Annotated in this window: 48 protein-coding genes and 1 pseudogene; 32 read left to right on the top strand and 17 right to left on the bottom strand. The window is 40.8% G+C overall.

The features are described 5' to 3' along the window. Positions 1-92: 92 nt before the first annotated feature. Positions 93-1268, bottom strand: coding sequence for a MalY/PatB family protein (locus ACFX4X_RS18570; protein ID WP_377385226.1), 1176 nt, complete (start codon positions 1266-1268; stop codon positions 93-95). 103 nt (positions 1269-1371) lie between these two features. On the opposite strand from ACFX4X_RS18570, the gene ACFX4X_RS18575 reads away from it, so the two are divergent. After that, positions 1372-1632, top strand: a complete 261-nt coding sequence (locus tag ACFX4X_RS18575; RefSeq protein WP_089361851.1) for a DUF1871 family protein — start codon at positions 1372-1374, stop codon at positions 1630-1632. Positions 1633-2111: 479 nt separating this feature from the next. On the opposite strand, the gene ACFX4X_RS18580 is transcribed toward ACFX4X_RS18575, so the two are convergent. Further along, complete coding sequence (locus tag ACFX4X_RS18580) at positions 2112-2954, bottom strand: alpha/beta fold hydrolase (protein ID WP_284469353.1); 843 nt, start codon at positions 2952-2954, stop codon at positions 2112-2114. Positions 2955-3263: 309 nt separating this feature from the next. Between ACFX4X_RS18580 and ACFX4X_RS18585 the strand changes: the two genes are divergently transcribed. After that, the gene (locus ACFX4X_RS18585; protein ID WP_061465425.1) at positions 3264-3764 is read left to right on the top strand and encodes an Lrp/AsnC family transcriptional regulator; all 501 of its coding nucleotides are present in this window, start codon (positions 3264-3266) and stop codon (positions 3762-3764) included. Further along, positions 3761-4930 carry an aminotransferase gene (locus ACFX4X_RS18590; protein ID WP_089361849.1) on the top strand — a complete coding sequence of 390 codons (1170 nt, stop codon included), beginning with the start codon at positions 3761-3763 and terminating at the stop codon, positions 4928-4930. Before ACFX4X_RS18585 ends, ACFX4X_RS18590 begins: the two co-directional genes overlap by 4 nt. Positions 4931-5086: 156 nt before the next feature. Here ACFX4X_RS18590 and ACFX4X_RS18595 read toward each other — a convergent pair whose 3' ends face one another. Further along, positions 5087-5443 (bottom strand): helix-turn-helix domain-containing protein, encoded by a 357-nt coding sequence (locus ACFX4X_RS18595; protein ID WP_061465423.1) that lies wholly within the window; start codon positions 5441-5443, stop codon positions 5087-5089. A gap of 140 nt (positions 5444-5583) precedes the next feature. Then, on the bottom strand, positions 5584-6927 hold the full coding sequence (locus ACFX4X_RS18600) for a sodium-dependent transporter (RefSeq protein ID WP_377385230.1): 1344 nt from the start codon (positions 6925-6927) through the stop codon (positions 5584-5586). 347 nt (positions 6928-7274) lie between these two features. Here ACFX4X_RS18600 and yugI point away from each other — a divergent pair, with 347 nt between their 5' ends. Then, positions 7275-7679 carry a S1 domain-containing post-transcriptional regulator GSP13 gene (yugI, locus tag ACFX4X_RS18605; protein ID WP_061465421.1) on the top strand — a complete coding sequence of 135 codons (405 nt, stop codon included), beginning with the start codon at positions 7275-7277 and terminating at the stop codon, positions 7677-7679. Positions 7680-7820: 141 nt separating this feature from the next. Here the strand turns inward: yugI and ACFX4X_RS18610 are convergent, their stop codons facing one another. Next, positions 7821-8054 (bottom strand): DUF378 domain-containing protein, encoded by a 234-nt coding sequence (locus ACFX4X_RS18610; RefSeq protein WP_061465420.1) that lies wholly within the window; start codon positions 8052-8054, stop codon positions 7821-7823. A 202-nt stretch (positions 8055-8256) separates the two neighbouring features. On the opposite strand from ACFX4X_RS18610, the gene ACFX4X_RS18615 reads away from it, so the two are divergent. The 3 genes from ACFX4X_RS18615 (at position 8257) to ACFX4X_RS18625 (ending at position 11762) form a co-directional block, all read left to right on the top strand. Then, positions 8257-9420 carry an iron-containing alcohol dehydrogenase gene (locus ACFX4X_RS18615; protein ID WP_377385233.1) on the top strand — a complete coding sequence of 388 codons (1164 nt, stop codon included), beginning with the start codon at positions 8257-8259 and terminating at the stop codon, positions 9418-9420. Positions 9421-9565: 145 nt separating this feature from the next. Next, complete coding sequence (locus tag ACFX4X_RS18620) at positions 9566-10912, top strand: glucose-6-phosphate isomerase (RefSeq protein WP_089361844.1); 1347 nt, start codon at positions 9566-9568, stop codon at positions 10910-10912. Positions 10913-11357: 445 nt separating this feature from the next. After that, positions 11358-11762, top strand: coding sequence for a YugN-like family protein (locus ACFX4X_RS18625; protein WP_125161597.1), 405 nt, complete (start codon positions 11358-11360; stop codon positions 11760-11762). Here ACFX4X_RS18625 and ACFX4X_RS18630 read toward each other — a convergent pair. Both ACFX4X_RS18630 and ACFX4X_RS18635 read right to left on the bottom strand, forming a co-directional pair. Further along, positions 11759-12751 carry a potassium channel family protein gene (locus tag ACFX4X_RS18630; protein ID WP_377385236.1) on the bottom strand — a complete coding sequence of 331 codons (993 nt, stop codon included), beginning with the start codon at positions 12749-12751 and terminating at the stop codon, positions 11759-11761. The two genes, ACFX4X_RS18625 and ACFX4X_RS18630, sit on opposite strands and share 4 nt — an antisense overlap. 273 nt (positions 12752-13024) lie before the next feature. Further along, positions 13025-14311 carry a glycosyl hydrolase family 18 protein gene (locus ACFX4X_RS18635; RefSeq protein WP_377385238.1) on the bottom strand — a complete coding sequence of 429 codons (1287 nt, stop codon included), beginning with the start codon at positions 14309-14311 and terminating at the stop codon, positions 13025-13027. 166 nt (positions 14312-14477) lie between these two features. On the opposite strand from ACFX4X_RS18635, the gene ACFX4X_RS18640 reads away from it, so the two are divergent. After that, on the top strand, positions 14478-14687 hold the full coding sequence (locus ACFX4X_RS18640; protein ID WP_061465414.1) for an alpha/beta-type small acid-soluble spore protein: 210 nt from the start codon (positions 14478-14480) through the stop codon (positions 14685-14687). 59 nt (positions 14688-14746) lie between these two features. On the opposite strand, the gene ACFX4X_RS18645 is transcribed toward ACFX4X_RS18640, so the two are convergent. Beyond that, complete coding sequence (locus ACFX4X_RS18645) at positions 14747-15496, bottom strand: glycerophosphodiester phosphodiesterase (RefSeq protein ID WP_377385240.1); 750 nt, start codon at positions 15494-15496, stop codon at positions 14747-14749. A gap of 146 nt (positions 15497-15642) precedes the next feature. Here ACFX4X_RS18645 and ACFX4X_RS18650 point away from each other — a divergent pair, with 146 nt between their 5' ends. The 4 genes from ACFX4X_RS18650 to ACFX4X_RS18665 all read left to right on the top strand — a co-directional run bounded on the left by ACFX4X_RS18650 (position 15643) and on the right by ACFX4X_RS18665 (position 19941). Further along, positions 15643-16470: an undecaprenyl-diphosphate phosphatase gene (locus tag ACFX4X_RS18650; protein ID WP_318685963.1), complete on the top strand. Its 828-nt coding sequence runs from the start codon at positions 15643-15645 to the stop codon at positions 16468-16470. Positions 16471-16846: 376 nt separating this feature from the next. Further along, on the top strand, positions 16847-18169 hold the full coding sequence (locus ACFX4X_RS18655) for an APC family permease (RefSeq protein ID WP_377385243.1): 1323 nt from the start codon (positions 16847-16849) through the stop codon (positions 18167-18169). A gap of 149 nt (positions 18170-18318) precedes the next feature. Further along, positions 18319-19512, top strand: a complete 1194-nt coding sequence (locus ACFX4X_RS18660) for an MFS transporter (protein WP_377385245.1) — start codon at positions 18319-18321, stop codon at positions 19510-19512. A gap of 99 nt (positions 19513-19611) precedes the next feature. After that, the gene (locus ACFX4X_RS18665; RefSeq protein WP_061465409.1) at positions 19612-19941 is read left to right on the top strand and encodes a hypothetical protein; all 330 of its coding nucleotides are present in this window, start codon (positions 19612-19614) and stop codon (positions 19939-19941) included. 91 nt (positions 19942-20032) lie between these two features. Here ACFX4X_RS18665 and ACFX4X_RS18670 read toward each other — a convergent pair whose 3' ends face one another. Further along, positions 20033-20176, bottom strand: coding sequence for a hypothetical protein (locus ACFX4X_RS18670; RefSeq protein ID WP_176431797.1), 144 nt, complete (start codon positions 20174-20176; stop codon positions 20033-20035). A gap of 145 nt (positions 20177-20321) precedes the next feature. Between ACFX4X_RS18670 and ACFX4X_RS18675 the strand changes: the two genes are divergently transcribed. From ACFX4X_RS18675 to ACFX4X_RS18685, 3 genes are all read left to right on the top strand, one after another. After that, positions 20322-21185, top strand: a complete 864-nt coding sequence (locus ACFX4X_RS18675; protein WP_377385247.1) for an STAS domain-containing protein — start codon at positions 20322-20324, stop codon at positions 21183-21185. A 263-nt stretch (positions 21186-21448) separates the two neighbouring features. Then, on the top strand, positions 21449-21886 hold the full coding sequence (locus tag ACFX4X_RS18680) for a hypothetical protein (RefSeq protein ID WP_377385249.1): 438 nt from the start codon (positions 21449-21451) through the stop codon (positions 21884-21886). Between the two features lie 328 nt (positions 21887-22214). Continuing rightward, on the top strand, positions 22215-24584 hold the full coding sequence (locus tag ACFX4X_RS18685; protein ID WP_377385251.1) for a penicillin acylase family protein: 2370 nt from the start codon (positions 22215-22217) through the stop codon (positions 24582-24584). Between the two features lie 52 nt (positions 24585-24636). Here the strand turns inward: ACFX4X_RS18685 and ACFX4X_RS18690 are convergent, their stop codons facing one another. Beyond that, entirely contained in the window at positions 24637-24855 is a 219-nt protein-coding gene (locus tag ACFX4X_RS18690; RefSeq protein ID WP_089361833.1) for a hypothetical protein, read from the bottom strand. Beyond that, positions 24848-25471, bottom strand: a complete 624-nt coding sequence (locus ACFX4X_RS18695; protein WP_061465403.1) for a sigma-70 family RNA polymerase sigma factor — start codon at positions 25469-25471, stop codon at positions 24848-24850. The genes ACFX4X_RS18690 and ACFX4X_RS18695 overlap by 8 nt, the downstream gene beginning before the upstream one ends. 156 nt (positions 25472-25627) lie before the next feature. On the opposite strand from ACFX4X_RS18695, the gene ACFX4X_RS18700 reads away from it, so the two are divergent. The 5 genes from ACFX4X_RS18700 to ACFX4X_RS18720 all read left to right on the top strand — a co-directional run bounded on the left by ACFX4X_RS18700 (position 25628) and on the right by ACFX4X_RS18720 (position 33354). Further along, positions 25628-25789, top strand: a complete 162-nt coding sequence (locus ACFX4X_RS18700) for a YvrJ family protein (RefSeq protein WP_081092540.1) — start codon at positions 25628-25630, stop codon at positions 25787-25789. 392 nt (positions 25790-26181) lie between these two features. Further along, entirely contained in the window at positions 26182-27018 is an 837-nt protein-coding gene (locus ACFX4X_RS18705; RefSeq protein WP_377385254.1) for a GNAT family N-acetyltransferase, read from the top strand. A 38-nt stretch (positions 27019-27056) separates the two neighbouring features. Further along, positions 27057-27515 carry a DinB family protein gene (locus ACFX4X_RS18710; RefSeq protein ID WP_377385256.1) on the top strand — a complete coding sequence of 153 codons (459 nt, stop codon included), beginning with the start codon at positions 27057-27059 and terminating at the stop codon, positions 27513-27515. Between the two features lie 357 nt (positions 27516-27872). After that, positions 27873-31691: a bifunctional 2',3'-cyclic-nucleotide 2'-phosphodiesterase/3'-nucleotidase gene (locus ACFX4X_RS18715; protein WP_377385258.1), complete on the top strand. Its 3819-nt coding sequence runs from the start codon at positions 27873-27875 to the stop codon at positions 31689-31691. 799 nt (positions 31692-32490) lie between these two features. Continuing rightward, positions 32491-33354, top strand: coding sequence for a DUF4349 domain-containing protein (locus ACFX4X_RS18720; RefSeq protein ID WP_377385260.1), 864 nt, complete (start codon positions 32491-32493; stop codon positions 33352-33354). Between the two features lie 51 nt (positions 33355-33405). Here the strand turns inward: ACFX4X_RS18720 and ACFX4X_RS18725 are convergent, their stop codons facing one another. From ACFX4X_RS18725 to ACFX4X_RS18750, 6 genes and pseudogenes are all read right to left on the bottom strand, one after another. Continuing rightward, positions 33406-34773, bottom strand: a complete 1368-nt coding sequence (locus tag ACFX4X_RS18725) for an amino acid permease (protein WP_284469371.1) — start codon at positions 34771-34773, stop codon at positions 33406-33408. 314 nt (positions 34774-35087) lie between these two features. Further along, a pseudogene (locus ACFX4X_RS18730) lies at positions 35088-35363 on the bottom strand (endonuclease); the annotation flags it as partial. Positions 35364-35376: 13 nt separating this feature from the next. Then, positions 35377-36552 (bottom strand): MFS transporter, encoded by a 1176-nt coding sequence (locus tag ACFX4X_RS18735; protein ID WP_377385262.1) that lies wholly within the window; start codon positions 36550-36552, stop codon positions 35377-35379. 128 nt (positions 36553-36680) lie between these two features. Further along, positions 36681-36992, bottom strand: a complete 312-nt coding sequence (locus ACFX4X_RS18740; protein ID WP_061466277.1) for an ArsR/SmtB family transcription factor — start codon at positions 36990-36992, stop codon at positions 36681-36683. A gap of 422 nt (positions 36993-37414) precedes the next feature. Next, a complete protein-coding gene (locus ACFX4X_RS18745) occupies positions 37415-37762 on the bottom strand; it encodes a phage holin family protein (protein WP_061465392.1) in 348 nt (115 codons plus the stop codon). Positions 37763-37917: 155 nt separating this feature from the next. Further along, complete coding sequence (locus tag ACFX4X_RS18750) at positions 37918-38808, bottom strand: TetR/AcrR family transcriptional regulator (RefSeq protein WP_061465391.1); 891 nt, start codon at positions 38806-38808, stop codon at positions 37918-37920. 645 nt (positions 38809-39453) lie between these two features. On the opposite strand from ACFX4X_RS18750, the gene katA reads away from it, so the two are divergent. The 12 genes from katA to ACFX4X_RS18810 all read left to right on the top strand — a co-directional run bounded on the left by katA (position 39454) and on the right by ACFX4X_RS18810 (position 51059). Then, complete coding sequence (gene katA, locus ACFX4X_RS18755) at positions 39454-40908, top strand: catalase KatA (protein WP_061465390.1); 1455 nt, start codon at positions 39454-39456, stop codon at positions 40906-40908. A 325-nt stretch (positions 40909-41233) separates the two neighbouring features. Then, on the top strand, positions 41234-42427 hold the full coding sequence (locus ACFX4X_RS18760) for a M14 family metallopeptidase (protein ID WP_377385266.1): 1194 nt from the start codon (positions 41234-41236) through the stop codon (positions 42425-42427). Positions 42428-43066: 639 nt separating this feature from the next. After that, positions 43067-44224 (top strand): phosphoribosylglycinamide formyltransferase 2, encoded by a 1158-nt coding sequence (gene purT / locus ACFX4X_RS18765; RefSeq protein WP_377385268.1) that lies wholly within the window; start codon positions 43067-43069, stop codon positions 44222-44224. A 502-nt stretch (positions 44225-44726) separates the two neighbouring features. Continuing rightward, positions 44727-46091, top strand: coding sequence for an alkaline phosphatase (locus ACFX4X_RS18770; RefSeq protein ID WP_377385276.1), 1365 nt, complete (start codon positions 44727-44729; stop codon positions 46089-46091). 22 nt (positions 46092-46113) lie between these two features. Continuing rightward, positions 46114-46761: a DUF4352 domain-containing protein gene (locus ACFX4X_RS18775; protein WP_284469374.1), complete on the top strand. Its 648-nt coding sequence runs from the start codon at positions 46114-46116 to the stop codon at positions 46759-46761. 103 nt (positions 46762-46864) lie between these two features. Further along, positions 46865-47017: a YpzG family protein gene (locus ACFX4X_RS18780; RefSeq protein WP_072272311.1), complete on the top strand. Its 153-nt coding sequence runs from the start codon at positions 46865-46867 to the stop codon at positions 47015-47017. A 215-nt stretch (positions 47018-47232) separates the two neighbouring features. Then, on the top strand, positions 47233-47613 hold the full coding sequence (locus tag ACFX4X_RS18785) for a nucleotide excision repair endonuclease (RefSeq protein WP_176431821.1): 381 nt from the start codon (positions 47233-47235) through the stop codon (positions 47611-47613). 164 nt (positions 47614-47777) lie between these two features. Further along, positions 47778-47948, top strand: coding sequence for a hypothetical protein (locus ACFX4X_RS18790; RefSeq protein WP_176431796.1), 171 nt, complete (start codon positions 47778-47780; stop codon positions 47946-47948). Between the two features lie 511 nt (positions 47949-48459). Then, complete coding sequence (locus ACFX4X_RS18795) at positions 48460-49653, top strand: GTP-binding protein (protein ID WP_377385270.1); 1194 nt, start codon at positions 48460-48462, stop codon at positions 49651-49653. Positions 49654-49673: 20 nt separating this feature from the next. Beyond that, positions 49674-49823 (top strand): 50S ribosomal protein L33, encoded by a 150-nt coding sequence (gene rpmG, locus ACFX4X_RS18800; RefSeq protein WP_061465383.1) that lies wholly within the window; start codon positions 49674-49676, stop codon positions 49821-49823. A gap of 66 nt (positions 49824-49889) precedes the next feature. Further along, complete coding sequence (locus ACFX4X_RS18805) at positions 49890-50633, top strand: FAD/NAD(P)-binding protein (RefSeq protein ID WP_377385272.1); 744 nt, start codon at positions 49890-49892, stop codon at positions 50631-50633. A gap of 99 nt (positions 50634-50732) precedes the next feature. Continuing rightward, positions 50733-51059 (top strand): hypothetical protein, encoded by a 327-nt coding sequence (locus tag ACFX4X_RS18810; RefSeq protein ID WP_377385274.1) that lies wholly within the window; start codon positions 50733-50735, stop codon positions 51057-51059. The last annotated feature ends 82 nt before the right edge of the window (positions 51060-51141 follow it).

The raw sequence follows: 51141 nt of genomic DNA on the forward strand, positions 1-51141 counted from the left end.
TCCCCGATTGAATACCGAGAAAAGGCCGCAGCTTAAAATACTCTTTTTTTATTGTCTACTTGACAGGGTTATGTGCAACCTGGTTCTTTTTTTTATGAAAAAGCCAATTTTAAACGGTTTAGACCTTCCATCATCATGCTGCGTGAACAACCTAGATTCATTCGGACGAAACCTTCTCCGCCAGGTCCATATTTTGAACCAGGCTCCAATGCGAGCTTCCCTTGATGGATCAGCCGTTCCTTAATTTCCTTGTCATTCAATCCAAGATTACGGCAGTCAATCCATAAAAGGTAAGAAGCATCCGGATGCATGACATGCAAAGAAGGGATTTCAGCAGCGATGAATTCCTCAGCCACTTTTATATTCTCCTCAATGTAGCCAATCATGTCTTCCAGCCAGTTTAAGCCCTCTCGATACGCGGCTTCCATCGCTGTTAAAGCGAGGATGTTAAGGCCATGGAATGCCAATTTCGTTTGTGCCTTTTGCAATTTCTTCTGCAATTTTTCATTACCGGTGATCAGGAATGAAGCCTGAAGGCCGGCAATATTGAATGTTTTACTTGGCGCCATTAACGTGACGGTTATGTCGGCTAACTTCTCTGAAAGCGAGCCTATCGGATAATGTCTGGATGTTGTATGGAATAAATCAGCATGAATCTCATCACTGACGATGACTACATCATATTTTTCACAGAGCTCCCCGATTCGGAGGAGTTCTTCTTTTGTCCAAACGCGCCCGCCAGGGTTATGTGGACTGCAAAAAAGGAAAAGCTTCACTCCGCTTTTCAGCTTGTCCTCAAAATCAGCGAAATCAATCTGAAAGCGATCTTCTTCTATGATAAGGGGACTATTGACCACTTCCCGGTCATTATTTTTGATCATATCAAAAAATGGTGTGTAGACGGGTGATTGTAATAATATTTTATCGCCCGGGTCCGTGAAAGCTTGGATTGTTGTACCAATTGCAGAAACGACGCCAGAGCTAAATGAAATCCACTCTTTATCGATTTGCCAGGAGTGCCGGTCTCTAAGCCAGCGTTGAATTTCGGTGAAAACCGCTTCGGAAGGGACGGTATAACCGAAAATTGGATGATTCAAGCGTTCTATTAACGCTTTTTGAATGCCCTCAGGAGATGGGAAGTCCATATCGGCAACCCACATTGGCAGAACATCTTCGCGCCCATACAATGATTTGAGCGAGTTTTTATCCCATTTTACGGATCCTGAATTTTCTCTGTTAATGTGTTCTTCAAAAATTGACTTGTTCAAAATGTCCACCGCCGAATAAAAATTTGTCGTCTTCGTGAAAAGCCTGTTGTTATGATACTATGATAACATGTTCTTTGAAAACCTATTGAGCAGGTGATGAATTATGGATACACAGCAAATGAATTTAGCGTTGGTTGCCGTTTTGCAAGAATGGGACCCTTTCCAGATAGGATGGGATCTATATGAACCGGAAATTGCGGATACGGTCGTAGCAATCCGGGATATAGATAGCCCGCAGGAACTGGCGGAAAAAATAAAGTCCATTTACGAGTTCGCTTTCGATGAAACCGTTAAGATGGAAAAATGCCTGGAAGTTGCACAGAAACTGCTCATCATAAAAAATGATGCCAGCTGTTCGATCTAAAGGTGAAAAAGGGTGTACCCAGAAATAAGGGTCACCTTTTTTACGTTGTTTTTTTGCTCTTTACTCATAGTTTGCGCTGTTTAATCGCGAGTTTACGCTGTTTACACGTGAGTTTGCGCTGTTTATTCCTGAGTTTGAGCTGTTTACTCATGAATTTGCGCTGTTTACTCGTGAGTTTACGCTGTTTACTCGTGAGTTTGAGCTGTTTACTCGTGAGTTTGAGCTGTTTACTCGTGAATTTGAGCTGTTTACTCGTAAGTTTACGCTGTTTACTCGTGAGTTTGCGCTGTTTACTCGCGAGTTTACGCTGTTTACACGTGAGTTTGCGCTGTTTATTCCTGAGTTTGAGCTGTTTACTCGTGAGTTTACGCTGTTTACTCGTGAGTTTGAGCTGTTTACTCGTGAATTTGAGCTGTTTACTCGTGAATTTGAGCTGTTTACTCGTAAGTTTACGCTGTTTACTCGTGAGTTTTGTTTTTTTAAGTTGGGGAGGCTACACCAAGAAATTCCTTAATTAATTGATAAACCTCTTCCGGTTTCTCCTCTGGAAGAAGGTGCCCGGTATCCTCAATGACAACAAGCTCGGAATTAGGCAGGTCATCATGGAGCCTTTGGCCAATATCCAACGGTACCACTCTATCATGCCTTCCCCATATAAGCAGGCAAGGCGTATGGATATCACTAAGGTCTTCCTTCAACAAATCGATTTCCTTATCTCGGAGCATCCTCCCCAATGCACGGAAAATATCATGCTTCTTTATGAATGGCCCTAGATAGCCCTGTCGCATTTCATCGTCAATCATGGTCGGGTCATGAACGACATTTTTCAAGTTCTTTTCGATCCCTGACTTTTGTAAATACCGTTTTATCCCGAATGAAAAGAAAGGCAGGTAACTGACCATCTTCATTTTTTCCGAATAGCCGGGCTGATAGCCTGATCCGGCAAGGAGGATGGCATGGTCGACAAGATCAGGATGTGATTTTATGAGCTGCAGGGAAATCTGCCCGCCCATGGAATGGCCGATAATACTGAATTTCCTGATGTTTTTCCCCTCCAAGAACAGAACAACGGATTTAGCAATGTTCCGGAATGAATATGTATATCGATAATCCTTTCCGCTTTGCCCAAATGGGGGAAGGTCTATTGAGATCACATTGAATTCCTTGATCAAATAGGGCACTAATTTACGGAAACTGAAGCTGGATGACAAAAACCCGTGAAGCAGTACAAGTGTGGGGAAGGAATCATCCATATGGTCATATTCAAAATAGATTTCTATATTTTCCACCCGTTCAATGCCTTTGATTGTATGAATTTCCATATAAATCCCTTTCTCCTCTGGTATTAGTCATAGATACAAGTGTGTGTTCACCTGAATATCCCAAAAAAGGTCCTTAAATACTGTTGCATAACAGTAATTGTAATAATAACGATGAAAAAAGACAATTACTATAACAGGTCGCCAACCAATTTTGATATAATAGTATAAGTTTATCCTGACAGAATAGGACTTATTAATTTATATTGTCATATAGGATTCTAAAAAAGTCTAATAAGGTAATTCGTGAGACTAATCTGCCAGCCAAACCATCACATCTAAATTAGTGAATTCCAAAAGGGGGGTTTTCCAATGCACTTGAATGAAGAGGAATTGGAAGTCTTGAGAATCATTGAAAATAACAGCCGGATTGATCTGAAGGATTTGGCTAAAATGACCAATCTATCAGAAGCGGGCATTGAAATAACATTGAAGAAATTAGAAGATATGCGGGTTATTGTACGTTATTTAACAGTCATTAACTGGGCAAAAGTGGATGAATACCATGGTGTCACAGCGATGATTGATGTAAAAGTCACTCCGAAACGCGGTGTCGGTTTCGATGAGGTAGCAAAAAGGATTTACAAATTCAAAGAAGTCGAGTCCGTTTATTTAATGTCGGGGGCTTATGATTTATCAGTCATTGTCGAAGGGCGTTCTATGAACGAAGTGGCAAACTTTGTTTCAGAAAAACTTTCGACACTGGATTCCGTCATTTCTACGACGACTCACTTCATTATGAAAAAATACAAGCACGATGGCACAATTTTTGACCAAACTGATGAAGATAAGCGGATAGTGGTGTCACCATGATTAAAACGAGTTATGTTTCAAGAACGATTGCAGAGCTTAAACCATCAGGCATCCGCCGCTTTTTCGACCTGGCAGCCAATTTGGAAGGGGTCATCTCACTTGGTGTGGGTGAACCGGATTTCGTTACATCTTGGGCAGTGAGGGAAGCTGCGATCAACTCCTTGGAGGAAGGGTATACCTCTTATACGGCTAATGCAGGATTATTTGAATTAAGGTCGGAAATCAGCTGGTATATGGAGAAGCAGTTCCATGTTTCATATAGACCAGAGGATCAAATCATTGTCACGGTCGGAGCAAGCCAGGCTCTCGATATTGCCCTGAGGACCATCTTGAATCCAGGGGAAGAAGTCATTGTAGTGGAACCTTGTTTCGTCGCCTATGCACCGCTTGTGACCATGGCAGGGGGAATACCGGTCACGGTCCAAACTTCAAAGGATGATGACTTTAAGTTGACTCCCGGGCAACTCGAAGCGGCAATCACGCCTAAAACGAAGGCGGTTTTAATCTGTTCACCGAATAATCCAACTGGCACCCAGCTTGGACAGGAAGAATTAGTGATGCTTGCTGATATCATTAAAAAGCATGACTTGCTTGTCATTTCCGATGAAATCTATGCTGAACTTGCTTATGATGAGAAATTCACCTCTTTTGCTGCCATTGACGGCATGCTTGAGCGGACAATTGTCATCAATGGGTTTTCGAAAGGCTTTGCAATGACCGGATGGCGTCTTGGGTTCGTTTGTGCACCTAAGGAAATTTCTGAAGCGATGCTTAAGCTTCATCAATATGCGATGATGTGTGCGCCGACCGTTGCTCAACATGCTGCATTGGAAGCTTTAAGGCACGGAATGCAGGATGTAGAAGAAATGCGTCGGAGTTATCGGAGAAGACGAAATTATATCGTGAATTCATTTAACGATATGGGTCTTGATTGTCACAATCCTGGCGGGGCATTTTATGCTTTTCCTTCCATTGAGAAAACAGGGATGACTTCGTTGGAATTTGCAGAAAAACTTCTGACGGAAGAACTTGTAGCCGTTGTACCGGGAGATGTGTTCGGGGAAAGCGGTGAAGGTCATATCCGCTGTTCCTATGCATCCTCCATGGAACAACTTCAAGAAGCGCTTAGAAGGATGGAACGTTTCATGAAGAACCATAGCCAATAAAAGCAAAAAAATAGGGATCCGGCCGTTATAAGCAGCCGGATCCCTTTCCATAGGGGGAATTAGAAAAAGAGTTAATCTAATGGATTAACATAGAAAGTGTTAATCATAGTATATCCAGCACTCTGAAAAAAAATACACATACTACGACCATTTTTTTCAATTAGCTTGTGTATTATATAAAGTATGCATAACATTCAGAATTTGTTCTTCGCTAAAGTCTTTAGCTGTTCTTAGGATGAGCTCAGCCTTTTTGGATCCGATTTCTTCAATCAGCTTTTTTATGTCCTCGTCAACACCAGAAGCGTTCCCGGTTTGGGCGTCCTTCAAGAACTCTGAAGCTGGAATGTCAAGAACGGTCGAAAGCCGTAAAATGGTTTGAGTATCAGGAATCGATTCACCAGTTTCATACTTTTCAATCTTTTTGGTGCCGATTCGTAATTTCAAAGCCAGTTCCTGTTGAGTGAGGTTATGATCTTCTCGATATTGCCGGATATTCTTCGCGATATTTGACATAGTCAGGCACTCCTTTTTCAGGAAATATTTTCTTTATGTAATGATTTTACCATATTATAACTAAAGGAAATCGAATGAATATGTAGGTTTTGTGAAAAAAAATGCCGCCTCGAGAAATATCGAAACGGCATTTTGGATTACTAAATGAGATTAATTGAGTTAAGAAATACGAGTATGATCATGATCGGCACAATGTAGCGAATCAGGAAGTACCAAAGTTTAAAAAGTGACCGGCCGGAATCTGCGCCAGTTTCGAACTCTTTTTGGACCTCGATCCTTTTCATTTGATAGCCGATGAAAAGGGATATGAACAAGGCGCCGACTGGCAGTGCGATATTGCTTGTCAGATAATCAGCCAAATCGAATATGGATAAATTGAAAATCTTCACATCTGAAAGCACCCCAAATGATAATGCGCTTGGAATTCCAATCAAGAAAACGACGCTACCAGCTATCCAAGAAGCCTTCTTCCGCTTTGCGGTATCACCTTTGATCATGGCTGCAACGACGATCTCGAGAATGGAGAAGGCCGTTGTAAGTGTGGCGAATAATAATAATATGAAGAAAATGGCCATGAAGATCCCGCCGAGCGCCATTTCATTGAATACGGCAGGCAACACGACGAATACTAGTCCAGGACCGCTAGAAGGGCTGAAGCCCAGTGCGAAAACAGCTGGGAAAATGACTAAACCGGCTAACAAGGAAATGAAGATATTCAGTCCAACCACCGAGAAGGCAGATTTAGTTATATCTTCTTTTTTACTTAAATAGGATGCATAGGTTACCATCACTGAAACACCAACACTAAGTGCAAAGAAGGATTGGCCAAGAGCTAATAGGATCGTTTCCCCTGATAAAGCGGAAAAGTCCGGCTTCAAGAAGAATTTTACACCCTCCATTGCTCCATCCAGAGTCAAGGAACGGATGAGGAGAATAATGAAAAGAATGAACAATGAAGGCATCATATATTTATTCGCTTTTTCAATTCCTTTGGATACGCCCCCTTGCACGACCCAAATGGTTAAAACCATGAATAATAATTGAGCGATAACCGTTTCATAAGGATTGCTGATTATCGTATTGAAGAAGTTTCCATATTCAGTCTGGGTTAAGTTTGAAAGGGAACCGGTTAAACTTCTTGCTAAATAGGAGATGATCCAGCCGCCAACGACACTGAAGAAGGAAAGCAGAATGATGGAAGCGACGACACCGCCATATCCGATCAAAGCCCAAGGTTTTCCTGGGGCGATATATTTATATGCGCTAATGGCATCTTTCTGTGCATTGCGGCCAATTGTGAATTCCGCTATTAATATGGGGGCACCGATAAGCAGTGTGAACAAAATGAAGAGCAGGAAAAAGACCCCTCCACCATTTTCACCAGTCATATATGGGAGCTTCCAGATGGCGCCTAATCCAATAGCGGATCCCGCGGCTGCCAGGATAAACCCAAGTTTTGAAGTCCATTGTTCTTGTTTTGACATGATGGAAAAACTCCTTTAGATGTAAAGATTATCTAGCTGTAAACAATAATTTCTTTAAAACATTTTCTCATCTTACTATGATTATGAGGAAATGGGTAGTGTTTTAATATTACAATCTTTAGAAAAATGAGTAAATATCTTAAGGAAATGGAGGTTATTTGCAAATTTTTAGGTTAAATTATAAATAACGTTCTTATAATATTTATTATTTCCAAAAAACAAACATTTTTAATGAGTAAAATTTAAAAAAGTATGGTATACTTAACTTTGATTATTTTCCAATTATGTGATATAATTTTTTATTGCGTGAAAAGACGAAAAAATATATATAAAATAGGAGTGTTACCATGTCTGAAAAATTCGAAATTGGTGCGGTAGTTACTGGTAAAGTAACTGGTATTCAACCATACGGTGCTTTTGTTGCTTTAGATGAATCAACTCAAGGTTTAGTTCATATTTCTGAAATTACTCACGGATTCGTTAAAGATATCAACGAACATTTAAAAGTGAACGATGAAGTAAAAGTTAAAGTGCTTTCAATCGATTCAGCTGCTGGAAAAATCGGCTTATCGATCCGCGCAACAGAAGAAGCTCCTGAGCGTACTGAAGCTCCGAAAAAAGCTCCAAAAAAACGCCAAGCATCTGTTAAAGCAACATCTCACATCGAATCTACTGAAGGTTTCAACACATTGAAAGACAAACTTCAAGAGTGGATTGAACAATCTCAACGCGAAGACCTAATCAAAAAATAATTTTGTGAACCGACAGATCAATCGATCAGTCGGTTTTTTTTGTCATTTTCATGATTTCATGAAAATGAATTAAATAAAGCCGGGCCATGTTTTTTATCCATGGTCCGGCTTTATTTTTATAGAATATAAACAAAATCCCTTTCAACGAGTCGGTTTGGTTTCTGGTTCACTGGCAGTTTCAGGACTTGGTTTAAAGAGAAGACCAAGGTTAATTAGGCCGGCAATTCCAACCAATCCATAAATGATACGGGCCATTCCAGCATCTTGCCCTCCGAAAATCGAAGCGACCAAGTCAAATTGGAAAAACCCTATTAATCCCCAGTTGATTGCCCCGATTATTGTAAGAACAAGTGCAATTCTTTGTATTCCGCTCATTGTACAGCCTCCTTTTTTTGAAAAAATCAGTTCTTTACTTATCATGCTTTTTCATCATGTAAATATACATCCTTGCAGAAGTTCCGGACGGATGCTTTGTATTTATATGGAACATTGGTCATAATGAAGAAAAGAAAAAAACTGCCAGTGGCCAAGTGGGCAATTTTCTAGAGGCCGATGTGGCATTAAGGAGAGAAATCTTTTGGAGAATTTCACTTATAAAAACCCTACTAAAATAATTTTCGGGAAAGATCAGCTTGAAAGTTTAAAAACGGAAATTCCTGCATATGGTGATAAGGTTTTACTTGTATACGGTGGAGGAAGCATAAAGAAAAATGGCTTATATGAAAAAGTGATCAATGCCTTGAAAGAGATCGATGCAGAGGTGCACGAACTTTCCGGAGTTGAACCGAATCCACGCATCTCAACAGTCCGGAAGGGTGTTGACCTTTGTAAAGAACATGGTATCGACTTTGTGCTTGCTGTTGGAGGCGGCAGTGTCATTGACGCGACAAAGGCCATTGCTGCCGGTGCTAAATATGAGGGGGATCCATGGGATCTAGTCATTAAGGAGGCATCAGTAGAAGAGGCCCTTCCGTTTGGAACGATACTGACTTTAGCTGCAACCGGCTCCGAGGCAAATTCCGGCTCAGTCATTACAAACTGGGAAACGAAAGAGAAATATGGATGGGGAAGTCCATTGGTATTTCCCCAATTCTCCATTTTGGATCCAGAAAATACTTTTTCGGTACCAAAAGATCAGACTGTATACGGAATGGTCGATATGATGTCACATGTGTTCGAAACGTACTTCCATCCGGAAACGCATGCACCTCTTCAAGACCGGTTTTGTGAATCGCTGTTACTGACAGTGATTGAAACGGCGCCTAAACTATTGGAAAACCTGGAGGATTATGAACACAGGGCCACTATCCTATATGCAGGAAATATTGCCTTGAATGGTTCGCTTGGGGTTGGCTACAGTGGGGATTGGGCAACGCATAACATTGAACATGCCGTTTCAGCTGTTTATGACATCCCGCATGCCGGAGGATTGGCCATCTTATTTCCAAATTGGATGAAACATGTGCTCCATGAAAATGTTGCACGCTTTAAACAGGTTGCAGTCCGTGTGTTCCATGTTGATCCGGAAGGTAAAACGGATGAGGAAGCGGCCCTTGAGGGCATTGAAAGACTTAGGTCGTTTTGGAGCAGCTTAGGTGCGCCGACCAATCTTTCGGATTATGGCATCGATGACTCACAATTGGAAGTCATGGCTGATAAAGCGATGAGCAGAGGGGGATTTGGGCGATTCAAAATCCTGAACCGTGAAGATGTCCTTGCCATTTTACGGGCTTCATTATAATTCAAGTGAAATGTTCATTCTCCCGCCTTGTCAGGTGGGAGATTACTTTGAACGTATAATTCATTATTTACCTGACCGATATCTTGATTATGAGAATTACATCAGATAAAGTGATAGGGAAACTAAAAATCAAGGAGGAATTTGAATGGCCCATATTCGTTTCGATTATTCAAAAGCCCTACCGTTTTTCGGGGAGCATGAAATTACCTATTTACAGGATGCTGTAAAAGTGGCCCACCATTCTCTGCATGAACAGACAGGGGCAGGCAATGAATATCTTGGCTGGCTTGATTTACCGGCCAATTATGATAAAGAAGAGTTCTCGAGGATCAAAAAAGCAGCGGAAAAAATAAAAAAAGATTCAGATGTGTTACTTGTTATCGGAATCGGTGGATCATACCTGGGAGCGCGCGCGGCAGTTGAAATGCTTCAACATAGTTTTTATAACATTTTGCCGACGGACAAAAGAAAAACACCACAAATTTTATTTGTAGGTAATAATATAAGCTCTACATATATGCAAGACGTAATGGACCTGCTGGAAAACAGGGATTTCTCGATCAATGTTATCTCTAAATCCGGTACGACGACTGAACCAGCACTGGCCTTCAGGATATTCAGGAAACTGCTGGAACAAAAATATGGTGTTGAAGAAGCTAAAAGCCGAATTTACGCGACCACTGACAAAGAAAAGGGCGCATTAAAAACGGTAGCAACGGAGGAAGGTTTCCAAACTTTCGTCATTCCTGATGATGTTGGCGGACGTTACTCTGTCTTAACGGCAGTTGGGTTGCTTCCGATTGCGGTCAGCGGGGCAGATATCGATCAAATCATGGAGGGAGCCGAGCGTGCAAGGTTGGACTACAGTTCTTCCGAGCTAGCTGATAATGAGGCATACCAATATGCAGCGGTTCGAAATATCCTTTACAATAAAGGGAAAACCATTGAAATGCTGATAAACTATGAGCCTGGACTTCAATACTTCTCTGAGTGGTGGAAACAATTATTTGGAGAGAGTGAAGGAAAGGATCAAAAGGGGATTTTCCCTTCATCCGCTAACTTTTCGACTGACCTGCATTCATTAGGGCAATATGTTCAGGAAGGGCGGCGTGATCTTTTTGAAACAGTCATCAAAGTGGAAAAGGCCCGTCATGAAATTTTAATTGAAGAAGCGGACAATGACTTGGATGGCCTGAATTACCTTTCAGGTGAAACGGTGCAATTCGTAAATAATAAAGCATTTGAGGGCACTCTTTTAGCACATACGGACGGTGGCGTTCCCAACCTGATCGTAACGGTTCCTAAGCTTGATGCTTATACATTTGGCTACCTTGTATATTTCTTCGAAAAAGCTTGTGCAATGAGCGGTTACTTACTAGGTGTCAATCCATTTGATCAGCCTGGAGTGGAAGCATATAAGGTGAACATGTTTGCGCTTTTAGGCAAGCCAGGATATGAAAAGAAAAAAGCAGAGCTCGAACAGCGCTTATAATAAAAAAAGCATGAAGCAGGAATAACATCCAGCTTCATGCTTTTTTTATTGAACTCTAAAGTTAAATTAACATATTCGAATGCTTGCATTGAAAAACCGAAAAATTTGGGTTCATGTGTGCACAATTCATCAATGATGAATTCCAATTACACAGGTTCCGCAAATTCCGGTTCGGCATGGATGAAAAGGCTTTAAGCAAAGCGGGAGAAAATCCACCAGCTGCAACAGGAAGTGCGGCAATCTAGGTGCAGATCCAGCAATTGCGATTAAGGAAGCGCTGAAGCTGAAAGAAACTTTATAAAAGAGCGTAAGGATACCTTGGGAATCAGTGAGGAAGCCAATCTTCTTATCCTGAATCGAGGGTACAATCGAGTCATTCCAGGGGTTTTTTAAAAGGCCTTTTGGTTAAGCTAATAGAAAAAATAGCGAAAGAGGTTTTTATACAATGATTAAAATTTCTTCTGAGTTGGAAGGGAAAACATTCGGTTTGTTCGACCTGGAGACGAAGTTAAAGCCGGAAGGATATGTGATAGGCGGAGGCTGGGATTATGACAACGGGTCGTTTGATTATAAAATGGATGACAGTGATGGGTACCAGTTTTTGCGTGTCCCTTTCAGGGCGGTTGATGGTTCACTCGATCAGGATGGGGTAATGGTCGAACTTTTACAACCGTTTTTGTTATCTCATAAATACGAGGACGGTGTTGACGGTGAAGGAAATATCGGAAACCTCACCGCTTCCTTCAATCAGTTTGCTGAGCCGGAAAATCCGGATGCCGAATTTCCGGAAAACTATATCTCTTATGGTAAATCGCTTGTCCATGATTTGGAAAAGCTTTTATTACATTAATCTTCAATGATGAGCAGGGTGTCATTGCGATGTATGATTACATTTGCAGGGGGCTTGATGAATGTCTCGCCTCCTGAAATGATGCCCACCAATAGAATGTCTTGATCAAATAGCTTGGCGCTCAACTGTTTAAACGTCAATTCTGCCCAGTCACTCTGGATGGCCAGTTGTTTGATGTTCAATCCATCCCATTCATTTTGCTCTTCAGCTTCCACAATGATCCCTCTCGATAAGCAATCCTGCATATAATCACTTGCAAATTTATTCGTTTCGACAATACCATCCGCTCCTGCCCGCAAAGCATTTTCCTTTTGTTCTTGCGTCAATATTTCCACAAGACAATACAAATGCGGATTCAAGCCTTTGACGGCCAGTAACGTTAATATCGAGAACATATCCGTATGCAGCTCGTCTTGCTTGAGGTCAGCAGTGATAAGGACGCGTATGGCCTGTTTTATATTAGCTTTTTGCAAAACGGAATCCAATGTAGCTTTTCCTTGGATAAAGTGGATATTCGTTCTTGGTAGCGGGTGCTTTTGCAGCGTATCATCTATAAGGACAATAGATTGATGATGAGTACTATTATGAATGTTTTGGATGATTCTCTTGGAACGGCCATTCCAGCCCACAATGATAATATGGCCACCGCCGCTGAATACTTTCTTTCCTGTTAGAAATTGCTGTTCATTGGAAATGGACATTTTAGCAATGTACGCAAAATAAGAGGTGATCAGGCCTGCACCTGACAAAATGAGGGTGATCCCAATGACTTTACCAAGATTGGTCACAGGCGTGTAATCTCCGTAACCTACCGTTGACATAGTCACGATTGCCCACCAGATGCCATCGAGTAAAGTAGGGAATCTTTTCGGCTCCACAAGGTGGATCAATACCCCGAAGGAGAGTAAAAATAATGCGATGGTAGAAAGCAATCTGATGAAACGCGGAATTCTAGGAACGGTGCTAATGTATGGACCGAATCGAATCATGTTTTTCACACCCCTTAAGCTATTCCTTTTAGTATGGTCAAAAAAGGCTTTGCTCATAAGGCAGTCAGACAAACTTTGAATCATGAATTTCGTAGATTATCTAAAAAAGTGCAACTCGGATAACAGGGAAATGATAAAAGCCTTCCGGAAGACGTCGGAAGGCTTTTATGGCTGAGTCACGTATCCTGAACTGGACTTCATGCTCGATGATGGATTATATGTCCGTTTGCGCTTCGGTATTCCAAAAGTTTGATAAATAGGCTCAATCTGTTCTTAGACCCTTCTGCGTACGTTGAAGTTATCACTGATGAGCAGCCAGTTTTGAGGGAAGGCTAGGCCGAGCTTCCAATAACTCATCCCCCTTAGATTCAATTCCTTGATTAAATCGAATTTTGCCTGAATGGATCTGGCATCTTCAAACCACACCTCATGCTGCCTATCCTCAATATCCGTATAATTGAAGTGCGGGGCCTGTGCGGTTTCATCATACTCGATGGCAACATTATTGGCAGCTGCAATCTGGATGGCCTGCTGCGGACTTACAGCCTTGGCAGTGGATCCCTGTACAAAAGGCAGGGTCCAATCATAGCCATATAGATTTTGCCCCATCAGGATTTTGTTGGAAGGAATTTCAGTGACGGCATATTCGAGCACATCCCGAACAGGTCCAATTGGCGATACAGCCATTGCCGGTCCCCCGCTATACCCCCATTCATAAGTCATGATGATAACGAAGTCGACGATTTCGCCATGTGCTTTATAGTCATGAGCCTCATACCAACGGCCTTTTTGTTCCGCACTTGTTTTGGGGGCAAGTGCCGTAGAAATGAACCATCCTTCTTTCTTGAAACGTTCCTTGGCTTTTCGGAGAAATTGATTATAAGCTTCTTTATCAGACGGCCTTAAAAACTCAAAGTCAAAGTGGATATCCCGGAATCCATATTTCTTTGCAGTTGAAACGATATTGTTCAGGAACTTATTTTGAACGGAAGTGTTCGTCAAGATGATGTGCCCGAGCTCATCGCTGAATTGGTCTTTTTCCTGATTCGTGATCACCATCATCAAGACATTTTTATTTTCCCTGGCGATGGCAGGGAATTCATTGAGCAATGGCTCTTTTAAGGAGCCGTCACGAAGCGCCTGGAAGCTGAATGGGGCCAAATAGGTTAAATAGGGCCCAGCTTCCCTTGCAGCCGTTTCAAGGGCCGGTGCAACCGTTGTACCCCTCGGCTCGACATACCCGTTGAATTCGGCGGTCCTTTTCTTACGTGCTGGAATGTAGAGACGGTATCCAACGGATAAGTTTTGATTTTCGGAAATGCCATTTATTTTTGCCAATTCTTGAAAAGGGACATCAACCTTTTGGGAAATGGAAAAAAGACTATCACCGGGTTGAACGAAATAATAGCTGCCGACAATTGGAATGACAAGGGCCTGCCCAGTAACAAGATTAGTTGGGTTAGGAATCTTATTTGTTTCCACGAGCCTATCAACAGTTACGCTGTACGTCTGGGCGATGCCATATAACGTCTGGCCTGGCCTAACCACATGTATTTGCAAATCTTTTCCCTCCTACTGAAAGTTTCCTAACAGTTTATGAACAGAAAAAGAAATTCATGATAAAGAGCTTTTGATTGAAGGGATCGTAAAGAAAAATAATTCAATAAATTGGCAATAATAATTTAAGCTAAAAATGCTAATTAATATTAGTAGGAGGTGAAAACACATGGCAAACAACAATAACAGCAATCAACTAGTAGTAGCTGGTGCAGAGCAAGCCCTAGAACAAATGAAGAATGAAATCGCTAGTGAATTTGGTGTAAACTTAGGTGCAGACACTACTTCTCGCGCTAACGGATCTGTTGGTGGGGAAATCACAAAACGTTTAGTTCAAATGGCTGAACAACAATTAGGCGGATCAAACTTTTCTCGTTAATAACTGAATAAATATGGATTTGAAAGAGAAGGGGTATCGCTCCTTCTCTTTCGCATTATTCAGCCATGTGACTGCCAAGCCTTTAAAATCTTGATTGCCTTTTCAGGGAAATCGGTCATGATAACGTCGACATCCATCTCTGCGAGCTTGACGATGTCCGCTTCATCATTGGCGACCCAAGGGCGGATTTTGTATCCAAGTTTTTTCGCTTTTTCATTAACTGCTGGAGTCAGGCTATTTTTATCAGGATGAAAACCGGCTTCTTTTTTATCACGTAAGATTTCTTCGAAGTTTTCAGGAAGTCCTTCGAACAATAATGCACGTTCAAGTTCTGGGGCAAGCATCTTCACTTTTTCAATTGATTGATGGTTGAAGGAAGATAGGATCACCCGATTTTCCATTTGATATTGACGAATTAAATCAATGATCTTCTGTTCGATCCCTTCGTAAGCGAGTTTATCCGTTTTGATTTCGATATTCATCAATAAAGCATTTCCCTTAGCCCAGTCGAAAACGTCCATTAAAAAAGGAATCCGCTCCCCAAGAAATTCCTTGGAGAATTTGCCCCCGGCATCAGCCGTCTTCAGCTCTTGTGACGAATGATCTTTTACATAACCAGTAAGGTTGGTCGTTCGATCAAGCGTTTCGTCATGGATGATGACCAATTCCCCATCAGAACTGAGGTGGACATCGAACTCGATCCCCTCGGCACCGATTTCTGCCGCCTCTTGAAATGCAGCCATGGTATTTTCAGGATGCGTCCCTTTGGACCCTCTATGGGCGAAAATCAATATGTTTTGCAAATTCATCACTTCCCCTTTAAACTTTATTTTGAACCCTATCATACATGTATCCCTAAATTGTTTCAGCAATGTTTAATAGACAATATTTTAAACAACGAGTAAAATACATATGGTATTTCCATAACAGGTGTACGAATTATGAGGTGAAAAAAATGAATATGTGGGAAATTTTTGTTGCTGTTGTCCTTGGTCTTGTTGAAGGATTAACTGAATTTGCTCCTGTATCGTCTACAGGGCACATGATTATCGTTGATGATTTATGGCTGAAATCGAACGAACTTTTCGGGAGTGAAATAGCCAATGTGTTCAAGGTGGTTATCCAGCTTGGTTCGATACTCGCTGTAGTCGTGCTCTTCTGGGGGCGATTCATGGACTTGCTTGGTTTAAGGAAAATGAAAGACCCATCTGCTGTGAAGGGCCAAAAGCTTAACCTCTTGCAGATCATCGTCGGATTGTTACCAGCTACTGTATTAGGTCTATTGTTCGAAGATTATATCGATGAAAATTTATTTACCATGAAGACGGTTATCGTTGGATTAATCTTGGGCGCATTTTTAATGATTGCGGCTGATAAATTCCGTCCAAAGCTGACCACAGAAACGGTTGACCAAATCACTTATAAACAAGCTTTGGGTGTAGGTTTAATTCAATGTTTGGCCCTATGGCCGGGATTCTCACGTTCAGGTTCAACGATTTCCGGTGGTGTGCTATTAGGAATGAGCTATCGGGCTGCTTCCGATTTCACATTCATCATGGCGGTGCCGATCATGGCGGGTGCCAGTCTTTTAAAGATAGTTAAATATTGGGATTACATCACACCTGAAGTTCTGCCATTCATTATCGCAGGTTTCATCAGCGCATTCATCTTTGCGTTATTCTGTATCCGCTTTTTCTTGATTTTAATCAATAAAGTTAAATTGACTCCTTTTGCCATCTACCGGATTGTCTTGGCGGTTGTGCTTTTATTCATTATTTGGTAATACGAATTGAAGCTTGAAAGAGGAGTGGAACCACCCCGTTGATTCGGAGTGGTTTTTTTGTGTCCGAGAAAAAACCGGGTATCTCAGACTGTATATATAACGAATGATACTTTCGTTTTGTGATATTTAATTCGTTATTATCGAGTTAAATTTCTATAAAACGTTTTTTCTACAGAGAATATTCGGTTTTTGTTGCAGTTCCAGACATAATTAGTAAAAAAAATATAATTGTAATAAAGCTAGCCAAGCACAGTGATACCAACGTGTCCGGAACCTTATTGGACTATTCAAATTATTGAATAAGTTATTTCCATATAATTTATATGATATAATTTTAGTATAAAACAAGTACATGTGTACACCTGGGGAGGACATCATGGGGAATGACCAATTGAAAAAAACGATTGGCTTTTGGATTGGAACATCTATTGTAGTTGGTACAGTTATCGGTTCTGGTATTTTCATGAGACCTGGTGACGTGCTTGAGTTAAGTGGTAATTCAACCATGGCCTTATTAGCTTGGCTGATAGGTGGCCTGATTACCCTTGCAAGCGGATTGACGATTGCGGAAGTGAGTACTCGGATTCCTAAAACTGGGGGCTTATATGTCTATATGGAAGAAGTGTACGGAAAAGCATGGGGATTCCTATGCGGCTGGGTTCAGACATTGGTATATGGACCTGCAGTCATGGGCGCACTCAGTTTATACTTCGGGTTATTAGTCGCAGGAATATTTAATATCGCTTCAGATTACACTTTGGCAATAGGCATTCTTACGATCGTATTTATAGCAGGCATGAATCTGCTGGGGACAAAATACGGCGGTATAATACAAACATTATCGACTGTTGCTAAATTGATCCCCATCATATTCATAGCGGTGTTCGGTATCGCACAAGGTAATATGCCTGTATTCAATATCAGTAGTGAAAGTTCAATGAAAATCAGTATGGCCGGTGCGATTTTGGCTACCCTCTGGGCGTATGATGGCTGGATGAATGTCGGCTTCATGGCAGGGGAAATGAAAAATCCACAGAAAACGTTGCCGAGAGCAATCATAACAGGATTAGTCGTGGTCATGGTCGCTTACTTGGCTGTGAACCTTGCCATGCTTCATGTTTTGGGAGCAGAGGGAATCATCGCTCATGGTACGAATGCAGCGAATGTTGCGGCAACGCATCTATTTGGTGAATTGGGCGGGAAATTGATATCAATCGGAATAGCGATTTCAATCTTCGGATGTTTGAACGGAAAGCTTCTGACCTTTCCGCGTATAACCTTGGCGATGGCGACTGATAAAATGATGCCTGGCCATAAACAAATCGGGAAAATATCGCCCAAGTTTAAAACGCCCATAAATGCTACGATATTACAAGTGATCATTGCCATCATAATGATGGTTGTAGCAGACCCTGACAAACTTACCAATATGGCCGTATTCTCTGTCTTCTGTTTTTATGGATTAGCCTTCTTCGCGGTCTTCATCTTACGCAAGAAAGATCCGGATGCAAAAACATATAAAGTACCGTTTTACCCATTCATTCCCATTGTGGCCATTGCTGGTGCAATATATATTGTTGTAAGCACATTAATCCAAACACCTTTAAATGCCCTGTACTCGATGATCATCCTCTTTATAGGTATGCCTGTGTACTGGCTGCTTAAAAAAAGTGAGCGGGATGATAAACGTTCATATTAATGAAAAACCCTTCACTGCATGCAGTGAAGGGTTTTTTTGTAAATTGCTGGAACTTGATTTTCCGTTTGGCCATAAGTGGCGAAATAGACAACTCAGGAAGTTCGTATTAACATAGGGGGGAAGTTTAATAGTGAAGGGTCTGAACAAAAGTGAATTATATCGAGCCTGCTGGTAAATCATTCAGGAAAACAATCTTGGCTTTATTTCTTGGTAGCTTTGTAACGTTTGCGGATCTGTATAGTACCCAACCGGTCATTCCGGTTTTCGCAAAGCAATTCGGAGTCTCTCCTGCAATGGCAAGTCTTACATTATCTTTCGCAACAGGAACGCTTGCCATCAGTTTATTGCTTGTTTCCTTTTTCTCAGAAAATATCGATAGGAAAAAAATAATGGGGACGGCGCTCACTCTGTCTGCGTTGTTATCCATATGCGTCAGCTTCATCCAGGATGACCTATACATCCTTATTGCAATACGGGCGATTCAAGGAGCGGTGCTTGCAGGTTTCCCGGCAATTGCGATGGCCTATATCAATGAAGAATTCGATCCGAAAAGCCTGGGCTATGTGATGGGAATCTATGTGAGTGGTTCGAGTATCGGCGGATTGGCAGGCAGGCTGATTGTCGGAGTGCTGACCGACCATTTCTCATGGAACATAGCGATTGGCAGCCTTGGGGCTTTAAGTTTGATCATCAGTCTGGCTTTTTGGTTGATGCTTCCACGTTCGCAGCATGCTGTCCGTAAAAAAGTATCATTGTCGAGAATTAAAACCTCCCTTATTAATAACTTATGGAATAGCAGACTAGTACTTTTATTCGGGATGGCCTTCCTATTAATGGGCTCGTTCGTTACCGTTTATAACTTTGTGGGTATACCATTAATGGGACCGCCATATCATTTATCACAGACATTGATCGGCTTCATTTTCATTATTTATCTAGTGGGGACATTTAGTTCTACATGGATGGGGAAGCTTGCCGATCAATATAGTCGGAGGCTTGTTCTTCTTTCCGGAATCGCAATCATGCTGCTGGGGGCCCTTTTAACCTTATTGGATCCACTTTTGTTGAAGATAATCGGGCTTGCCCTGTTTACATTTGGCTTTTTTGGAGCCCATTCAATTGCGAGCACCTGGGTCGGATCGTTAGCTGATAAAAGTGAAAAGGCACAAGCATCCGCTTTATATCTCCTGTTTTACTATGCGGGGTCAAGTGTAGTAGGAGCATCAGGAGGTTTATTCCTGATGAAGTTCGGTTGGGGAGGGGTCATCTCGGCTGTATCCATCCTAATCATCCTTGCTGCCGTTTGTGTCATGATGGTTGAAAAAGTGAAAATCGTTAAATAAAATGTTCTTTTCTATCATGATTTTCCGGAATCCTGAATATAATCTAGTGAAAAATGATATTGAATAAAAGATTGATAAGAGAAGAGGGTAATAGATAGAGTGAAACGAAAAGCAGTAATTCTCATTGGGTTAATAGCCGTTTTAATTATATTATTCGTTGTATACTTAACAAGTCCGGGCAGATTGGAAAAGGTGGAGATTGTTGAAAAATACTATCCACATTTCTCCGATGGCAAGGCAGTCGGTTTTAAGACGAACGAAGTCATTGATGTGACGGAAACCGAAGAGGGATCCAATTGCGCAATGAAATTCAACAATGGGAAAACGTTGGAAATCGATTGTGACCGTTATTTAACATACAAAATCGATGAAACAGTTTATATTACCACGGAAGGAAACCATGTGAAGGAAATTCGAAGAAAAAGATAGTGGCAGGTATAGCTGAGTTTGCTCAAAAAACAAACTCAGCTCTTTTATTTTATCCCATTTAAAAACCCAGACCATATTGGAATGGGCTTTTTCACTTTTTATCTTTGTTTTTATTTTTATCCTTTTTATTACGCCGTAGTACATCGAGGATTCTGCGGCTGTTATTTTTACTGTTTATGAGTTCGACTAAATCGCTCATGTTTTCAGATTCAAAGTCTTTTTGATCCTTTTTCATGATAATCCCTCCAGGTCATATATCATAATACCCTTATTAAGAGAAGGGTAAACGTCTATTATCATTTTGGTAATAGAAGGATTTTATATCCTTTACCATTAACTATTTGATAAAATGTGATAAAAGCCCTGTGTGGGAGGTCTACATGGAAGAATTAAGAATGATCGGTGAAAAAATCGAAAAATTCAAATATATCTTAGTGGAGCATATCGAGTTGTTTGAAGAAGAGGGCCCACTCTATGATTTTGAAACCAGTAAAGAGGTAAGGTCGCAACTAATTCAAATTCATGCAGATGCCCTGATTCACGGTAAGGCACAAGCGATGGAAAGTATGAAAATAACGGGTATGGAAATAGGAAAGCGCGTCGTGGACATGGGAATCCCTTTAAATAAAAATATTGAGGAAGCTCAGCTGGTGCGTAACCTTTTCTGGAGTTTCATTGAAGAAGAAGTAAGCAACCGCTACTACTCCATTGAAATTTTGCTAAAGGCAAGCTCGATAATTGATGCAATACTGGATCAATTCATACACTGTGTGAGCATAAGTTATGTGAATCATTATAAAGAAATGGCAAAAGCGGCAAACGATTCTTTGCAGAAAATAAAAGAAAACCAGGAAGTCATGGAAGAATTGGCCACTCCGATTGTTCAGACCGTTTTAAAGGATGTGCTGCTCTTACCATTGATCGGGCGCATTGATGATTGGAGAATGGAGTCGATGCAATCGACGGTACTGCAAAAATGTGCAGACCTGCATGCGGAAGTATTGATTATGGATTTCTCCGGCATTACCTTTACGAAGGAAAGCAATATGCTCACACTGCTGGATCAATTAGTGGGGGCACTGGCGTTGATGGGAACGGAAACGATGTTTGTCGGTTTTGCTCCTGATGTGGTGAAAGAGATTGTCAAACTTGATTTGTCTAATCAGGTAAAACCTTTTCTATCGTTCAGGCAGGCACTGGAATATCTGCTTAAACAAAGAGGGCTGGCCCTTCAGCCAGTATGATGGAGGTATCCTCTTCAGGGTATCTTTTTTTGTATGTCATGAAGTTTCCTAAATGCAAGAAGTTTGGTGAATGGTGGCAACCTTACCAGCAGCTTTCTTCATTTTTCGTCATATGGATATATCTCCATGATATAGTGAAATGGCGTGAATACGGACATGTTGCTTTATTCATTTAGATAATGAATGGGAAAAACGTGAATACGGAAAAGCATACAAGAAAAAGAGATAGGACATGTAAAGCCCGAAAGGAAGGTGGATGAAGAGTGTTTTTCAAGAAAAATGAAGAACTTGATCCGAATGAAAAATGGTATTGTGTGGGGATCATGACGGATAATGGGTTAGAGGATGAAGAATATGATGTTTTGTCGAAACGCATCCTTGAATCAGTCCAAAATGTGTCGGTCATATCTGACTTAATAAGGGTGGAGTGGGATCGGGAAAAATTGCAAACTTTGAACGAGCGTTTTAATGCTGATGCATTTTCTGACCCATGTTATATCATTAATAAATTCATACCAGAGGATATAAAAAGGGAAAGAAAACTTCTGGAGAAAAATCATAAATGGAAGAGGCTCTTTGGTTTCCTATCCCCGGTTGAATACATGGAAGCTGAGGCGAAGGCAGCCCATGACTTCGATAAGGCCCTTTTTTATACGGATGATCCAGATAAGGTGATTGAATACATAATTGCTAATAGCTAACATCCCCTGAACATCGATACATTGTATCGGTGTTTTTGTATTTGACAATGTTTATCGAATTTCGCGGAAACAATTCGTCCTTGCGCAGAATAATCCGACCTTGAGTGGGAACAATTCGTCCTTGTGCGGAATAATCCGTCCTTGAGCCGTAACAATTCGACCTTTAGCGGAAGATCCGACCTTGAGCGGGAACAACCGTCCTTGCACCTTTCTCCCTTCCGGAAATAAACAGAGGGAATGTTAGGAAGTTGGTAGGAAAGGTGGGTGGGGACGCGGAATATCTTAAGTAGATAGTAAGAGAGTTTTAAGGGGGGAGTGAGATGAATCGATGGAAGTTGCCGTACCTCAGCAAAAACCAAAACGGAAGTGGAAAAAGCGGGTGCTATGGAGTCTTGCAATCCTTATTTTACTTTTGCTGTCTGTCTTGATTGCAGCAAATGTATTTCTTTCAAGGTCCTTGCCGGAAACAAAGGGGGAAATTTCGCTTCCAGGCCTTTTGAAACAAGTAACAGTTGTGAGGGATTCCAGCGGGGTCCCGCATATCAACGCAGCGAATGAACATGATTTATATTTAGCCCAAGGGTATATCCAAGCACAGGACCGTTTATTTCAAATGGATTTAAGCAGGCGTCAGGCGTCAGGAAGATTGAGTGAAGTGATTGGTGAGAAAACCGTCAAAAATGATAAATATTTCCGCACACTTGGGCTAAGGCGGGCAGCTGAAGCGTCTTATGCAGTATATACAAGCGACGGTAAAGAAGCCTTGGATGTGTTTGCAGAAGGGGTAAATTTATATATCGATGAATTGAAGGAGAATGGGAAATGGCCGACCGAGTTCACTTTACTTGGATACGAACCAGAACCGTGGACACCCGTCGATTCGCTCACCATCGGTAAGTATATGGCCTTTGATTTAGGCGGGAACTGGGAAGATCAGGCGTTTAGACAGTATTTGCTGCAAACCTTCCCAAAGGAAAAAGCGTATGATCTATTCCCGGATTATCCAGAGGGCGCACCATATATCATCAGCAAGGAAGAACTGGATATTGAAAAAAGCTTCGTCGGGGCCGTTGTTCCTAATGAATTCAACGGCAGCAACAACTGGGTCGTATCTGGCAAGAAAACGGATTCCGGGCAGACGTTATTGGCGGATGATCCCCATCTGGGGTTAGCTACACCGTCCGTTTGGTACCAAATGCATTTGGAGGCCCCGACAGTCAATGTGAGCGGTGTTATTTTTGCCGGGATTCCGGGTATCATTCTCGGTCATAACGAAAAGGTCGCTTGGGGTGTGACGAATACAGGCCCGGATGTCCAGGATCTGTATATTGAGAAGAGACACCCGGAAAACGAGAAAGAATTCGCCTTCAAAGATAAATGGGACAAAGCTCACATCTTAAACGAACCGATCAAGGTTAAGGATGGTAAGACACTTGACTATAAAGTGACGGTTACCCGTCATGGACCGGTTGTCTCCGACTTTGCCGGGAAAAGCGGAAAAGACACAGTCCTTGCATTAAGGTGGACGGCACTTGATCCATCCGCAGAGCTTGAAGCGGTACTTAATATGAATAAAGCGGAAAACTGGAAAGACTTCGAAAAGGCCCTTTTGAAATTCGAAACGCCGGCACAGAATTTCGTCTTTGCCTCAGTCGATGGGACCATTGCCTTTAAGGCGAATGGGAAAATCCCTATCCGTAAAAAAGGCGATAGTATGCTGCCTGTACCTGGCTGGACGGATGAATATGAGTGGAAAGGCTACATTCCATTTGATGAACTTCCAAAAACGGTCAATCCGGAAGAGGGATTCATTTCGACAGCGAATAATAAAGTCATCTCAGATGATTATCCTTACCATATCAGCAATAACTGGGCACAGCCGTACCGTCAGATGAGGATACAGGAGTTTTTAAAAGCGAATAAAAAGCTTACTGCAGAAGATATGCAAAGCTTGCAGATGGATCAGATGAATCTGCAGGCTAAGGAGTTTGTCCCTCAATTTATAGAGGTGCTGAAAGGTCCATCGGGAATACAGGAAGACAAGGCACTAAGGATTCTGGAGAAATGGAATCATATTGATTCCGTTGATGAAGCAGCACCGATGATTTTTAATGTATGGATGAAAAAAATAGGGGAAGTTTTGCTTACAGAAGAAATACCGGAAGAAACGCTCAACCTCTTTAATGGAAGGCGTTCGGCCGTTGATGAACTACTAAGGCGGGCATTGGGCGGTAAGCCGGGTCCTTGGATTGAAGAGGCAGGCGGACTGGAGCAGGTACTCGCCAAGTCGTTACAGGAGACGTTAATGGAACTGGAAGAATCACAAGGTGACGATATAGCTGATTGGGAATGGGGAGACTATCATCAGGTAAGGTTCAACCATCCGTTACGAAGTGTCGCCCCGTTAAATTATTTATTTAACAGCGGCGGCGGATTGCCGGTCGGCGGTAGCAGTGTAACCGTACAGGCAGCGGCATTTTTAGATAACGGAACCGTTAATCATGGTGGCTCCTGGAGATTTGTCATTGACCTATCCGACATGAATAAGGGATATCACCTCGTTGGGCCTGGGCAATCAGGTAACGTAAAAAGCGAGTGGTACCACGATCAGCTTGATGATTGGGCAGAAGGTACTTATCACAAAACGGTATTGGATGATCCAAAAGGTGATAAGCTGACATTGAATCCATTATACTGATATTCAGCAAAAAAATACCAAGTCCAGCATGCATGCTGGACTTGGTACTTTTTCATTGTTTTTGCTTAGTCAGGAATTCTGCAAGGAACTCCTCAAAATTAGGGGCCTCGATTGAAACGATTTTTTCATATGACTCAATGATCTTGAGTTTAATCTCTTGTTCCAGATCATTCCGGTCTTGATAGTTGGTGTTTTTTAAAGATTTTTTTATTTTAGGATTCAAAGAATCGATTAGATTCATCAATTCTTCTTTTGATAGTTTTTTATCCACAATGGCTTTTCTCCTTTCTATTATATACCTCATCCATATAGTGCTTTCGAAGTTTTTTGAGAGCTTGTTTACGAATGCTTGAGATATTCTGGGGAGATTCATGAAAATAGGCAGCTATTTCCTTGTTGGATAGGCCATAGGAAAAGATCATGGTCAGTACTAGACTTTGTTTGGCTGTTAACTTCTTCAAGGCTTTTATCATCTCTTCATCACTTATGTGTGAAGAGAGCTCATTCGTTTCCCCCATCTTTTCAAGTTGAACGTCCAAAGTGCCGATTCGATCGATCATTCCGAAAGTATCCTTTGGTGTCGCATCAAGTACCATTCGATAGCGTTCCCGCTGCTTCCGTGCCCTTTTATCAAAATCAACGGAGAAAAAGTAAATCAAGGAGCACATGTATTTGTATACTTTAGCCCGGTAATAGAAAATTTTGAAGGTCTCGTTGAGATGACAAATGTTATGTGAAGAAGGGGAATCAAGAGTTTCGGTAAAAATCTTTAAATGCTCTGGGTTCTGTAAAAATACTTGAATGATCGGTTGTTCAAAGAAAGATGAGTACTGTTGTTGCAGAAACTCCAATGAATGAGAAAAAAAATGAGAAGTTAACTGGTTCATTGCTATCCCTCCTTTATTTAATAAAGTGATAGACAAGGGGAATAAATCAATTATATAGGAACATTTGTTCCTTTATCCATAAACCAATAGTGCTAGATTGATTTTTTTAAACAAGTTTCACTTTAGATATCAGATACATGAAAAGGGGTGAAGAGGATGATGATTGAGGATGCTACTGTGTGGGTGTCATTAGTTAGCGAATTTGGCTATCCATTCGTCGTTTCTATGTTTTTGCTCTTCCGCTTCGGTAAACAATTAAAAGAACTGACAACGGACGTAGAGAACTTAAAAAAGTCCGCTCATAAAACGAAACGATAACCTCAGGACGTAATGTGCTAGGTAGTAAAAACCGAATTTCGGATTCTATTCTAAAAAGGGTCCGGAATTCGGGTATAAAGAAATAGGTACTATTTCACCAATGAATCCCTCCTTTAAAGTCAAATAAAAAAATCGCAGACCATTATTTGGAATATAGCACAAAATGGGTAAAAAATAATCGTCAATTGGAATCATTTTACTACAATAATTCATCCGTCAATGGAATTAGATAGGAAATCCTCCCCTCATACGATCTTAGTTTTATGGATTAAAGTGAAAATACTTTTAAAAAAACAACATTTGTAGAAAACTTATGGAAAGTATGTGGCATCCATGTAAAAGGATGCTGCTTTTATTTTTTTTTGGTAATAAACTGATAGTATGGAAAAGGGGTGGGAATTTTGAATGAAAAACAGCTAGAAGATATTCGGATTCTACAGCAGGAATGTGAGCGGGAAGATTTTACATTAAAGCTGAACTGGGAGACACTTCGCAGTCGAAATGGTGTGAATAAGAATGATTTTCTTCACTATGATGGATTAAAACTTGTTGGTTTTCTTGGTCTTTACGATTTTGGAAGTAAATTGGAGATGTGTGGGATGGTACATCCTGAATTTCGGAGGCAAGGAATTTTTACAAAGCTGTTGGACGACGCTATAAGGAGTGCCATGGAGCGCGACTATAAGTCGATCATCTTGAACTCGCCTGCTCAATCACATTCAGGGACAGGGTTTTTGAAACAGCTGCCATGTGAGTTCGCTTTTTCTGAGTTTCAAATGAAATGGTCTGGAACGGAGCTTGATGATTATGAGGATGCAGTCGTTCGCCCTTCACGGAGAGAGGATGAGGAAACGGAAATTCAGCTGGATATTCAGTGTTTCCGATTTACGGAAAAAGAGGCGAGGGATTATTATCAGCGCATCCTGCACGAGGATACCCTGAAAACCATGATGATTGAAAAGGATGGCTGTCCTGTCGGTAAAATTCGTGTTGATCAGTCAGGTAGGGAAGCATGGATTTATGGATTTTCCATTTTACCGGAATACCAGGGAAAAGGACTTGGCAGAAAGGTATTGAAAAAGGTGGTAGCTGAACAATGCCAGCTTGGATATGATATTTTTCTCGAAGTCGAGGCGACTAATGAGCATGCTTTAAGACTCTATGAATCTTGTGGATTCAAAACGATTCAAAGACAGGATTATTATCAATATAAAGGGCTGCAGCGCTAAAAGGGATATTAACGAAAAAGAGTGTTAGGGGGATAGGAATGCTGACATTATTCACTTACAACTGGCAGGTCAGAAATGAGTGGTTCAAATGGTGCCGGTCCGTATCGTGTGCGGAACTTAAACGGCAGCGCACGGGCGGGATGGGCAATATTTTGAGGACACTCGCTCATATTATCGATGTTGAATGCAGCTGGATCCGGGCCATTCAGGGGAAGCCGGATGTCGGGATTGATCTAGACGCCTATAATACAATCCAGAAAGTAGAAGATTTATCTAAGCATTATCATTCTGAGGTCATGTACTATTTGAACTCGGATTCGTTTAATGTGGAAAATGAAATGATTCAGCCATCTTGGATGGAGGGGACTTACGAAAAAGGCAGGATATTGGACCATCTGATAGCCCACGAAATACATCATATAGGCCAGTTGTCCATCTGGTCGAGGGAGATGGGGATTAAACCTGTATCAGCCAGTTTAATAGATAGGGCTTTATAGATTTCTATATTTTTAAAACTGGTAATGCGCTTTACCAGTTTTTTTGTTTTCAAAAAGGGGATTACGGTGAAGTAGAGAGCGTCTGAGAAAGAGGGAGGACATTGAGATTCCATACGATGTAAGCAGGCTTGCTCATGTATGGCCGAGTCTCAAAAAGCAACTTTCTTCCCAAGGATTCCATGGGATTCTGTAATGATTTTAAATATATAAAGGAAAAATGATTCATGTCAATGAATGAAAATGGTTAAATAGGACCGATTATTAAAAATTCTTAATATTAAGGTAAAACTAAACAGCTTTCGACAAAATCATGTTATATTATTCTAGCATTTTACAAAAATAGAAGGGTTGTGAAGTATGTCGTACAAGATGCATGTTAAAAGGATGCTCGCCCCGATACTTGCTGTAAGTTTGATTACTGCCCCATTTACCGTACCAGTCGGGACATCTGCCAAAGAGGCAAATAAGAAACCGGTCGCTACTAAACCATTTATCATTTCAGCTCCTGCTGTTCATTACACAAATGGCACCAAAGCGACTGTGAAGGTCACGCCGAAAAAAGGGAACAAAGGAAATGAAACCGTTGTCTTCCAGTTAATGAATGGGACGAAGGTCATTTCACAGTCAGCCGTTGAGGCGGATATTAAATCGGCCCAAAAGTTCTCCGCCTACTTCAATTCGTACAAACCGGGTTACTGGGTTAAAGTATCGGTTGTCGCCAAGTATAACGGTAATACGAGTAACTTCGGCAACAGCCTGGCAACCTCCGTTTCAGATGCGCCATTTGAACTTAGGATCATGGAAACGACAGATATACACACTAATCTAGTAAGCTATGATTATTATAAGGATGCCGTATCAGACTCCGTCGGCTTTTCTCGCACGGCATCTTTAATCAAACAGGCACGAAAAGAAGTGAAGAATAGTGTTTTAGTGGATAACGGCGACCTTATTCAAGGGACCCCCCTAGGTACGTACAAAGCGAAAATAGCGCCACTGAAAAAAGGTGAAGTCCACCCCGTCTATAAAGCGATGAACTTGCTTGACTATGATGTGGCTACATTCGGCAATCATGAATTCAATTATGGTTTATCTTATTTGGACGAGGCCATCAACGATGCGAATTTCCCTTATGTCAATGCCAATGTTTATAAAAAGGATAAAGACAATAATCCAAAGAATGATAAAAACAAATATGCTCCATATAAAATCGTCACGAAGAAAATAATGGATATAAATGGAAATGAAAAATCAGTGAAAATTGGCTACATTGGATTCGCCCCTCCGCAAATCATGGATTGGGATAAAGCGAATCTTGATGGTAAGGTCATTACAAAAGAAATCGTCACGACTGCAAATAAATATGTACCTGAAATGAAGAAAAAGGGTGCAGATGTCATTGTGGCGCTCACACATTCCGGGTTTAATGGCGATACCAAGAATACCGAGGATGTCATCTATTCATTAAGCAAGGTATCCGGCATAGATGCCATCACGTTCTCCCATACGCATAAAGTCTTTCCGGCACAAGATGAGGCGTCTTTAGACAGTCTATTTAAAGATAGCCAAGGAAAAATCCTTAAAGGCGTGGATAATAAAAAGGGAACCATTAATGGTATACCAGCCGTTCAAGCAGGATATGGCGGCAGTAATCTGGGGATCATTGATCTTGATATCCAGAATATCCAGGGAAAATGGAAAGTCGTTCATTCTGATTCGTCAACACGGGCAATCAACGATAAAGAAACAGGAAAAAAAGCAGTTGAAGATGCATCTGTCGTCAAAGCCGTTAAAAAGGATCACGAAGGAACGATCAAGTATGTTAACACGCCGATTGGAACGACTACAGCTCCAATTCATAGTTATTTCGCCCTTGTGCAAGATGATCCTTCCGTACAGGTCGTGACAAGCGCACAGAAATGGTATGTGGAAAAATACATCCAGAACAACCGCCCAGAATACAAAGACCTGCCCATTCTCTCTGTAGGAGCTCCTTTCAAAGCGGGTCGCAATGGAGTCGAAGAATTCACCGAAATCAAAGAAGGCGGACTGACCATTCGCAGCGCCGGCGATTTATATTTATACGATAATACCTTGAAGGCAATCAAGATCAAAGGGTCCGTTGTTAAAGAATGGCTTGAGATGTCTGCCGGGAAATATAATAAAATTGATCCTGCCAAGTCTGAGGAACAGGAATTGCTTAATGGAAAGTTTGCCGTCTATAATTTTGATGTGATTGACGGCGTTACGTATCAAATCGATGTCACTAAGGCTTCGCGCTATGATGAAAAAGGGATAAAAGTTTCGGATTCAAGCAGGATTGCAAATTTGAAATATAATGGCAAGCCAGTGGACCCGAATCAAGACTTCATCGTGGTGACGAATAATTACCGTGCTTCGGGCGGAGGAAACTTCTCGGGAATCAAGGGCAGCGAATACGTAGTTGACTCTGCGGATGAAAATCGCCAGATCTTGATGGATTACATTACACAAGAGGGTGAGATCAATCCAACCGCTGATAATAACTGGTCGATTGCGCCGATTTCAGGCAAGGTGAACGTGACTTTCACCTCATCACCAAAGGGTGCGGAATATTTAAATGAAGAAAGCCCGATTTCCTATACAGGCAAAACCGATGATAAAGGATTTGGCATTTACAAATTTAATTTGGGGAAAGAGAACGTTAAAGTGCAATTGCTCGGGATCAATGATCTTCACGGCCAGCTGGATACCACTTCTGATTTTGGCGGTATCAAACAAGGGCGTGCTGATTATTTAGCTGCGCACTTGAAGCAGCGTAAAGCTGAAAACCCTGAAAATACACTTTTACTTTCGGCAGGGGATGCTGTTGGGGCAAGTGCTCCCGTTTCTTCATTGATCCAGGACAAACCGACGCTTCAGTTTTTGAATAATATGAAGTTCGATGTCGGAACTGTCGGGAACCATGAATTCGACAAAGGGGTAGAAACCCTGATGGCTCAAATCAATGGCGGAAAGTCGCCAACATCCGATGTGGTATTCGATAAATTGAACTTTCCATATGTAGTAGTCAATGTCGTATATAAAGACACGAAAAAACCGATTTTGGACCCTTACGTCATAAAAAAGGTCGGCGGGGTTGATATTGGGTTCATAGGTGTAGTCACGAATGCCACACCTCAAAAAGTAAGTCCGGATGGCATTAAGAATGTGGAATTCATTGAACAGGCACCTGCCGTAAATAAGGCGGTTAAAGAGTTGAAAGATAAAGGCGTCAAATCGATTGTGGTCATCTCACATGACCCAGGCACGGAAAAGGAAGGGGTCATCACAGGCGAAGTGGCTGATCTTGCTAATGCCGTGGATGATGAAGTAGATGTGATCTTAGCCGGAGATAATCATGCAAAGGTCAACAACTATGTGGATGATAAATTGATTGTACAAGCTTACTCTTATGGAACGGCTTTTGAAGATGTGGATTTGGAAATCGATCCAAACACTAAGGATATTGTCAAAAAGTCAGCTGAAATTGTTACGGTTACACAAGAGGGCATCACACCGGATGCCGGGACGACGAAATTCATTAACGACTATTTAGACATGTTCCCCGAGTTAAAGGCCCCGCTTGGGACAACGGATGAGAAAATTTTAAGAACCAATGCCTATACACAGGAAACTGGACTTGGGAATTTAATCGCCGATTCGATGAAAGCAGATTTGAATTCCGATTTTGCTTTCATGAATCCAGGTGGAATTCGTGCTGATATTCCAAAGGGAGAAGTCACCTTTTCCGATTTAGCGAAAATCCAGCCTTTCGGTAACGTATTGGTTAAGCTGGAACTGACTGGAGCCGAAGTGAAAACGCTGCTTCAACAGCAATGGATCGTTGAAGGAGCTCCGAAGACTTTGCAAATATCTGGACTGAGCTATACAGCCGATTTCAGTAAACCTGTCACTGAGCGTGTCACTTTATTGAAGAAAGCGGATGGGACACCAATCAAGGATGCCGCAACGTACACAGTGGCCGTCAATGATTTCATGGCAAGCGGCGGTGATAACTATACCGTCCTGAAAGGAAAAGAGCGTGTGTTTGGACATGCTGATCTAGAAGCTTTCGTTAACTACGTGAAAGAAACCTTCAAAGGCGGAAAAATCACGGCAGAAATTGAAGGCAGGATTACCAATATCAATAATTAATTAGGATTTACCGGTGAGTTAAGAGAGTTTACTCGTGAAACTATAAAAGAGAGCGTTCCAAAATACAAAGGGACGCTCTTTTTTCTATTAATGACATAGACGTAGACATATAAACACCTTTTTTGTAGAAAAGTATTAAAAATTGGAAAATAGGCATGATAATAGCGAAGACATTGAACAATTCATTCGTTAACACGATAAACTTGGACTGTTAAAAAAATGAACAATGCATGCAGCCGGATAGTGAAAAAAGAGAGCAAACCCTGTATTTGGAAACAGAATTTACTTCAAATAGTGAACATTTAGTGGAAAATCATAAAAATAAAAAGAATCTTAGCTCGTCCGTGAATTTTCATGGCTGATAGTCCAGATTATTTATATAAAGAAGTTAGCTAATGACCTCATTGGAATCACCAAGATGGTCGTACCTACAGAAAATAGAATAACTATTATTGCAAATTGTCGAGTGCTAATTTTGAAATTTTCCACTATATCCGGACTTCCCATCGCTGATTATAATTCTTATTGTTGCCTTTGTATTGTTAGAATAAACTCTTGCCTTTTAGAAAGTGTTGATACATCTAGGCTTTCAAAATTCTTTAGAATTTCTTGTGGGTCAATACATCTTCATTTGAGCCTCGGACAACCGGAACTAATCCACTTTTAGCTAATTCTCTATAGTCGATATGCCATCCATATTTATACATAATTTGGATGTTTTGTAACGCCACCTTTTATCCGAAAGTGTAACTTTCTTCCAAATTATTCGTCGGTAATGTTAAGAGAAGGAGGAATACCGATGAATCGAAAAAAAGTGATACTAATTTTCGGCTTGTTTCTTTTCCTGGGGGCATGTAGTAGTAATGATAAAGAAGAATCCTTACCGAAGTCACAGGAAGAAAAAGCGGAAAGTAAAATGGACTTCTCTTTATCAGGGGAACAGGCTTCTGATAAGAAGGCGGAAAAAGAGGCGGCAACAAATGATAGGATGGTCATCCACCAAGCACAGCTTCAGTTGAAAGTAAAAAATCTAGAAAAAACACAAATGAAGATTGAAAGGAAGGCGAACGAATACGGCGGCTATATTGTAGAGTCCAATGTATACAGGGAAGATGAAGAGAGGGTAGAAGGTACGATCACAGTCAGGATTCCGGAAGCTCGTTTTCAGGACTTTCTTGTCGTTACCGAGGGGCAGGCTTCAGAAGTGGTCGGAAGGAACGTGACAGGCCAGGATGTAACGGAGCAATATGTAGATTTAAAAGCAAGACTGAAGTCAAAGCGGGCTGTGGAAGAGAGGTTACTTGCATTCATGCAGGACGCTAAGAAGACGGAAGATTTGCTGAAAATATCATCCGATCTTGCCGCGGTTCAAGAAGAAATCGAGCAGCTGACCGGTCAAATGAAGTATCTTGAAAACCAGACCTCATATTCGACGGTTACAATCACGTTATCACAGGAACGGATCGTGGTACCGGGTATTGATAATGCAAAACTGGATACATGGGAGAGAACGAAGAAACAACTTGCAACAAGTGCGAATCTATTACTTAAAGCGGGCTCTGGGATCATTGTTTTTATAATAGGAAACTTGCCGATCCTCATTGTTTTAGGCGGAGCTGGTGCGGTGGTACATTGGGCGATGAAAAGAAGGGGTAAAAGGTAAAAGGCAGAAAAAAAGAGGGTGCCCAAATTCATTTTGGGCACCCTCTTGCATTTATCCTTTTCGTTTATTCAATCCGGTCACATAATACAGGACTACCAACAGTACGATCCAGATTGGACCAACGATAAGAGCAATTCTTGTATCTGCAGAAAAGCCGAGTATAACCATTACGAATACTAAAAAGGCTAGAGTGAAATAAGAAGTGAATGGGAAAAGTGGCATCTTGTAAGCTAAGCCTTGTTTTTCTCCCGGACTCATTTTCCGTCTAGAGATGATCTGTGTGACAAGTATGGTCCCCCATGTCCAGAGTGCACCAAATGTGGCGACACTTGTAACGTAACTGAAAACTTTCTCGGCTTCCATGTAGTTAAGGTAAACACCGAAAAGTAGAACTACAGCTGAAACGATAATGGCAACGCCAGGAACGCCTGACTTTGTAGTACGTTCGAAACTTTTAGGTGATTCACCTTGCTGCGCTAGGTTGAATAACATTCTTCCTGTACTGAAGATCCCGCTGTTACAAGATGAAAGGGCCGCTGTCAGTACGACAAACTGAATGATTCCTGCTGCGCCTGGTATACCGATTTTATCAAACATCATAACGAATGGGCTGTCTTTTCCATTCATTTGATCCCACGGAGTAATCGATAGAATGACTGTAAGAGCTAAAACGTAAAAAAGTAAAATTCGATAAAAGACGGTATCGATGGCTCTTTTTAAAGATTTTTCTGGATTTTTGACTTCACCTGCGGTTACACCGAGCATTTCAATTCCCAAATAGGCGAACATGACCATTTGGAAAGAGAGGATGACACCGGATATTCCATTAGGGAAAAATCCACCATGTTCAACTAGGTTACCGAATCCAACCGCGATTCCGCCGTTCCCCAGTCCAAAGATAATCATCCCGAAGCCAAGAACGATCATAAGGATGATTGTAACTATTTTAACTAAGGCGAACCAAAACTCCAATTCACCGTAAGCTTTTACAGCAAGAAAGTTAATCGTTGTCATGATGGCAAGTGCGGCTAACGCCCAAGCCCATTGTGGAGTCCCAGGGAACCAAAATTGCATATAGATTCCGACTGCCGTAATTTCAGCCATACAGGTGGCAATCCAAACGAACCAGTAATTCCAACCGGTTATATATCCGGCAAGAGGACCGACAAATTCACTTGCATAGCGACTGAAAGAGCCTGCGACTGGATTTTTGATCGCCATTTCCCCTAGTGCCCGCATGATAAGATAGATCATAAGCCCGCCGATAGCATAAGAAATAATAATGGCTGGGCCAGCTAATTTAATCGCAGATGCCGATCCGAGAAATAAACCGACTCCAATTGCTGCGCCAAGAGACATTAATGCGATATGTCTTTCTTCCAAACCTCTATGCAGTTGAGATTCTTTGGAGTTTTGCATAAGTTTCCCCTTTTCTTTTGGAGTTTAATTTTCTCTATCTAGCATTTTATCACTAGTAGAGCTGAATACATATTATTTATTGATTTTTCACATAATATTACAACTAAATAATATATTTTAATAGAAAGTTTGTAAAGTAAAAAAATGAAAACGCTTACTATAAAAGGTGTTAGCAATATAAAAAAAGTTGTAATTTTTATAATATTAAAATAGATTGCTATTTAAATAAAATATAATTATGTGATTTTTCTAAAAATTTAGACTTTTAAATAAGAAAAAGCTGTCCCATAAAAAGGAACGGCTTTTTCGTTTAATCATGACAGGTGGCTGAGGGCCAATTCCGGGTGATCTATGAAAGGGTTGCGATTATCGATTTTAGTAATATTTATTATAAATGATTTCATTTCGATTTCTTTTCGTTCAAAAGTATCTGCTGGGTCCTGTTCGTTCCATTCCAGCAGGACCGCCAACTTTCCATGATAGGGATTGGTGCAGCTGCTCACTTGATTATTTAGTTCTAAATCAATTTCACCACTTTCACCGTAATGAACGGCCATATAAAACAACATTCGAGCAATTTCACTGTTCATTCAATTCACGAACCTACGCTACGTTAACTCCCTCTACGTTCGAACTGAAAATTTTAATTTTTATCATGATCAAAAAGAAAGCTAGCAATGCAAACACAATTCCGCTCCACATGAGTTGATGTATTCCTAAGTGAGAAATAAACCAACCACCAATAGACACCCCTATAGTAATTCCAAGATTTGAAAATGAGACAAACAAGCTGTTGCCGAATTCAGGTGCTTCGTTCGCTTCAGTTGTCAACCATGTTTGACTGACAATTAGACCACCAGAATGAACTATTCCCCAAATGAAAACCATTAGAATCATCGGAATTAAATAAGAGCCCAAATAATAAGCGAATAAATAAATTACTATGTATAGAAGGGGAAACGTTATAACGGTCTTAGTTATGCTTTTTCGCAAAAATCCACCAAATAAAAAATTCCCAAAAATCATGACTAGACCAAACGCCATCAACATTACACTAATCAAAGAACCATTCATATGTGTTAATTGTCCAAGATATTCGGCAAAGTAGCTGTATACAGAGAACATTGCTGCAAAGATAAACATAACGGCTGCGATGTTTAACCATAATCCCGGTTTACGTAATATTCCAAGCTGCTTGCCATAAGACATTTTTTCCTCATTAGGCATGGAAGGAAGCCACAATAATATTCCTACAAAAGCAATCGCATTTACAACAGCCCCAAATAGGAAAGCAGTTTCTAACGAAAACTTTTCCGCGAAATAAGAAGTTAAAGGTACACCAAATGCAAATCCGAAAGTAATTCCGGCAAAAACCTTTGTAACTGCTTGGTTACTTTTTTCCGGAGGAACAATTTTGGCTGCAGTCACAAGGGCTATCGAAAAAAAGACAGGATGAAAAATGGCGGGTAGTATACGGAAAGCTAGCATGATATCAAATTTCGTTGTACATGCATAAATAATATTTGAAATCGTGAACATAAATACTGAGGTTAATAGAATTACTTTACGATTAATTCCAGAAGCGAGTAAGGTCAAGAATGGACCTGAAATGGCAACAATTAAAGCAAATATACTTACAAGTAAACCTGCTTGTGAAGTTGTTATATTAAATTTTTGAGTGATCTGGGGTAGGACTCCCACAATACCCATTTCAGTTGTAATAATGCCGAATACGCCTAGAGCCAACATAATAATAAGCAAAGGGTTAACTGTTTTCATTAATAAAAATCTCCATTCCTATTGTATATTCCTTAATTTATATACAGATTAAAATCATTTATAAAATTAAATATCTGTATATCTAGATATGTAAAAACAAAAAAAGAATGACCTCCTTTACGTTTATTTTATAGTTCTTTTTGAATGTACTCGGAAAATTCATGTATTGTTTTTTCATTCCGACGATAATAAGTCCACTTTCCGATTCGCTCAGACTCCAACAGACCAGCTTTTTGCATGGTTAACAAATAACTAGAGATGACAGATTGGGCAAGCCCTGATTTAACCTGAATATCTCCCACACATACACCAACTTGAAAATTTAGACCTTGTTGAAAATAAGGCTTTTCATTAAAGAACTTCTCTGGATTTTTTAGCCATAGCAAAATTTGACGACGTGTATCGTTTGATAAAGCTTTATAGATTAATGTAGGTTCCATATAAATCATTATATCTATTTTTATAGATTTGTAAATGCAAATTTACCGTTTTCACTAATGCGGAATTTGAAGATGCGGAAAAAGTAATACCAAAAGAAGTGAATCTATGTAGTGAATGAGCTCTCATCAAAGGGCGACTTTAGTAGTCCTTTCGATATTCCTGTAAGGTCATCGATGATTTCGTGCAAGGGGGAACCTAAGCATAAAGGACAGCATAAAACTTGGTTTAGCTTTGTGAACAGGTCATTCCTCCATAAATCGATTCGTTCCATTTCCAGATAAATCGGTATGTACGGTTATTCCTTGTTAATTGTCAAAGATGGACGAATACAGACTGTGAAGGTTTGCGGAATTTGGGGAAATAGCCCGGGAAATATCGAAGGCTGTTATGAAAATGGCATGGATACTAAAAACCGTCAGCATCACTGACGGTTTTTTTTACTCTTTTTTATAAGAAGACTCTGAATGAAACTCAATAACAATGATCCGATTAAAGCTCCCCAAAAAGAATGTATGACAAAGCCACTGACTACATAGGAAGTGATTTGGAATGTGAAAGCATTGATAATGAAAGAAAACAACCCGAACGTCAGGATGGTGATCGGCAATGTGATAAGTTGTAGAATGGGTCTAACCAGCAAGTTCATGATTGATAATATAAAAACCGCCAGCAGGGCTGTGCCATAAGATTTAATCGTGATGGAGTCGAGAAGCCAGTCAATAACGAGCAATACCAGCCCGTTGATAAGAAAACGCATTATTATGTTCATGAAAAACTCCTCCTGAAGTCACTATACTACAAGTCCATTATACTAAAACTTCGTGAATTTCAGTTAAATGTTTGCAGAATTGTCACAAAAAAAGAGGGATACGGATTTGTATTCCCCATAAGAGGAAAACCCATTTTGGGGGCCGTTTTTTCTATTTAGTTGTTGGCAATGATCTTTTCGAATTCACTTAATTCCAATGTGTTTTTCAGCTTTGGATTGGTGTTTAAGGAAAGCAGGGCACTTTCGATGAGAAAGATTCGCGGATCGCTGCTTTGTAAAAATTCCTCTTGGATAAAGTGAATTAATTTTAAGTTTTTTACCCGTTCTGCTTCATCATCTTGACATAGTTTCAAGATCATCTTTTTTAGATCATTTGCAGAATGCAGCAGTGCTGTATGAAAATCCTGCTGTGTATGGAAGCACTCCGGCAGCCATTGCTTGATAAGATCGGGTTCTAAAAGCTGTGCGTTTGACTTGCTAACATCTTCGAAGATGGTTTTAATCCTGTCCACACAATAACGGATAATTTCAGTAGGGTTGAATTCGGGCTCTTTAGCCAGGGCATTAAAATGAATCGTTTGATGCATCATCCCCGAGTAAAGAATGGCACAGTCCAAAATATAGGGTTTTTTTTCAGTACCGAAAATATCCAGAAACCGTTTTGATAGCCAATGTATATGCTGGAATTTAGCATGTGTAATGAAGTTCTTAAGTTCTGTATCATTTGAAATCATTACTTCTTCATATAAGGAAAAGAGTTTATTACTTTTATTGGAGTGCATTTGTAATTCAGATTGTTTAATGAATATTTCAATATTTGAAAGGTTTTGCCCAATTAGCAATTCATTCCGCTCTTTTTCGAATTTTTCTTGCGTAGATAGGAAGACTGCCTTAAGCAATTCGCTTTTAGAAGAAAAGTAGTTATAAAATGTTCCTTTTGAAATGCCGCTATAATCTAAAATATCCTGAATGGATGTTGCTTGATAACCCTTTTCAATAAATAATTGGTGTGCATATTTTACTACGTGCTGTTTCCGCTCATTCATATATTTATATCACCCTTACTTTTATTGGACGGTCATTTTATCGTAATAGTATCTTATTTTCTATACGAACACAAACCAGTATGTTTACAATTTCCCCAGCATAATAAGGGAGATGGCTTCTTATGGACACTTTGTTTCAGTGACTGTTTGGGAATGGATCAGGACTGTTTAAATCAACTCACAAAAGCGATGAAAAATTAAGTTCCATGCATCCTTCTTTTCATTATGTAAATAAAGGCTAATGAAGTGAATAAAGTCACAGGGAGAACCATCGGGTTTGTTATAAAATAAATAGAATGAAATAGGTGCAGTGGCATCATTTCAAGAAAGCATAAATGGATATCCGTTCCGATTCTCGATTACTATCCCATTAGTGGGAGAAATGATAAAATCACTTGTCATGAAGGAATATTGGATATGAAGGTCGTATACCATTATTAGGAATTCTAATATGGGGACATGTTTTATACCGTACATGTTTATACTTCGTCTACTTTCCGTATTCTGGATATACATAAAGTTATACACTAATGAAAAGAATAATGAATTGATTATTATATTAAAATTATTATAAATAAGTATTGATTTTTTCCTGAGAAGCTTTATCATTATATACATAAATAATAATGAAAAGGTGGTTCAATTATGACAAACAAGAAAAACCTTACTACAAGCTGGGGAGCACCAGTTGGAGATAATCAAAACTCAATCACTGCCGGCGAACGGGGTCCTGTACTCATTCAAGATGTACACTTGTTGGAAAAACTTGCCCACTTTAATCGTGAACGTGTGCCTGAACGTGTAGTTCACGCGAAAGGTGCCGGTGCATTCGGTACTTTTGAAGTAACGAACGACCTTTCTCAGTATACGAAAGCTAAACTTTTCAATGGTGTTGGCAAGAAGACAGATCTTTTTATCCGTTTCTCTACAGTAGCCGGTGAATTGGGTTCTGCTGATACAGTCCGTGACCCACGTGGGTTTGCTGTTAAATTCTACACGGAAGAAGGAAATTACGATATCGTCGGTAATAATACGCCTGTATTCTTTATTCGGGATGCGATTAAATTCCCCGACTTCATTCATACACAAAAAAGAGACCCTAGAACACATTTGAAAAACCCGACGGCAGTTTGGGACTTCTGGTCACATTCACCAGAATCTTTACACCAAGTAACGATCCTGATGTCCGACCGAGGCATTCCTGCCACACTTCGTCATACACATGGTTTCGGAAGCCACACATTTAAATGGGTGAATGATGAAGGGAAAGGCGTTTGGGTGAAATACCACTTCAAAACAGAACAGGGCATCAAAAATCTTGATGTCAATCTAGCTGCAAAACTAGCAGGTGAAAACCCTGATTACCATACGGAAGATCTTTTCAATGCTATTGAAAAAGGGGACTTCCCTGCATGGAAGTTATATGTTCAGATCATGCCTTTGGAAGATGCGGATACTTACCGTTTCGATCCATTTGATGTAACGAAGGTATGGTCTCAAAAAGATTATCCGCTAATCGAGCTTGGGCGTATGGAATTGAACAGAAATCCTGAAAATTACTTTGCTGAAGTGGAGCAAGCGACGTTCTCACCGGGAACATTCGTACCGGGAATTGAAGCTTCCCCAGACAAGATGCTTCAAGGACGTCTATTCGCATATGGAGATGCACACCGTTACCGTGTGGGCTCGAATCACAACCAGCTTCCGGTTAACCGTCCGAAAGTAGAAGCGAACAACTATCAACGTGATGGCTTCATGCGTGCAGATGACAATGGCAAGGGATCCGTCTATTATGAGCCGAATAGTTTTGGCGGCCCTGCAGAATCAACGGAAAATAAAGTCACTCCTTTTGAGGTGACAGGGAAAGCTGCACAAGTAGGTCATAATAGTGATGATCACTACACTCAAGCAGGTGACTTATACCGTCTATTGAGTGCGGAAGAGAAAACCCGTCTTGTTGAAACGATTGTGGGCGCAATGAAACCAGTGGAATTGGAAGAAATCAAACTTCGCCAAATCGGCCATTTTTACAAAGCTGATCCAGAATACGGAACGCGCGTAGCTGAAGGTTTAGGTTTGGCCGTACCACAAGAAGCGTAAAATATGGAAATTCTAATCTATTAAATGCAAACAGGCATCCATTCATGAATGGGTGCCTGTTTTGTTTTATTCCGGGATGTCCTGTTTATCAAGAAGGTGAATGTTATGCCCCATTTTAAATAGTAAGCTTTTTGAAAGCTTGGCGAATGCCTAAGTAAATAATCAAAAGGCATCGTTGGAGTTCATGGATCAGCGAATTCTGGATGATGCCATTTTGAGGAGTGATCTACAACAATCTTGTAGTCCCGATAAATGAAGAAAGGTCCGGGTGCTTTGGCAATAATTAAACCGAATCAGCATACATTTGGTTAAGAGGAGGTGCAGTATGGACGTTTTTGTTCGGCAGAATGATTCCTTGTGGTATTATAGCCAATTATTCAAGGTGAATTACCAACTTATCATTGATTCCAATAGTCGGATTGATCCGCTTGCGCTTATTATAGGACAGCAAATCAAAGTTCCTGGCTTTACGACGACCGGCTATAAGATTAAGCGAGGGGACTCATTATGGGCAATTGCCAAATCACATAATCTTTCACTGGATGCCATATTTCTCGTTAATCCTAAACTCAACCCTAATGCCCTGCATGTCGGTCAGACGATTTCTGTGCCATTAAGGATTACGTGGAGGCTAATTCAAGGAAACCAGGAATATGATTATGGGACGATGGTGACCGATGTAAGACGTTTGAAAAGTATCTACCCATTTATTAAAACCTCCTCCATTGGGGACTCGGTGCTTGGAAAGAATATTCCCGAAGTAATGATTGGGAATGGTGGCAAACGAGTTCACTATAATGGTTCCTTTCATGCGAATGAGTGGATTACGACGCCTGTGATCATGACCTTTTTAAATGATTATTTACTATCGGTCACGAATCAGACTGACATCCGCGGTATGTCCCTGTTGCCTTTTTATCAACAGACGATGCTGTCGATCGTTCCAATGGTGAATCCGGATGGAGTGGATTTGGTTTTAAAAGGCGCACCTGCCGATGAGACATTGAGAGGACGGCTCGTGGAATGGAATAATGGAAGCGAAGACTTTTCTGGCTGGAAAGCCAATGTTAATGGGGTGGATCTGAATGATCAATTTCCTGCCAAATGGGAATTGGAACAAGCTCGCAATAATGTAACAAAGCCAGGTCCGGCAAATTATTCCGGGGAAGGGCCGCTTACACAGCCTGAAGCTATTGCAATGGCAGAGTTGACAAGAAAACGTGATTTTAACAGAGTTCTTGCTTTCCATACCCAAGGAGAGGTCATTTATTGGGGGTTTGAAGATATGGAACCGCCCGAGTCCGAAACGATAGTCAATGAGTTTGCGAGGGTCAGTGGATATGAACCAGTCAAATCCGCCAATAGTTACGCAGGGTATAAGGATTGGTACATTCAGGATTGGCGAAGGCCAGGGTTTACCGTGGAGCTTGGCAAAGGAACCAATCCCCTTCCTATATCACAATTCGATGAGATTTATCAGAAGTCGCTAGGGATTTTCTTAGCAGGGTTATATATGTGAATTTTGACCAATTGAAAAAGCTCGACTCCGTTTCCATGGGGAAGAGCTTTTTAGTCTTATAAACTATTAGACTTGAGACGATGAGGGCTGCTGCAAAAAATAAGTAAAGTTATGCTTTACTTATCGATTGCATGATTAACTCGCTTTTTAGCCTAAAAAGTAACGGACGTTCTCCAGTACTCGTCCGAGTAATATTGCAGCCCCTACCAAAAAGAATCCTGATAGTTTTACGGTAAAGAAGTTTGACTTCCTTAGCGCTAGTATTGGCCCCACCTACGCCATATACTTTGACGGCCACGCATGCCATCCAACCTAATTCCATTATAATAGAAAGCGCTTACATTTTCAAAATGAATCGTAGTACAAATTTCGACATGTGCATCTGTGTCCCCCAATCAACAGAGGGGAAAGGGCCTTATCAAATCCTTTTGAATAGGGAGACTCCGGTGTATATACCTTTCCGGAAAACTACATAAAACTTATTATTCCTAGTTTTCAAGTTATTTTTAAAAACTTAAATGAACTGTAGTCATTTCATTTTTTTTTTGTGATTTTTAATGAAAATACGAATAAATATTTATTTTTATTCGTTTATAGTTCGTATATAATAATTTTAAGGTATTGAGGAGGAGAGACTGAATGTATAAATCCAAAAAGATTTTATTATTGGGCTCCGGTGAATTGGGGAAAGAAGTCATACTTGAAGCACAGCGCCTTGGTGTGGAGACCGTTGCTGTAGACCGCTATGAACTAGCCCCTGCCATGCAAGTAGCCCATCGCAGTTATGTGATCGATATGCTTGACGCGGAACAACTAAGGGGAATTGTAGAAAAAGAACAACCCGATTTGATTGTACCGGAAATTGAAGCCATTGCTACATCTGAATTAGTCAAATTGGAAGAGGAAGGCTTTCATGTCATTCCGACGGCAAGAGCAGCTAAATTGACTATGGATCGTGAAGGAATCAGGAGGTTGGCTTCTGAAACCCTGGAGATTCCGACGGCAGCCTACAAATTCGCTGATACTTATGAAGAATTTGCCCAAGCTGCCAAAGAAGTTGGATTTCCGAATGTCGTAAAACCGCTGATGAGTTCTTCAGGGAAAGGTCAAAGCGTGTGCCGAACGGAAGGTGACCTGGAAGAGTGCTGGAAAATTGCGATGGAAGGCGGCCGGGTTCAAAATGGACGGGTGATCATTGAAGAATTTATCCGTTTTGATTCGGAAATCACGCTGCTTACTGTCCGGGCCGTAAACGGTACCATGTTTTGTGCTCCCATCGGCCACATTCAGCAGGGCGGGGATTATATTGAATCCTGGCAGCCGCATAATATGACAGAAGCGCAAATAGTGGAAGCGAAAAGAATTGCCCATGCCATTACAGATGAACTTGGAGGGTACGGATTATTCGGTGTTGAGCTTTTCCTCTCAGGGGATAAAGTCTATTTCAGTGAAGTTTCCCCACGTCCGCATGATACGGGGCTAGTGACACTAGTGACTCAGAATTTGTCGGAGTTTGCCCTGCATGTTCGAGCGATCCTAGGATTTCCCATCCCGGAAATCACGCTGGTCAACCCAGGTGCCAGCCGCCCATTAAAAGCGCAAGATGAGTTATCGGAATATTCTATAGTCGGTGTTGAACAAGCCTTGGCTATCCCAAATACACAAATCCGTCTTTTCGGAAAACCGGTTACAAAGGCCGGGAGAAGGGTCGCTGTAGCCCTGTCATCTGCCGATTCAATCGAGGTAGCGAGAGTAAATGCGGCCCGTGCTTTGGAATGTTTAGTTGTAGAAAAATAATAGTGAAAAAAGCGCGCTCTTTGAATGGAGCGCTTCAGTCAGTCGGCGGTAAGGGAGCGGTTTTCTGAAAATGAATGGAACGTTTCAATGAAAAAAACTGAAGGCAAACTCGCTTTCTGCGAGTTTGTCTTCAGTCTGAAGCATCCTGAATGGATGCTTTATTTTCTTTTTTCTCCATTAATTTTTTTAGCACTTTCAAATCCCTAACAAATCACCCCGAATTGAAGAAGTTGAATGAAAAGAACTTTGTTCAAGATCACTTAACCACGTTGGTGTTAATCAATTTTTTTTCACTCCTCTAAACCATAAAAAATGGTCCCACTACTGATGATTTTCCTGAATAACAAACAACCTCATAAAAGTGCATACAATCCCGTGACATGTCTGCCTTTACCTTGTCTTAACAATAATCCTACTGCATTTTTACATAGCCTTGACATTGTATTCATCTTCTTCACCTATAGTTTAATTAGATATTAATTATAGGGAGGTCATTCATTTGATACATAATTGGAGTAAAAAGGTTTTGCCCATCACACTCGCTTCTGCATTAGCATTTGGAAGTTTATCATGGTCCGCAGCGGATCGTGTTTCGGCAAAGGATAAGCAAAAAAAAGAACCGGAAATCAAGAACGTGATTTTCCTTATCGGTGACGGCATGGGTGTTTCTTATACTTCCGCTTACCGGTATTTAAAAGATAATCCTGGTACGAAGGTGGCAGAAAAGACAGAGTTTGATAAATACTTGGTTGGCCAGCAGATGACCTACCCTGAAGACGCTGCACAAAATATAACGGATTCAGCCTCAGCAGCAACGGCAATGTCTTCCGGAGTGAAGACCTATAACGCAGCAATTGCAGTGGATAATGATAAATCTGAAGTCAAAACCGTATTGGAAGCAGCAAAGGAAAAAGGAAAAGCGACGGGATTGGTTGCCACTTCTGAAATCACTCATGCTACACCAGCATCTTTTGGAGCCCATGATGAAAATCGGAAAAACATGAATTCAATCGCAGACGATTATTATAATGACTTAATCAAGGGCAAACATAAAATTGACGTCCTATTGGGCGGTGGGAAGTCCAATTTTGTCCGGCCTGATGTCAATTTGGCGAAAGCCTTCGAAAAAGACGGGTACAGTTATGTGACTGATAAAAATCAAATGCTTAAGGACAAAAATGAACAGGTCCTTGGTTTATTCGCTTCTGAAGGACTCCCGAAAATGATTGACCGCCCAAGTGAAACGCCTTCTTTGTCAGACATGACAAGTTCGGCAATCCAGCGCTTGAATAAAGACAAAGATGGATTCTTCCTTATGGTCGAGGGAAGTCAGGTCGATTGGGCCGGACATGATAATGATATCGTAGGTGCAATGAGTGAAATGGAAGACTTTGAAAAAGCATACAAAGCGGCCATCGAATTTGCGAAGAAAGACAAACATACATTAGTGGTGGCCACTGCCGATCACTCTACAGGAGGATTCTCGATCGGGGCTAAAGGAATATATAATTGGTATGGTGAACCGATCAAGGCAGCCAAACGCACCCCTGACTTCATGGCGGATGCCATCGTCAAAGGGGCCGATGTTGAAAAGACTTTAAAGCAATATATTAATCAAAATGAACTGAAACTAACTAACGATGAAATCACAACGGTAACAGAAGCCGCCAAATCAAAAAATGTGACGAACGTCGATAATGCCATCGAAGCCATATTCGATAATCGGACCAACACTGCATGGACTACAGGGGGACATACAGGTGAAGATGTTCCGGTCTACGCATATGGACCATATAAAGAACGTTTTGCAGGACAGGTCGATAACACGGATCAAGCCAAAATCATCTTTGATCTATTAAAGAAGTAAAAATACTTCAGGGAGGGATTCAATGAACAGACTGATGATTGGTGCCCTGATATTAACGACATTTGGTGCTCTTAATACACAACCAGCTTACAAAGAAGAAACGACAGCTAAAGAAAAAACAGAGGAAGTTGCACGGCCACTGGTGAAAAAGGATGTCTATGTTCCGAATCCACAGCTTCCTGATGATTTAAAATTGAACCAAATCGGCCAAAATGTTTCCGATGCTAAGGGCGACTTAACTTTGAAAGCCTATAAAAAAGTGAATGAAGCGTTGAATGTTGGTCCGATTGAGGTTGAAGTCAAAGACATGAAAGTGATGCATGCCACTCCGGATTACAGCATGATTGATTTCTTTCATGGCTATACTCATGATGAAGATTTCGATATCGTAAAAGTGAACGTGGAAATCAAAAACAATTCGGATAAAAAAATCAAGTTTTCCCCAGTCGCATTTCTTGAAACGGACAGCGGGGAACATCTGACGTGGGAAGATGACATCTATTTAGAAGAACTTACTGGTGAAATAGAAGGAAATGGTTCGAAAAATGGAAACATTGGTTTCATTCTAAGTGATGGAAACATAGAAGGCATATCCTTCATGACAAGTGATGCGGTAGATGAAGAAGGGGAAGTCCTTGCAAAAGGCAAGTCAGCTGAATTCGCTTTTTAAAGAATATGTATAAATGCCTTGGAAAAATAAAATACTAGAACAAGTGATGGCGATTACTATCACTGAACGGAATATCCAAATCCTAATGATGAGGTGACACAGAATGAGCTATAAAGATCAATTAGATCCACATTCTCAAAAGTTTCACCATAATTGGACAAGACCTAAGCGTTCAAAATCTCAAGTTAATGGCCATACGCAAGAATCGCAAACAAACATTATACTAAGAAGCAATGCAAAGGCTCACAGGTGGTAAGGATATTTCCGACAAAGAAGGAGGCTCTCAGCGAGTCTTCTTCTTTATATTTAATGCTGAATCGACATCGAATCTAAACCATTAAAGGGATACATGGCTTTTCATTCATAATTATGATACCATTTACCTTTAAGTGTGCCTGGCGTGAAATTTATCCATTTTCCGGAGTTTTGATTCCGATTGAAAGTTTCACCTTATACAAATAGAGGACGTGAATTGTAATGATAAAAATTGAAATCCCTGCAGCGGATATAAGCATCAAACAAAGAAAACAAGTTATAGAAGGAGACGAAGCTGTCATTCCTGAAATTTACGGGTTTATCGATTTTCATTTGATTCCCCGTGATAAAGGCGGCATCATCTTGTTTTACAATGAAAATGATGAACTGATTTTTGTCGGAAAAGCTCGTAAATTAAGACAAAGGGTCAAGAAGCATTTCGAGGATAATGTTTCTCCGATTAAAGAGCATCGTAATGAAGTCAAGAAAATTGACATTCTTATAGTCGAAGACGCTATGGAACGTGATATCTATGAAACGTACATGATCAATAAACTTCATGCTAAATACAACGTCGACAAAGTGTTCTATAAATAAGGGAAAAAAGCTGGCTGCGCATGCAATCAGCTTTTTTTTGTGGGCAAACAAAGTTTACAACTTATGTACAAATATAAGTTCCGTACATTTACAGTCGCTTAATGTTAGGTTAACAGTGTTGGTTTATATTTAAAGTAATCCAATACATTTTCAGGAGGTTGCTATTGAAGAAAATACTTTGTAAAAAGGTGTTAGTTATCTCGATCGGGACAGTGATTGCCTTTGGGAATTTAACATGGTCCGTGTCACAAGCTTCTAAACTGGCTAAACAGAGAGAGATTGAAACTTTTGAACAAGAGACAGTAAAATCTTCAGAGTGGGAAATGGCGGAATAAGCATATGAACCAAAAAGTTTGTTGCTCGATTTGCAACAAAGTAATACGTTAAAGGTTCTTCTTAAAAAAGGAAAAATGAATTGGATAATGAAACGTTGCTGATGATCAGCTGTTATATGGAAGTACAATAAATTATAAAGCCGCACTGGAGGTTCATTACACATGTTGTTAGGTGTGATTGGGCTTCTATTTATTTTTATAAACTTACTTTAATTCAATTCGTTAATAATAAAATAACTTATACAGTCAAGGCCGGCGAAAACGATGGAGTGTATTTTTGGAATTTCTGCACAGATGAATTTTTTACGTGAGTGCCCATGCTGCTGTATTTGGAGCAATGGCGATAAACTCGTTCAGGAAATATTCGAGAGGTAATTTTGAAAAAAACTTGCAAATAGTAATGATTACGTTTTATTATAAAGGAGTAGTACTAAACAAGAGAATAATTCTATCGAATAAATCGTAATGATTTTGATTTGCGGGTGGGTAAAAAGCTAAGGAGTGTTTGTGAATGAGAAATAAGAAAATCCCTGTTACAGTTTTGAGTGGATACCTTGGCGCAGGAAAAACGACACTGCTGAATCATATCCTTGAAAATCGGGAGAATCTGAAGGTTGCCGTCATCGTCAATGATATGAGTGAGGTCAATATTGATGCTTCCCTTGTCAAACAGGGAGGGTTTACCCGGACAGATGAGAAGTTGGTGGAAATGCAGAACGGTTGCATATGCTGTACGCTTCGTGAGGATTTAATGATTGAAGTGGAAAAGCTGTCCACACAAGGTAATATCGACTATATCGTGATTGAATCGACCGGTATCAGTGAGCCTGTTCCGGTCGCCCAAACCTTCACGTATGTTGATGAAAACGTGGGAATTGATTTATCACAATTTTGTCGGCTCGATACGATGGTCACCGTTGTTGATGCGAAGAACTTTTGGCAGGATTACGCTTCAGGGGAAACTCTTATTGATCGAATGCAGGCAAATGATGAGGCCGATCAGAGGGAAGTGGTTGATCTATTGATTGATCAAATTGAGTTCGCCAATGTAATACTTCTAAATAAAATGGATTTAATGAAGCCCGAAGATATAGGGGAGTTAAATGGGGTCCTTCAAAAAATAAACCCGGATGCGCGGATTATAGAAACGGATTATTCCCAGGTGCCGTTAAAAGAAGTCATGAACACCCATCTGTTTGATTTTGAAAAGGCAAGCCAAGGGGCGGGTTGGATAAAGGAATTAAATGAAGAGCATATTCCAGAAACCGAAGAATATGGGATTGCCTCCTTCGTTTACAGAAGGAAAAAACCATTTCATCCATCGCGGCTGATGACGTGGTTGGAAAGTTGGCCGGTGGAAGTTGTGCGGGCAAAAGGCTTCCTTTGGTTGGCATCAAGAAATGATACAGCGGGCCTGCTATCACAGGCAGGACCGTCATTAATGATCGAGGGAGCAGGTAAATGGATTGCTGCTTATCCTAAAGATGAACAACAGCAGATACTGCAGGATGAACCTGAATTATTGGAACGCTGGGATGATATTTACGGAGACCGGATGACGGAACTAGTGTTGATTGGCATTCAAATGAATCAACAGGAAATCGAAAATGAATTAGATCAATGCTTATTGACGGAAATAGAGCTGCAGCATGATTGGTCTCTGTATGAAGATCCATTACCTGCATTTACGGAAATAGTTCATTAATAAACTTAGGAGGAACAAACATGAGAGTAAACATTACTTTAGCATGCACAGAATCAGGGGACCGAAATTATATCTCAACGAAGAACAAGCGGAATAACCCGGATCGAATCGAATTGAAAAAGTACTGCCCGCGTTTAAAGAAACACACGCTTCACCGAGAAACGAAGTAATTCCGAGGTTTAAATCGTAATGATTATGTTTTATTGAAGAGAATGGATGTAAAAGGGGGGAAGTTCATGTTGGAATGGATCATTATTGGCGGAGGCATTCAAGGTACGACGATGGCCACATTTTTACTAAAGTCAGGAAAAACGACAGTGGACCAGCTGGCGATTGTAGATAGAAATGAAGAACCATTGGCGAGATGGAAGCATTGTACGGAAGTGATTTCAATGCCATATTTACGTTCACCATCCGTACACCATCTGGATGTGAATCCATTCAGCCTGCAGAAATATGTGGAAAAAGCAGACTGGAACAATAATTTTTATGGCCAATATAAGCGGCCATCCCTACAATCCTTCAATGAACACTGTGCTCACGTTGCAGATGATTTATCTATTAAGCAGGCATGGGTGCAAGGGAAAGTCACGTCTGTCTGTAAAACGGGACAGGGCTGGGAAGTACAATTGCAAAACAAGCGACGACTTGCAGGGAAAAAACTCGTGATTTCAATTGGTATTGGTGAACAGCATTATTGGCCGGATTGGGCACTGCAATTAAAACAAGAGCATGAGGGCTTCATTTTTCACATATTCGATGAAAATATTCCGGAGCTGACACAATTACATGGACCCATCACGATCATTGGGGGAGGCATATCTTCTGTCCATCTGGCTTTAAAGCTGAGTAAGATCCATCCCAATGAAGTAACGGTACTAAAGCGGCATCCGTTTAGAATTCATGATTTCGACAGTGATCCTGGTTGGTTGGGGCCGAAAAGACAGCGTCCTTTCCGTGCTATAACAAGCTATCAATAAAGACGCGAAGCCATTATCCATGCCCGTTATAAGGGATCCATTCCACCTGACTTACATAAAGTGCTGATGAATCAGGTTAAACAGGGATTATTGCGTGTCATGGATGTTGAAGTGATAAGCGCTGTGTGGAGGGACGGGCATATTAGCCTCAGGGATAAAAACGAAAAGGTTATCCAACAAACAGGGACGATCCTTTTAGCAACCGGCTTTAAGTCTTCAATGCCAGGGAAGGATTGGCTAACGCCAGTCATCCAGTCGCATGATTTACGCCTTGCTGAATGTGGTTATCCGATTGTATCGCAGTCGTTGCAGTGGGGACCTGGTTTATATGTCACGGGTGCATTGGCTGAACTTGAAATGGGACCGATATCCAGGAATATATCTGGAGCAAGACAGGCAGCGGAACGAATTGTGAACAGTTTATAGAATTTATAGGCTGTTTTCACATACTTTGTTGCTATTTACCAGGTAGTGAGTTGTGGTTGATTTCCCCTCCAGATGCTCGCTT

Origin of the sequence: Peribacillus sp. YIM B13481 (assembly GCF_042787985.1) — a bacterium.
Lineage (GTDB): Bacteria > Bacillota > Bacilli > Bacillales > DSM-1321 > Peribacillus > Peribacillus simplex_A.

Excerpts from the sequence above, each read along its gene's own strand:
- ACFX4X_RS18575 (WP_089361851.1), top strand. The coding sequence starts at position 1,372 with ATGGATACACAGCAAATGAATTTAGCGTTGGTTGCCGTTTTGCAAGAA.
- ACFX4X_RS18580 (WP_284469353.1), bottom strand. The coding sequence starts at position 2,954 with ATGGAAATTCATACAATCAAAGGCATTGAACGGGTGGAAAATATAGAA.
- ACFX4X_RS18585 (WP_061465425.1), top strand. The coding sequence starts at position 3,264 with ATGCACTTGAATGAAGAGGAATTGGAAGTCTTGAGAATCATTGAAAAT.
- ACFX4X_RS18590 (WP_089361849.1), top strand. The coding sequence starts at position 3,761 with ATGATTAAAACGAGTTATGTTTCAAGAACGATTGCAGAGCTTAAACCA.
- ACFX4X_RS18595 (WP_061465423.1), bottom strand. The coding sequence starts at position 5,443 with ATGTCAAATATCGCGAAGAATATCCGGCAATATCGAGAAGATCATAAC.
- ACFX4X_RS18600 (WP_377385230.1), bottom strand. The coding sequence starts at position 6,927 with ATGTCAAAACAAGAACAATGGACTTCAAAACTTGGGTTTATCCTGGCA.
- yugI (WP_061465421.1), top strand. The coding sequence starts at position 7,275 with ATGTCTGAAAAATTCGAAATTGGTGCGGTAGTTACTGGTAAAGTAACT.
- ACFX4X_RS18610 (WP_061465420.1), bottom strand. The coding sequence starts at position 8,054 with ATGAGCGGAATACAAAGAATTGCACTTGTTCTTACAATAATCGGGGCA.
- ACFX4X_RS18620 (WP_089361844.1), top strand. The coding sequence starts at position 9,566 with ATGGCCCATATTCGTTTCGATTATTCAAAAGCCCTACCGTTTTTCGGG.
- ACFX4X_RS18625 (WP_125161597.1), top strand. The coding sequence starts at position 11,358 with ATGATTAAAATTTCTTCTGAGTTGGAAGGGAAAACATTCGGTTTGTTC.
- ACFX4X_RS18630 (WP_377385236.1), bottom strand. The coding sequence starts at position 12,751 with ATGATTCGATTCGGTCCATACATTAGCACCGTTCCTAGAATTCCGCGT.
- ACFX4X_RS18640 (WP_061465414.1), top strand. The coding sequence starts at position 14,478 with ATGGCAAACAACAATAACAGCAATCAACTAGTAGTAGCTGGTGCAGAG.
- ACFX4X_RS18645 (WP_377385240.1), bottom strand. The coding sequence starts at position 15,496 with ATGAATTTGCAAAACATATTGATTTTCGCCCATAGAGGGTCCAAAGGG.
- ACFX4X_RS18650 (WP_318685963.1), top strand. The coding sequence starts at position 15,643 with ATGAATATGTGGGAAATTTTTGTTGCTGTTGTCCTTGGTCTTGTTGAA.
- ACFX4X_RS18655 (WP_377385243.1), top strand. The coding sequence starts at position 16,847 with ATGGGGAATGACCAATTGAAAAAAACGATTGGCTTTTGGATTGGAACA.
- ACFX4X_RS18670 (WP_176431797.1), bottom strand. The coding sequence starts at position 20,176 with ATGAAAAAGGATCAAAAAGACTTTGAATCTGAAAACATGAGCGATTTA.
- ACFX4X_RS18675 (WP_377385247.1), top strand. The coding sequence starts at position 20,322 with ATGGAAGAATTAAGAATGATCGGTGAAAAAATCGAAAAATTCAAATAT.
- ACFX4X_RS18685 (WP_377385251.1), top strand. The coding sequence starts at position 22,215 with ATGGAAGTTGCCGTACCTCAGCAAAAACCAAAACGGAAGTGGAAAAAG.
- ACFX4X_RS18695 (WP_061465403.1), bottom strand. The coding sequence starts at position 25,471 with ATGAACCAGTTAACTTCTCATTTTTTTTCTCATTCATTGGAGTTTCTG.
- ACFX4X_RS18700 (WP_081092540.1), top strand. The coding sequence starts at position 25,628 with ATGATGATTGAGGATGCTACTGTGTGGGTGTCATTAGTTAGCGAATTT.
- ACFX4X_RS18710 (WP_377385256.1), top strand. The coding sequence starts at position 27,057 with ATGCTGACATTATTCACTTACAACTGGCAGGTCAGAAATGAGTGGTTC.
- ACFX4X_RS18715 (WP_377385258.1), top strand. The coding sequence starts at position 27,873 with ATGTCGTACAAGATGCATGTTAAAAGGATGCTCGCCCCGATACTTGCT.
- ACFX4X_RS18720 (WP_377385260.1), top strand. The coding sequence starts at position 32,491 with ATGAATCGAAAAAAAGTGATACTAATTTTCGGCTTGTTTCTTTTCCTG.
- ACFX4X_RS18725 (WP_284469371.1), bottom strand. The coding sequence starts at position 34,773 with ATGCAAAACTCCAAAGAATCTCAACTGCATAGAGGTTTGGAAGAAAGA.
- ACFX4X_RS18735 (WP_377385262.1), bottom strand. The coding sequence starts at position 36,552 with ATGAAAACAGTTAACCCTTTGCTTATTATTATGTTGGCTCTAGGCGTA.
- ACFX4X_RS18740 (WP_061466277.1), bottom strand. The coding sequence starts at position 36,992 with ATGGAACCTACATTAATCTATAAAGCTTTATCAAACGATACACGTCGT.
- ACFX4X_RS18745 (WP_061465392.1), bottom strand. The coding sequence starts at position 37,762 with ATGAACATAATAATGCGTTTTCTTATCAACGGGCTGGTATTGCTCGTT.
- ACFX4X_RS18750 (WP_061465391.1), bottom strand. The coding sequence starts at position 38,808 with ATGAATGAGCGGAAACAGCACGTAGTAAAATATGCACACCAATTATTT.
- katA (WP_061465390.1), top strand. The coding sequence starts at position 39,454 with ATGACAAACAAGAAAAACCTTACTACAAGCTGGGGAGCACCAGTTGGA.
- ACFX4X_RS18760 (WP_377385266.1), top strand. The coding sequence starts at position 41,234 with ATGGACGTTTTTGTTCGGCAGAATGATTCCTTGTGGTATTATAGCCAA.
- purT (WP_377385268.1), top strand. The coding sequence starts at position 43,067 with ATGTATAAATCCAAAAAGATTTTATTATTGGGCTCCGGTGAATTGGGG.
- ACFX4X_RS18775 (WP_284469374.1), top strand. The coding sequence starts at position 46,114 with ATGAACAGACTGATGATTGGTGCCCTGATATTAACGACATTTGGTGCT.
- ACFX4X_RS18780 (WP_072272311.1), top strand. The coding sequence starts at position 46,865 with ATGAGCTATAAAGATCAATTAGATCCACATTCTCAAAAGTTTCACCAT.
- ACFX4X_RS18795 (WP_377385270.1), top strand. The coding sequence starts at position 48,460 with ATGAGAAATAAGAAAATCCCTGTTACAGTTTTGAGTGGATACCTTGGC.
- rpmG (WP_061465383.1), top strand. The coding sequence starts at position 49,674 with ATGAGAGTAAACATTACTTTAGCATGCACAGAATCAGGGGACCGAAAT.
- ACFX4X_RS18805 (WP_377385272.1), top strand. The coding sequence starts at position 49,890 with ATGTTGGAATGGATCATTATTGGCGGAGGCATTCAAGGTACGACGATG.
- ACFX4X_RS18810 (WP_377385274.1), top strand. The coding sequence starts at position 50,733 with ATGGATGTTGAAGTGATAAGCGCTGTGTGGAGGGACGGGCATATTAGC.